At 33.6% G+C, this 57671-nt stretch carries 49 protein-coding genes (2 of these 49 cut by a window edge); 33 read left to right on the top strand and 16 right to left on the bottom strand.

The genetic code is table 11. From position 1 onward, the window contains the following. The 10 genes from C1S72_RS13500 to uvrB all read left to right on the top strand — a co-directional run. Positions 1-471, top strand: the 3' portion of a protein-coding gene (locus C1S72_RS13500) for an IS1096 element passenger TnpR family protein (RefSeq protein WP_104736260.1). It extends 45 nt beyond the left edge of the window; only the last 471 of its 516 coding nucleotides appear in the window; its start codon lies beyond the left edge, outside the window; the stop codon is at positions 469-471. Positions 472-603: 132 nt separating this feature from the next. Next, entirely contained in the window at positions 604-1500 is an 897-nt protein-coding gene (locus C1S72_RS13495; RefSeq protein WP_104736259.1) for an ABC transporter ATP-binding protein, read from the top strand. A 23-nt stretch (positions 1501-1523) separates the two neighbouring features. Further along, positions 1524-2348 carry an ABC transporter permease gene (locus C1S72_RS13490; RefSeq protein ID WP_104736258.1) on the top strand — a complete coding sequence of 275 codons (825 nt, stop codon included), beginning with the start codon at positions 1524-1526 and terminating at the stop codon, positions 2346-2348. 27 nt (positions 2349-2375) lie between these two features. Next, the gene (locus C1S72_RS13485; protein ID WP_104736257.1) at positions 2376-5675 is read left to right on the top strand and encodes a T9SS type B sorting domain-containing protein; all 3300 of its coding nucleotides are present in this window, start codon (positions 2376-2378) and stop codon (positions 5673-5675) included. A 4-nt stretch (positions 5676-5679) separates the two neighbouring features. Further along, positions 5680-8127 carry a T9SS type B sorting domain-containing protein gene (locus C1S72_RS13480; protein WP_230401663.1) on the top strand — a complete coding sequence of 816 codons (2448 nt, stop codon included), beginning with the start codon at positions 5680-5682 and terminating at the stop codon, positions 8125-8127. Between the two features lie 6 nt (positions 8128-8133). Next, positions 8134-10527, top strand: a complete 2394-nt coding sequence (locus C1S72_RS13475; protein ID WP_104736255.1) for a T9SS type B sorting domain-containing protein — start codon at positions 8134-8136, stop codon at positions 10525-10527. Positions 10528-10567: 40 nt separating this feature from the next. Next, positions 10568-12406, top strand: a complete 1839-nt coding sequence (locus C1S72_RS13470; RefSeq protein WP_104736254.1) for a gliding motility-associated C-terminal domain-containing protein — start codon at positions 10568-10570, stop codon at positions 12404-12406. 90 nt (positions 12407-12496) lie between these two features. Beyond that, complete coding sequence (locus C1S72_RS13465) at positions 12497-17362, top strand: T9SS type B sorting domain-containing protein (protein WP_230401662.1); 4866 nt, start codon at positions 12497-12499, stop codon at positions 17360-17362. A 37-nt stretch (positions 17363-17399) separates the two neighbouring features. Then, complete coding sequence (locus tag C1S72_RS13460) at positions 17400-19730, top strand: T9SS type B sorting domain-containing protein (RefSeq protein ID WP_104736253.1); 2331 nt, start codon at positions 17400-17402, stop codon at positions 19728-19730. A gap of 76 nt (positions 19731-19806) precedes the next feature. Next, positions 19807-21810, top strand: coding sequence for an excinuclease ABC subunit UvrB (gene uvrB, locus C1S72_RS13455; protein WP_104736252.1), 2004 nt, complete (start codon positions 19807-19809; stop codon positions 21808-21810). Here uvrB and C1S72_RS13450 read toward each other — a convergent pair. Further along, positions 21807-22208, bottom strand: a complete 402-nt coding sequence (locus tag C1S72_RS13450; protein WP_104736251.1) for a hypothetical protein — start codon at positions 22206-22208, stop codon at positions 21807-21809. The genes uvrB and C1S72_RS13450 overlap by 4 nt on opposite strands. A 246-nt stretch (positions 22209-22454) precedes the next feature. Here C1S72_RS13450 and C1S72_RS13445 point away from each other — a divergent pair, with 246 nt between their 5' ends. Together C1S72_RS13445 and C1S72_RS13440 are read left to right on the top strand one after the other, a co-directional pair. Next, a complete protein-coding gene (locus C1S72_RS13445) occupies positions 22455-22688 on the top strand; it encodes a DUF1456 family protein (RefSeq protein WP_104736250.1) in 234 nt (77 codons plus the stop codon). A gap of 122 nt (positions 22689-22810) precedes the next feature. Then, positions 22811-23500 (top strand): phosphoadenylyl-sulfate reductase, encoded by a 690-nt coding sequence (locus tag C1S72_RS13440; RefSeq protein ID WP_104736360.1) that lies wholly within the window; start codon positions 22811-22813, stop codon positions 23498-23500. A gap of 52 nt (positions 23501-23552) precedes the next feature. On the opposite strand, the gene sucC is transcribed toward C1S72_RS13440, so the two are convergent. Beyond that, positions 23553-24743 carry an ADP-forming succinate--CoA ligase subunit beta gene (sucC, locus tag C1S72_RS13435; protein ID WP_104736249.1) on the bottom strand — a complete coding sequence of 397 codons (1191 nt, stop codon included), beginning with the start codon at positions 24741-24743 and terminating at the stop codon, positions 23553-23555. 176 nt (positions 24744-24919) lie between these two features. Between sucC and lysA the strand changes: the two genes are divergently transcribed. The 13 genes from lysA (at position 24920) to C1S72_RS13370 (ending at position 37493) form a co-directional block, all read left to right on the top strand. Beyond that, on the top strand, positions 24920-26125 hold the full coding sequence (gene lysA, locus C1S72_RS13430) for a diaminopimelate decarboxylase (protein WP_104736248.1): 1206 nt from the start codon (positions 24920-24922) through the stop codon (positions 26123-26125). A gap of 90 nt (positions 26126-26215) precedes the next feature. Continuing rightward, positions 26216-27301: an aromatic ring-hydroxylating oxygenase subunit alpha gene (locus C1S72_RS13425; RefSeq protein ID WP_104736247.1), complete on the top strand. Its 1086-nt coding sequence runs from the start codon at positions 26216-26218 to the stop codon at positions 27299-27301. A gap of 1 nt (position 27302) precedes the next feature. Beyond that, the gene (locus tag C1S72_RS13420; protein ID WP_104736246.1) at positions 27303-27815 is read left to right on the top strand and encodes an SRPBCC family protein; all 513 of its coding nucleotides are present in this window, start codon (positions 27303-27305) and stop codon (positions 27813-27815) included. A 71-nt stretch (positions 27816-27886) separates the two neighbouring features. After that, entirely contained in the window at positions 27887-28111 is a 225-nt protein-coding gene (locus C1S72_RS13415) for a hypothetical protein (RefSeq protein WP_104736245.1), read from the top strand. After that, the gene (locus C1S72_RS14545) at positions 28098-28973 is read left to right on the top strand and encodes an ester cyclase (RefSeq protein ID WP_162919989.1); all 876 of its coding nucleotides are present in this window, start codon (positions 28098-28100) and stop codon (positions 28971-28973) included. Before C1S72_RS13415 ends, C1S72_RS14545 begins: the two co-directional genes overlap by 14 nt. Before the next feature lie 10 nt (positions 28974-28983). After that, on the top strand, positions 28984-30042 hold the full coding sequence (locus tag C1S72_RS13405) for a proline iminopeptidase-family hydrolase (protein ID WP_104736358.1): 1059 nt from the start codon (positions 28984-28986) through the stop codon (positions 30040-30042). 32 nt (positions 30043-30074) lie between these two features. Then, positions 30075-31118, top strand: coding sequence for a hypothetical protein (locus C1S72_RS13400; protein WP_104736244.1), 1044 nt, complete (start codon positions 30075-30077; stop codon positions 31116-31118). 2 nt (positions 31119-31120) lie between these two features. Then, complete coding sequence (locus tag C1S72_RS13395; RefSeq protein WP_104736243.1) at positions 31121-32536, top strand: MBOAT family O-acyltransferase; 1416 nt, start codon at positions 31121-31123, stop codon at positions 32534-32536. 15 nt (positions 32537-32551) lie between these two features. After that, entirely contained in the window at positions 32552-34288 is a 1737-nt protein-coding gene (locus C1S72_RS13390) for an amidohydrolase family protein (RefSeq protein WP_104736242.1), read from the top strand. A 7-nt stretch (positions 34289-34295) separates the two neighbouring features. Next, a complete protein-coding gene (locus tag C1S72_RS13385; protein ID WP_230401660.1) occupies positions 34296-35489 on the top strand; it encodes a DUF1624 domain-containing protein in 1194 nt (397 codons plus the stop codon). Between the two features lie 34 nt (positions 35490-35523). Then, on the top strand, positions 35524-35910 hold the full coding sequence (locus C1S72_RS13380) for a cupin domain-containing protein (RefSeq protein ID WP_104736240.1): 387 nt from the start codon (positions 35524-35526) through the stop codon (positions 35908-35910). A 34-nt stretch (positions 35911-35944) separates the two neighbouring features. Further along, positions 35945-36730, top strand: a complete 786-nt coding sequence (locus C1S72_RS13375; protein ID WP_104736239.1) for a DUF6090 family protein — start codon at positions 35945-35947, stop codon at positions 36728-36730. Continuing rightward, positions 36723-37493, top strand: coding sequence for a DUF6090 family protein (locus C1S72_RS13370; RefSeq protein WP_104736238.1), 771 nt, complete (start codon positions 36723-36725; stop codon positions 37491-37493). Before C1S72_RS13375 ends, C1S72_RS13370 begins: the two co-directional genes overlap by 8 nt. A gap of 210 nt (positions 37494-37703) precedes the next feature. On the opposite strand, the gene C1S72_RS13365 is transcribed toward C1S72_RS13370, so the two are convergent. From C1S72_RS13365 to C1S72_RS13315, 11 genes are all read right to left on the bottom strand, one after another. Next, the gene (locus C1S72_RS13365; RefSeq protein WP_104736237.1) at positions 37704-38084 is read right to left on the bottom strand and encodes a glyoxalase superfamily protein; all 381 of its coding nucleotides are present in this window, start codon (positions 38082-38084) and stop codon (positions 37704-37706) included. Beyond that, positions 38084-38662, bottom strand: coding sequence for a hypothetical protein (locus tag C1S72_RS13360; RefSeq protein ID WP_230401659.1), 579 nt, complete (start codon positions 38660-38662; stop codon positions 38084-38086). Before C1S72_RS13360 ends, C1S72_RS13365 begins: the two co-directional genes overlap by 1 nt. Then, on the bottom strand, positions 38659-39360 hold the full coding sequence (locus C1S72_RS13355; RefSeq protein WP_104736236.1) for a T9SS type A sorting domain-containing protein: 702 nt from the start codon (positions 39358-39360) through the stop codon (positions 38659-38661). Before C1S72_RS13355 ends, C1S72_RS13360 begins: the two co-directional genes overlap by 4 nt. A 4-nt stretch (positions 39361-39364) precedes the next feature. Then, positions 39365-40768, bottom strand: coding sequence for a M20/M25/M40 family metallo-hydrolase (locus C1S72_RS13350; RefSeq protein ID WP_104736356.1), 1404 nt, complete (start codon positions 40766-40768; stop codon positions 39365-39367). A 71-nt stretch (positions 40769-40839) separates the two neighbouring features. After that, positions 40840-41718 carry a polyphosphate kinase 2 family protein gene (locus C1S72_RS13345; protein ID WP_104736235.1) on the bottom strand — a complete coding sequence of 293 codons (879 nt, stop codon included), beginning with the start codon at positions 41716-41718 and terminating at the stop codon, positions 40840-40842. Between the two features lie 145 nt (positions 41719-41863). After that, a complete protein-coding gene (locus C1S72_RS13340) occupies positions 41864-43027 on the bottom strand; it encodes a sigma-54-dependent transcriptional regulator (protein ID WP_104736234.1) in 1164 nt (387 codons plus the stop codon). 6 nt (positions 43028-43033) lie between these two features. Then, the gene (locus C1S72_RS13335) at positions 43034-43921 is read right to left on the bottom strand and encodes a mechanosensitive ion channel family protein (RefSeq protein ID WP_104736233.1); all 888 of its coding nucleotides are present in this window, start codon (positions 43919-43921) and stop codon (positions 43034-43036) included. Between the two features lie 7 nt (positions 43922-43928). Continuing rightward, entirely contained in the window at positions 43929-45242 is a 1314-nt protein-coding gene (locus tag C1S72_RS13330) for an ABC transporter permease (RefSeq protein ID WP_104736232.1), read from the bottom strand. A 2-nt stretch (positions 45243-45244) separates the two neighbouring features. Continuing rightward, positions 45245-46171 carry an ABC transporter ATP-binding protein gene (locus tag C1S72_RS13325; protein WP_104736231.1) on the bottom strand — a complete coding sequence of 309 codons (927 nt, stop codon included), beginning with the start codon at positions 46169-46171 and terminating at the stop codon, positions 45245-45247. Between the two features lie 300 nt (positions 46172-46471). Beyond that, positions 46472-47602: a molecular chaperone DnaJ gene (gene dnaJ / locus C1S72_RS13320; RefSeq protein ID WP_104736230.1), complete on the bottom strand. Its 1131-nt coding sequence runs from the start codon at positions 47600-47602 to the stop codon at positions 46472-46474. 4 nt (positions 47603-47606) lie between these two features. Further along, positions 47607-48134, bottom strand: a complete 528-nt coding sequence (locus tag C1S72_RS13315) for a nucleotide exchange factor GrpE (protein WP_104736229.1) — start codon at positions 48132-48134, stop codon at positions 47607-47609. A 158-nt stretch (positions 48135-48292) separates the two neighbouring features. Here C1S72_RS13315 and C1S72_RS13310 point away from each other — a divergent pair, with 158 nt between their 5' ends. Next, positions 48293-48952, top strand: coding sequence for a YceI family protein (locus C1S72_RS13310; protein ID WP_104736228.1), 660 nt, complete (start codon positions 48293-48295; stop codon positions 48950-48952). A 117-nt stretch (positions 48953-49069) separates the two neighbouring features. Further along, positions 49070-50311, top strand: coding sequence for a DEAD/DEAH box helicase (locus tag C1S72_RS13305; protein WP_104736227.1), 1242 nt, complete (start codon positions 49070-49072; stop codon positions 50309-50311). 91 nt (positions 50312-50402) lie between these two features. On the opposite strand, the gene C1S72_RS13300 is transcribed toward C1S72_RS13305, so the two are convergent. From C1S72_RS13300 to C1S72_RS13290, 3 genes are all read right to left on the bottom strand, one after another. Beyond that, positions 50403-51410 (bottom strand): hypothetical protein, encoded by a 1008-nt coding sequence (locus C1S72_RS13300; RefSeq protein WP_104736226.1) that lies wholly within the window; start codon positions 51408-51410, stop codon positions 50403-50405. Between the two features lie 160 nt (positions 51411-51570). Continuing rightward, positions 51571-51984, bottom strand: coding sequence for a hypothetical protein (locus C1S72_RS13295; protein WP_104736225.1), 414 nt, complete (start codon positions 51982-51984; stop codon positions 51571-51573). Beyond that, positions 51965-52555: an RNA polymerase sigma factor gene (locus C1S72_RS13290; protein ID WP_104736355.1), complete on the bottom strand. Its 591-nt coding sequence runs from the start codon at positions 52553-52555 to the stop codon at positions 51965-51967. The genes C1S72_RS13295 and C1S72_RS13290 overlap by 20 nt, the downstream gene beginning before the upstream one ends. A 162-nt stretch (positions 52556-52717) precedes the next feature. On the opposite strand from C1S72_RS13290, the gene C1S72_RS13285 reads away from it, so the two are divergent. The 6 genes from C1S72_RS13285 to C1S72_RS13260 all read left to right on the top strand — a co-directional run. Next, positions 52718-53065, top strand: coding sequence for a DUF6249 domain-containing protein (locus tag C1S72_RS13285; protein ID WP_104736224.1), 348 nt, complete (start codon positions 52718-52720; stop codon positions 53063-53065). Between the two features lie 118 nt (positions 53066-53183). Beyond that, positions 53184-54977, top strand: coding sequence for a DUF885 domain-containing protein (locus C1S72_RS13280; RefSeq protein WP_104736223.1), 1794 nt, complete (start codon positions 53184-53186; stop codon positions 54975-54977). A 1-nt stretch (position 54978) separates the two neighbouring features. Beyond that, the gene (locus tag C1S72_RS13275) at positions 54979-55962 is read left to right on the top strand and encodes a hypothetical protein (protein WP_230401658.1); all 984 of its coding nucleotides are present in this window, start codon (positions 54979-54981) and stop codon (positions 55960-55962) included. Then, positions 55955-56308, top strand: a complete 354-nt coding sequence (locus tag C1S72_RS13270; protein ID WP_104736222.1) for a DoxX family protein — start codon at positions 55955-55957, stop codon at positions 56306-56308. The genes C1S72_RS13275 and C1S72_RS13270 overlap by 8 nt, the downstream gene beginning before the upstream one ends. Before the next feature lie 259 nt (positions 56309-56567). Continuing rightward, positions 56568-57215, top strand: a complete 648-nt coding sequence (locus tag C1S72_RS13265) for a hypothetical protein (protein WP_104736221.1) — start codon at positions 56568-56570, stop codon at positions 57213-57215. Positions 57216-57312: 97 nt separating this feature from the next. Further along, on the top strand, positions 57313-57671 hold the 5' portion of the coding sequence (locus C1S72_RS13260) for a hypothetical protein (protein WP_104736220.1). Its footprint extends 76 nt past the window's final position; only the first 359 of its 435 coding nucleotides appear in the window; its start codon is at positions 57313-57315; its stop codon lies beyond the right edge, outside the window.

The following is a 57671-nucleotide window of genomic DNA, read 5'->3' as shown; positions in this document are numbered from 1 at the left end:
GATGTTTTCCGTGATTTAGAAATTCGCGAAACAGACACTTTAGAGGATTTACACAACAGCATCACACAGTCATTTGGATTTGATGGCAATGAGATGGCATCGTTTTATGTTTCAGACGATGAATGGAACCAAGGCGAAGAAATTTCACTATTTGACATGAGCGACGGATTAACACCTGTAAAACTCATGAGTAAAACCATTTTAAAGGATACCGTTCATGAAGCCCAAACAAAGCTTATTTATGTATATGACTTTTTAAGCATGTGGACTTTTTATGTAGAACTGGCTGAAATTGTTGAAGAATCAGAAGGTACAGACTACCCAAATTTAATGTTTGTTCATGGACAAATACCTGACAAAGCTCCTGAAAAATCATTTGAAGCTGAAAGTTTTGATGATTATAATGAGTTTGAAGATGATTTGGATGTTGATGATTACGACAATTTAGATTTTGACGAAAACTGGAATTAATCCTTCAGTATTATAAAATAAAGCATTCCTAACCGAATGCTTTTTTATTTAAAACTTGTAACAATTTTATGAGTTACTCGTCATACTTACAATACCAACCAATACTGAACGTTCAGTTTATAAAAAAATATAATGGATACCATTCTAACTATCAACAATCTTACTAAAAAGTTTGGATACCTAACCGCAGTCAAAGACCTTACATTCACCATAAACAAGGGAAACGTGTATGGTATTTTAGGACCAAACGGAAGTGGGAAATCTACAACATTAGGAATCGTTTTAAATGTAGTGAACAAAACCAGTGGTGACTTTCATTGGTTTGATGGCAATACAACCACACACGATGCATTAAAAAAAGTAGGCGCCATTATTGAACGCCCTAATTTTTACCCATACATGTCTGCATATCAAAATCTTAAGTTAGTTTGTAAGATTAAAGGTGTTGATTATTCTAAAATTGATGAGAAATTAGAATTAGTTGGTCTTATTGAGAGAAAGGATAGTAAATTTCAAACCTATTCATTGGGTATGAAACAGCGACTAGCTATAGCTTCCGCCCTATTGAATGACCCTGAAATCTTGATTTTAGACGAACCAACTAACGGTTTAGACCCTCAAGGAATTCATCAAATACGGTCATTAATTAAACAAATTGCCAGTCAAGGAACCACTATTTTATTGGCTTCACACTTATTAGATGAAGTTGAAAAAGTATGTTCACATGTCGTGGTATTACGCAAAGGCGAAAAACTTTATTCAGGTCGCGTGGATGAAATGATTTCAAGTCATGGTTATTTAGAACTAAAAGCCGAAAATACAGATGAATTGGTTCAGTTTTTAGAAGCTAAAAAAATGTTTGGGAAAATTAAAATTGAAGATGATTTAATTACAGCATTTCTAGACGAACCTATGGATGCCAAATCTGTCAATAAACTGATGTTTGAAAATGGTATTACCTTAACACATCTCGTAAAACGAAAAGAAAGTTTAGAAGAGCAATTTCTACAATTAACAGACAACAACTAACCAATCAATCAAAAAATCATAACATGTTACGACTTCTAAATTTAGAATTACAAAAACTACTCTTAAATAGAACCAGTAAAGTATTAATATTTATATCATTTATTTTACCATTTACTGTTTTAATATTATCATCAATTAAGATTAATTTTTTTGGTTTCTTCACACTTGAATTAGGTGAACTTGGAATTTTCAACTTTCCAATTATCTGGCATATCACTACGTTTTTTGCATCCTATTTTAAATTTTTCTTTGCAATTGTAGTAGTTAGTATGATTGGCAATGAGTATAGCAACAAGACCATAAAACAAAACTTGATAGATGGTTTGAGCAAAAAAGAATTTATTTTGTCAAAATTTTACACGATTGTATTCTTTTCGTTGCTTGCAACTTTACTTATAGCTGTCGCATCATTTCTTATTGGTCTTTACTACTCGAGCTACACCGAAATGAGTATCATTTTTAGAGAAACCGATTTTCTGCTCGCTTATTTTGTCAAATTGGTTGGTTTTTTTAGTCTTTGTTTATTTTTTGGAATGTTATTAAGACGATCAGCTTTTGCTTTGGCATTTTTGTTCGTTCTGTATATTTTAGAATGGATAACATTTGGCGTGATTGCATGGCAAGTTAATGCTAATATGGCTGAAAAAATACAGAACTTTTTCCCACTCAAAGCCATGTATAAACTTATAGATCAGCCCTTTCAAAGAATCATGATAACAAAATTTCCTGACAAGTCTGATTTAATCTATGATTATGCCGTGCATTGGCATGAGATTGCAATCGTTTTGGGTTGGACAGCATTATTTATCTTTTTATCGTTTAGATTATTAAAAAAGCGAGATTTGTGATATATTTGATAGCTATTGCTATTAAATATGAAAAAATTACTTTTTTACATACTTTTTCTATGTTTTACGGTCACTTACAGTCAGCGACAAGCTTCTAACTGGTATTTTGGTGAAAACGCTGGCATTCAGTTTGATGCAAACAATAATGTTAGTGTCTTAAATGATGGTCAGCTAAATACAATTGAAGGGTGTTCTTCTATTTCTGACAATGATGGCAATCTACTTTTCTACACTGACGGTGGAACTGTGTTTACAAGTGAGCATAATGTAATGAGAAATGGCATGGGACTATTAGGTGACGAATCCAGTACACAGTCAGCAATAGTAATCCCCAAACCAAATGACAGTAATATATTCTATATTTTTACAGTTGGTTCCAATCAAACTTCAAATGGAATGAAATATTCTGTTGTTGATATGTCTCGTGAAATGGGACGAGGAGAAGTAATAATCAAAAATGAAAATTTATTATCTCAAAGTGCTGAAAAAATAGCAGCCGTTTTAAAAGATTGTGAAACAGGATCCATTTGGGTTGTGGGTTTATCAGACTTTAGTGGAAATACGAGTTTCTCTATAGATACTTTTCATGCTTTTTTAGTTTCAGAAACAGGTGTGAATACCACTGCCGTTAGATCAAATTTTGATAGGCTTGGTTTTTCTGACAAGCGAGGTTATTTAAAGCTATCTCCTGATGGTACTAAAATGGCTTGTGCCAATGTTGATGATGGACTTTATCTTTTTGACTTTGATGTTAGCACTGGACTTTTTAGCTATAATCAAAGACTAAACATTCCAAGTACTAGTAACCAACCTTATGGCGTTGAATTCTCTCCTAACAGTGAGGTGTTATATGCTACGGCTTCAAATGATAATTTTGGTAATAATTCTGGAAATCCAACTTCACATAGGTCAGTTTTAGTGCAATACGATTTAATGAGTGCTAATATTAACGCCTCTGTTTCTGTAATTGATGATAGAAATTTATTCAGAAGTGCTTTACAATTAGGTCCAGATGGTAAAATTTATAGAACCATGGCAGCAACTTACGATACTGGATTACCATTTTTGAGTACCATTGATAATCCAAATCAATTAGGGTTAGGCTGTAATTATCAACACCAAGCAATTTCTCTAGGCAGCAATAATTCTACACAAGGTTTACCGCCTTTTATAGCCTCCTTCTTTACTGAAAAAATTGATATTATCAATAATGGTCTTGAAACGACAGTTTTACCTCTTTGCATTGGAGACAGCTACACGTTAACATACCAAAATATTCCCGGAGCAACTTATTCGTGGTCTTTAGACGGCAACCCTCTTTCTGAAACTGATAACACTTTAGATATTACAGGTCCAGGAACATATGAATTGGTCATAGATTTAAACAATGGTGATTGCGAATTTTTAGAAGGAGAAGCTATCGTTGAATACTTTGATTATCCTGTTGCAAATCCAGTATCAGATTTATCTGTTTGTGACGATAATAATGATGGTACTTGGGCATTTGATTTATCAATAAAAAATGATGATATACTACTTAATCAAGATTCTACAGTGTACAGCGTTCATTATTTTGAATCCTTTTCTGATGCTCAAAATAATGAAAATGAGATTACCAGTTTATATACTAATACTACTAATCCCTCAACAATATTTGCTCGAATTCATAATAATGGAAATATAAACTGCTATCAAATAACCGATTTTGATGTTGAAGTCTTTAGTTCACCTACAGCAAATACAATTGACACTCAAGAATTATGCGATAATGACGATGATGGCGATGATGCAAACGGACAAATATTAATAGACTTGCAAAGTTTTAATCAGCATGTATTAGGTACGCAAAACCCAACAAATTATACAATCACTTACCACAATTCACAGTCATTTGCAGAAAATGGAGACAATAGTTTACCATTAAATTATTACAACAATATCGCGTTTCAAGAAGAAATATTTGTTAGGATTGAAAACAATTTTAATGAAGACTGTTTTGATGTTACTTCATTTAACATTTTAGTGAATCCAATCCCACAATCTTTTGATGCTGAATTAATTCAGTGTGATGAAGACGGTAACGTTGATGGGTTTACAACATTTAATCTTAATGAAGCTTTTGATGATTTAACAGGAAGTTCTTCAGCTGTTTATGTTGAGTTCTATAATTCCATAAATGATGCAGAAAACAATAACGGCATATTAAACGCTTCAGGTTATAACAATGGATCAAACCCAGAAGTCATTTATGCCAAAGTCATAGATAATGATTCAGATTGTTACAGCATTTCAGAATTAAGGCTAGAAGTCAGTACAACTCAAATCAGTGATTATATAGCGCCTGAAGTTTGTGATGAATTAGACTCTGAAGACGGTATTAATACCTTTGATCTCGATGCAATTACCGCTGCAATTCAAGCTGATAACAGCTTGGTGTTTCCGGTTACCTATTATGAAACCTATAACGATGCGTTATTAGAGCAAAATGAATTATTGTCTCCTTACAATAATACCATACCTTATAATCAAACCATTTTCTCAAGAGTTGAAAATGATAATGCTTGTTATGGTATTGGCGAGGTTATACTTACAGTCAATCCACTTCCAGAAATGGAAGAAGACGAAACACTTTTATATTGTTTGAATGAGTTTCCTACTCCAATAATGATTGATGCTGGTATTTTAAATGATAATCCTTCAAACTATAGCTATAGCTGGTCTTCTGGACAAGACACTTATGAAATTGCAGTCAATCAAACAGGTGTATATACTGTAACATCAACGAATGTTTTTGGATGTTCAAAATCAAGAAATATCACCATTGAACCTTCAAATGTAGCAACCATTGAATCTTTTGAGGTTGTTGATGGCTCAAGCAATAATTCAATAACCGTAATTGTTTCAGGTGAAGGTGAGTATGATTATGCTTTATTTGATGAAAATGGCTTATTCCTTTATTGGCAACCTGAAAATGTATTTACAAATATTCCTCCAGGAATTTATACTGTAAAAGTTAGGGATTTAAAAAACGATTGTGGAATAGTTGAGGAATTAGTTTCAGTCATTGGATTCCCAAAATTCTTTACACCCAATGGTGATGGCAGTAACGATACATGGAATGTAAAAGGTGTTTCTGGCCAATTCCAGCCTGGAACTAAAATTCTGATTTTTGACCGTTATGGCAAATTACTGAAGGAATTGAGCCCTTCCGGACAAGGTTGGGATGGTACTTTTAATGGTACACGACTCCCAGTAAGTGATTATTGGTTTTCTGTCAAACTTCAAGATGGCCGAGTATTTAAAAGTCATTTTACTCTAAAACGATAATCTTTTGAGTTATTTGAAGCCAAAACAACATATGCTATTACTGGCATTTTTAATTGCGGTAACTCACTTACATGCTCAACAACCAACAGATTGTATTAATGCTATAACTGTTTGTGGTGATTCAGAAATAAATCTAGATGTAAACGGTATTGGAACTCAAGAATTATTTGGGTTAAATAATTGTAGTAGTCAAGAAAATAATAGTCTTTGGCTAAAGGTAACATTAGTTACGGATGGAACATTGGGTTTTATATTGACCCCAGAAAGCACCAATATAGTCGAAGATTATGATTTTTTTGTTTTTGGCCCTAATCAAGATTGTAATAATCTTGGACAAGCAATCCGCTGCTCAACAACAAATCCACAAGCAGCTAATCAAGGAAACAACCTTACAGGAATGAATGCGAGTCAAACAGATACTTCAGAAGGTCCAGGAGCTAATGGTAATAGCTTTGTACGGTGGCTTGATGTATTAGCAGGAGAAACTTATTATATCGTAATTGATAGACCAATTGGTAATAGCGCTTTTAATTTAGAATGGATTGGAAGTGCTGAATTTGCAAGTCCACCAATCAATGAATCTGGTTCATCAACAGCATTGAATTTAGAAAAATGTGATACCGACATTCCTTTTGATGATGGTTCTTCTTTATTTGATTTATCTATGAATACAGCAACAATTATTGGCTCACAATCTAATGTTACTATTTCATATTTTGAAAGTGAAAGTGATGCTAATATTAACACAAACGAAATAATTGGATTGTACAGTAATACCACAAATCCACAAGAAGTATATGCTAGACTCACTGATGATACAACAGGTTGTTTTGAAATTATTCCTTTTCTATTAACCGTCAATTCAGGACCAAATTTCACGCAACCAAATGATTATAGGGTTTGTGATAATTTTGAAGATGGAGATGCTACCAATGGTCAAGTAACTTTTGATCTGTCCACAGTTACTTCTGAAATTCTAATGGGTCAAGACGCTTCGCAACTTTATATTTCTTACCACACATCATTAGCCAATGCAAATTCTGGCTCTAATGATTTACCAACCTTTTTTTATAACACCGAAGACAATCAACAAACTATTTTTGTTAGAATTGAGAGTAATTCAAACACAGAATGTTTCAGTACAACTTCTTTTGACCTCATTGTTTTATCTGTCCCTGAAGCATTTAATGCTCAACAAATTCAGTGTAGTGATTCTAATATATCCCAATTCAATCTAAACAATTCGAATAATGAGTTAACTGGAGGTCAAACGCAGTTAGAGACTAAATTTTTCACTAGTCTTTCAGATGCTCTCAATGGAACAAATGAAATAAGTAATCATACAAATTTCACAAATTCATCAGACCCTCAAACTTTATACGTACAAGTAATTGATAATATTACACAATGTTTTAATATTTCAGAACTTACCTTAAGCATAAGTAATACTTCAGTTAATGATTTTCAAATAAGTACTTGTGATGATGATGGCACCGAAGATGGTATTCATATTTTTGATTTAACTGAAGCTGAATCTGGTATATTAGTTGGAGCTCCATCAACCACTACTATTACATATTACGAAACCCTTAATAATGCTACTTTAGAAATAGATCCTTTAAATACTAATTACACTAATACAAATCCTTTTACGCAAGTAGTTTATGCGCGCGTCGAAAACAATGACAACTGTTATGGTATTGCCGAAATTGAATTGATTGTACATGAATTACCTGATATTGAATTGGAAGATTTCAAATATTACTGTCTAAACACCTTTCCTGACACCATCACTATAGATGCTTACATTTTAGACATGACTAATTATAGTTTTTTATGGTCTTCAGGTGAAAACACAGCTACTATTCAAGTAAATGAGCCGGGTTTATACACGGTTGAGGTTATAAATAATCAAACAGGCTGTAGCCAAGTGAGAACTGTAACCGTTGAAGCATCCAATATAGCAACTATAAACACTATTAATGTTGAAGATGCATCTAATAATAATACAGTAACGGTAGTTACAAGCGGAGAAGGAGATTATGAATATGCGCTTTTTAATGAGTATGGTAGTTATACACCTTTTCAGTCAAGTAACGTATTTAATAATGTTTTAGGGGGAATATATACCGTACACGTTCGTGATATTAAAAATGGTTGTGGTATAACTGTTGCTGATGTTTATGTTATTGGATTCCCTAAATTTTTTACACCAAATGGAGATGGCAACAATGATACTTGGAACATAAAAGGCATCTCAAACATACTTCAAGAAAATACCAAAATATTAATATTTGACCGTCATGGTAAATTACTAAAAGAATTATCACCATATAGTTCTGGTTGGGATGGCAACTTTAATGGTCAAAAATTACCCGTAAATGATTATTGGTTTAAAATAACATTAAAAGATGGGCGTTCTTTTAAAAACCATTTCTCTTTAAAAAGATAATAAATAGTGGAAACAATTTTTAAATATATAAATTTTTCAGTTTTTCTATTCATCACTTCTTTTGGCCTCTCCCAAAATCAAGCTTCAAATTGGTATTTTGGTCAAAATGCTGGATTAAGTTTTGGACTTGGTTATCCTGCGCCGCTTGAAAACGGACAACTTGTTACCGAAGAAGGTTGTTCAACAATTTCTGATGGTCAAGGAAATTTACTATTCTACTCTGATGGTATTACTGTTTGGAATAAAAATCATCAGGTTATGCAAAATGGAACAGATTTGCTTGGTGACGAATCCAGTACTCAATCCGCTTTAATTGTGCCAAAACCAGGAAGCGATAATATTTATTACATTTTTACAGTTGATGATAGAGCTGGTAATGGTGGCTTACGTTTCTCCGAAGTCAATATGCTTTTAAATAATGGTCTTGGTGGTGTTACTTCTAATAAAAACATAGAGCTTGAAAATCCCTCAACTGAAAAAATTACGGCCGTTGAAAGCTCCAATGGTACTGATATCTGGGTTATTGGGCATAAATGGGAAAGCAATGAATTTGTTGCTTTTTTAGTCACAGACACAGGCATAAACACAAGTCCTATTATTAGTTCCATTGGGTCTTTTCATGGTGGTGATGGAAACAATACAATAGGTTATTTAAAAGCATCCCCAGACCGCTCTAAAATTGTCTCTGTAAAATCATATGATAACAGTGAAACTCAAATTTTTGATTTTAATGCTACTACAGGAATTTTGTCAAACCCCATTACAATCTCAAATTATACTTCAGATAATATCGGTGCCTATGGGTGTGAGTTTTCCCCTGATAGCAAATTATTATACATTTCAGAAATAGATTTAGACAATGATGTTTCAAAAATTCATCAATATGATTTAACACAAACTAGTGAAAATGCTATAATTAATTCTGACATAATTATAGCAGAGGAACAAAATACTAACCTTGGAGCTTTACAACAAGCAGTAGATGGTAAAATTTATATTGCAATTCAAAATGCAAACTATTTAGGAGTAATTTCAAATCCAAATGAAATTGGCCTTAACTGTAACTATCAGTTTTTTGGTGTAAATTTAGGAACAAGAACTAGTCGCCTTGGGCTCCCTCCTTTTATACAATCATACTTTTTTGCAACTAACATATTTAATAACACCTGTTTTGGTGATTCCACAGAGTTCTCTATTAATACCCAAACTACAATTGATAATATTTTATGGGATTTTGGGGATCCTGCTTCTGGATCAAACAATACTGCAACAGAATTAAACCCTACTCATGTTTATACAAGCCCGGGTGAGTTTCTCATAACTATAACTCTTGAAAGTGAAGGACAAACACAACTTATATATAGAAATATTACTATTTCTGAACAACCCGAACCATTAGATTTAGACCCCTTACTTGGCTGTGAAGACAGCAATGGTTTTGCAACTTTCAATTTAATTTCAGCTATTCCAGATGATATTAATTCCAATCCAAATATTGGTGTAACATTTTATGAATCACTTCAAGATGCTGAAGATAGACAAAATACTATAGTAAGCGTTAATAATTTTGAAAATACAAGTGGATTGCAAACTCTGTATGTAAGATTACAAAATATATTAAGTGTTGATTGTTACAGCATTAGTGAATTAGAACTAATTACTGCTTTAAGACCAATAGTTGAAGAATTTGACACCGCTTTTTTCTGTGAAAATAATCCTGGGGATTCTGTTACTATTGATGTAGGTCCATTAGAAGATAATTTAACCGATTATAATTTTTTATGGTTAGAATCTCAAGAGACAACTCCAGAAATTATGGTTCAAAGCCAAGGTAACTATACGGTTAGAATTACACCTATTTCTACTATATCTGCTCAAAACCCAGATGGTTGTTATGCCGAACGTGTAGTAACCGTCAGTTCTTCGAGTATTGCAACAATAAATAATGTGGTTGTTAACTTTGGAAATACTATTACTGTTTTTGTTAGTGGTATTGGCGATTATGAATTCGCTGTTGATGATATTAACGGTCCTTATCAAGATAGCTCACAATTCACCAATTTAGAACCAGGAGTTCACACAGTTTACGTAAGAGATAAAAATGATTGTGGTATTGCCGAAAACCAATTCTCAATTATTGGTTTCCCAAAAGTGTTTACACCAAATGGCGATGGCACCAATGATGTATGGCAAGTAAAAGGATTAATAGCACAGTTTCAACCCAATGCCAAAATTTATATTTTCAACCGCTATGGCAAATTGATGAAGGAACTATTACCAACTAGTGTGGGATGGGATGGCACTTTCAATGGTAACCCATTGCCAACAGGAGGATATTGGTTTTCTGTTCAGCTTCAAGATGGAAGTATCTATAAAGATCACTTTACTTTAAAGCGATAATTACTTAAATATCGTAAATTTAAACTGTAACAAAATCTGTATGTCACGGTTTAATATCTTACTACTATTAATCAGTCTTTTTACTGGACATTTATACTGTCAAGAAATTTCATTATTTCAACAATTTAATGGTCGGTATGATTATACTGCCATTGGTAATACATTAAATGAATCTGAAAACAATATTGAGCGCGATTTTTGTGAATTACTACCTCAATCGGAAGCCGAACTAACTCTGGATTCTAACACCAATGTAATAGCTGCTTTTTTATACTGGGCTGGATCAGGCAGTGGTGACGAACAAGTTACACTAAATGAAGAATACATTGAAGCTGATGGCATTTATACGGTTGACTATAACGATCCAAATTATGGGCTACTCACCTACTTTGCTTGCTATACAGACATAACCCACTACATTCAGTCAACAGGAAATGGCACATATACCTTTTCAGATTTAGATATCTCTGTACCGCTTTCCAGTAATCCTGGATATTGCGGCAACCGAACCAATTTTGGTGGCTGGAGCATTTATGTGATATATGAAGATGACAACCTGCCTTTAAATCAAATTAATCTGTTTCAAGGATTAGACATTATAAACAGAAATGTACAAGAAAAGATTATTACATTGGAAAACATCAATGTATTGGATAATAATGGAGCCAAAATCGGATTTTTAGCTTGGGAAGGTGACTCTGCTCTTAATTTTGGTGAATCCCTTTCCATAAACAATAATATAATCTCCAATCCACCGCTAAATCTTGCTGACAATGCTTTTAATGGCACCAATACATTCACGAATAGTGATGAATTTTATAATTGTGATCTTGATGTTTACGAAATAGAAAATAATATTAATATTGGTGATACTTCAGTTGAAATAAGATTAACAACTGGTGAAGAAATTGGAGGTATCATCTTTGCAGATCTTATCATTCTAAATAATGTCATAACGGTTTTAAATAGTCAACTTCCAGATGCCACGATACAAATTGACAATATTGAAACGGTTTGCGCTTCAAGAGAAGTAACAGTTGATTTTACAGTTTACAATGTTAATTCAACTGAAATACTACCAGCCAATACACCAATTGCCTTTTACGCAGATACACAATTGATTGCTTCAAGCCAAACCATTAACGATATTCCCATAGGAGGAAATGAAAGCAATAGCATAATAGTTGTCATTCCTGACGGAATTCCTGAAAACTTTATTTTAAATATTATGGTAGATGACGATGGCTCTGGAAATGGTATTGTAATAGAACTGAACGAATTAAACAACACCACCAACACACCTATTGAACTCATACCATTACCTGAAATTCAACCTTTAGAACCTCTTTTAGGTTGTGATGTCGGTTTCAATACCGCTGTTTTTGATTTAACAACCAAAGAAAATGATATAACTTTTAACTCACCTGATGATGTTAGTTATTACAACACTTTAGAAGATCTTCAAAACAGTACAAGTGCAATACTGATTCCAGATAACTATCAGAATACAACACTACCAGAATTTATTTACATACGAGTAGAAACTGAAATTTGTTTTGAAATTTACCGGTTTGAATTGCTTGTTGAAAATTGTCCGCCATATGTACCTGAAGTCTTCACACCCAATAATGATGGTTATAACGACTGGTTTAACATACAAGGGTTGTATGATATTTTTGAGAGACATCAATTACTTATTTACAACCGTTGGGGATCACTCATATTTGAGGGAAACAACGATTTACGATGGGATGGTAGAGCCAACAGAGGACTGACAAATCAAGGTGATTTATTACCAGTAGGTACTTATTATTATGTACTACATTTAAACGATACTAATTACAAACCATTAACTGGATTTGTGTATATGACGTATTAGCGCAATTAAAATTACGCATTTCATCGATATTTTTTGCGTTTTGTCGTTTTTTTGATTAGGTTTACATCCGAAAACCCAACAAATCGAAACGTGAAAAATTACATTAATCCCTACTCCCTCAACAAACTAACGTTTTGTTCTCTTTTATTAAGTCTATTTCTCGGGTTTAATCAGGACGCTTTAGGGCAACAAATAGCTATTGATAATAGCGTTTCAGTACAAGAACTTATCCAAAATAGATTGATTCAAGGTTGTGTGGAGGTTTCAAATATCACATCAAATAGTAATGGTTCTATAAATGGATTAGGAAGCTTCGGGTATTTTGAACGTGCCAATTCTAACTTTCCTTTTGAAAATGGCATACTACTATCAACGGGTAATGCTAATTCAGCTGGTAATACAACTAATGCTAACACGTTAAACGATGGCGAAACTAATTGGGGCACTGATGCCGATTTAGAAAATGCGTTGGGTATTTCAAACACCTTAAATGCTACGTCCATTGAATTCGATTTTGTATCTGTTACCAATCAGGTACAATTCAATTATATTTTAGCTTCAGAAGAATATTTTGCCAATTATCCATGTGAGTATTCAGATGGTTTCGCATTTCTAATTAAAGAAGCAGGAACTGCAAATCCCTATGAAAATGTAGCTTTAATCCCAGGCACTTCTACGCCGGTTAATACTAATACCATTCATGAGGAAATTGTAGGTTTTTGTGAGGCCTCAAATGAAACTTACTTCGAAGGTTATAATTTAGGAGACACCAATTTTAACGGAAGAACAACCGTACTTACTGCCTCAGCTAGTATTCAACCCAATGTACAATATCATATTAAATTAGTCATTGCAGATCAAACCGATGAAAATTTTGATTCTGCCGTTTTTATTCAAGGCAATAGTTTTAATGCTACTGTAGATCTTGGGCCAGACATTACAACATGTGCCGAAGACATTGAATTATCAGCAGATACACAAAACAACCTGGCAACTTACGCTTGGTTTCATAATGGTAATCTTATTACAAGTGAAACGAATCCTAACTTAGTTGTAACCAGTAGTGGTTCTTATACTGTTCAAATTTCAATTCCAATTAATAATACAACTTGCGAAATTGAAGATACCGTTGAAATTACTTTAAACTCTGAACAATCTGCCGAAAATATTAGTGATTATGAAGTTTGTGACGACCCAAGTAATGATAGCATCGAAACCTTTGATCTAAGCTTAAAGGACAATGAAGTCCTGAATGCTGTACCGAGCTCCAATTACAATATTAGCTATCATTACTCGCAAAATGAAGCCGAGAGTAACACCAATACGATTACGTCTAGTATTCAGAATTCCAGTAATCCGCAAACTATTTTTGTAAGAATTGAAGATATTGATAACGGCTGTTTGGCTTATGCATCATTTAATCTTATTGTTAATCCATTACCAACGATTACCGAACCTACACAATTGGATGTTTGTGACGATGCTACTTCAGATGGTTTCACCTCAATAGATTTAACTATCAAAAATGACGAAATCACTAATGGAAATACGAACCTTTTGGTTTCATACCATTACTCACAGGAAGATGCGGATGCAGGAATTAATGCCGTACCTACTCCTTATGTCAATACCAATCAAACAGAGCAACTATTTATTAGAATTATTGATGCCAATACGGGATGCACGACAACAACATCACTAGTGGTTAATGTGCTTGACAATCCATTCATTAATAATGAGACACAAGTAATTGATGCTTGTGAACAAGATGGTGATGGTTTTGAAACATTTGATTTAACATCGGTTATAGACGATGTGCTTCAAGGTACAACAGGTGTCTCAACGTCATTTCACACAAGTTATGAAGATGCACAGTCTGGCGACAATCCGATAAGTGATATTGAAAATTACGAAAACACCGTACCCAATGTTCAAACAATCTTTATTAGAGTTGTTGATGACAATACAGGTTGCATCTCGATATCTAATATAGAATTACACGCCAATATATTAGAGTCTGGAACCAATATCAGAAATTTTTATCGTTGCGATGATGCTTCAAACGATGGTGTTGAAACATTTAATCTTGAAAATATTGCTGATAATATTACCAATAATTTAGAAAATGTAAACATTATTTTTTTTGAAACCGAGACAGATAGAGGCAACAATGTAAATCCCATTGACCAATCCGTTCCTTATGAGGTCACAAACAGTCCTCATCAACTCTTTGTAACGGTCTTTAGTGATGATTGTACGTATTTTTCGGATATCAGTTTAATTATCCACCCAGCTGTTATCATCCCAACTTTAGACCCAGTTGCTTACTGTGACAATGATGACGATGGTTTGACTTCAATAGAATTAGCAACCTTTGATGCTTATGTAAGTTCTAGTATTAATAACCCTAATGTTTCTTACTTCTTAACACAGGAAGATGCTGAAAACAACGAAAATCAATTATCGCCTTTCTATAACAATATCAGTAATCCACAAACAATCTACGTACGCGTGGTAAGTAATGATACCAATTGTAGTGATGTGGCACCATTAGAAATTGAAGTATTATTGGCTCCAACTATTTCAGATGCTTCAAACATTGTCATTTGTGATAATGACCAAGATGGCTTTTCAATAGTTAATTTAGATACTAAAATTTCAGAAATAGTTACTGACACCAATGGTTTAAACATCAGTTTCCATACGTCCCAAACGGATGCAGAAAGCGATAGTAATGCAATAACAAATACAAGCACATACAATACTAATTCACAAACCATCTATACGCGAATAGAAAACCAAAATACGGGTTGCTATGCATTAGAAACATTTGAAATATACGTCAACACCATTCCTGTTTTTCCTGAAATCTCCAATTTTAGAAATTGTGAAAGTGATGGTAATCAAATTGCTGATTTTTATTTTATCGAAAAAGATGCAGAAATATTGAACGGACAAACGGGTAAACAAGTCCTATATTTTGAAACGGAAACCGATGCTATAAATCGAACGAATGAAATAGATAAAAATAACGCTTATCAAAACAACTCAAATCCACAAACTATATTTGCACGTGTTGAAAATCTAACAGACGAAACATGTTTTGGCGTAGACAGTTTTACTATTGAAGTTGGTTCATTACCAGTTTATAATCCACCGTTGGATGTCTATTTATGTGATAATATATCGAATGATGGCCAGGAAGAATTTGATCTTCATCAAGTGGTTTTAGATATGTCTCAAGGCAGTACAGATAGTTTGAGCATTACTTTCTATAATAGCTTTGAAAATGCTGAAAATCAACAAAATGAATTACCTTTAAACTACACCAATCAAACGAATCCGCAACAAATTTATGCACGTATTGAGAACGGCACCTATTGTCATGGTATAGCCGAATTTGGTCTAAATGTTATTCAAGTGCCACTAGTTAATATGGCTTCAGCTATGGAGCAATGCGACACAGATTATGATGGTTCTGTAACCTTCGATTTAACGGTTTCTGAAATTGAAGTTTTAGATATCAGACAGGATGATATTGTAGTTACCTATCACGAATCTATTGAAGATTTAGAATCAGGTAGCAACTCAATTTCGAATCCAAGTAATTACAATAATATTACTAATCCGCAAACCGTTTATATCAAAATAACCAATACGGTTTCCAATTGTTATGTGACCATTCCATTGGATTTGATAGTTAATCTACCACCTACAATCAACGATATTGGTAACTACCCTATTTGTGAAAACGATACCAACAGTTTTGATTTAAACGAAACATTGGATGCTCTTATTGGAAATCAAGAACATATAGCTGTTTCATTTTACAGTAACCAAACTGATGCCAATAATACTCAAAATGCATTATCTGAAAATTACACCTACACCAGTAGTATTGACACCATTTTTATTAGAGCTGTCAACACGCAAACGGGTTGTATTGCCATAGACAGTTTCAATTTAAGAGTCAATCCAACACCAAATGCGGTTAGACCTCCAAATTTAGAAGCTTGCGATGATGATTACGATAGCATGCTGGTTTTTGATTTATCAGTTCAAACCTCATTAGTTTTGGGCAGTCAAAATCCAAGTTTATTCACCGTTTCCTATTTTGAATTGGAAGAAGAAGCCGTTGACAATTTGAATGCCATTGCAGATTTAATTTATTTCGCTTTTAACGAGCAAACTATATATGTTCGTGTAGAAAATAATCAAACAGGTTGTTTTAATATTACCAACTTTGAAACCATTATTTTTAGAAAACCAGATGTCAACATTCCAGATCAAACAGTTTGTTTGGATAATCTTCCGTTAGTGGTTTCAGCGGATACCGGTTTTGATACGGACACATATCAATGGTCAACAAATGCAACGGCATCAGAAATTGAAATAACTGAAATAGGCACCTACTCGGTAACCACAACCTCTATTAATGGCTGTACAACCACAAGTACATTCAACGTCATTGAATCAGAACAAGCTACCATTGAGTTTACCGAAACAGTTGATTTTGCTGACCCCAACAATATTACCGTTACCATAAGTGGCATCGGAAACTATATGTATATATTGGATAATGGTGTCCCACAGGAATCTAATGTGTTTTATAATGTATCATTAGGTCCGCACACTATTGAAGTTTACGATTTAAATGGCTGTGCATCGGCCATAAAGGAAATTGTGATTATCGATACACCTTTATTCTTCACACCAAACCAAGACGGTCAAAATGACTATTGGCATATTACTGGTGTGAATCAGTTAGCAGGAACCATCGTGCATATTTATGATAGATATGGTAAACTTCTCAAGACCTTACCTCACACTTCCATTGGTTGGGATGGGACTTATAATGGTAACCCAATGCCATCAAACGATTACTGGTTTTTAGCTAAAGTTGTTAAAGATGATATTAAATTTGAAGTTAAAGGGCATTTTGCTTTAAAAAGATAGTTAGTTAATCCCTATCTTTGCATTCCAATTGCATGGAATGAAGAACTACTGGTTTTTATTGGCTTTAATCACGTCTTTAGTATCGTGGTCCCAAAATGTACTGGTAGACGCACAAACCTATTCGCCACAACAACTTATCGAAGATATTTTGGTAGATAGCAATTGTATTACAAACGTGAATGTTACCAACGTTGTAGGCGGTGATTTCGGTGGTTCCGATTTAAGTTATGGTTATTTTGACGCTTCAGGCAGCAGTTTTCCGTTTCAAAGTGGAGTGGTACTGTCAACTGGGAGATTAAATAATGTCCAAGGCCCAAATACCTCCTTAAGTGATGATGACGCACCTAATTGGGTTGGAGACAATGATTTGGAAAGCGTGCTTCAAGACAGTAATACTTTAAACGCTACAATAATAGAATTCGATTTTGAAGCCGTTGCCAATCAAATTAGTTTTAGATATATATTTGCTTCCGAAGAATATCAGGAAGGCAACAACAATACCTGTCAATATTCTGACCTCTTTGGTTTTTTAATTCGTCCATCAGGTACAACCCAATACGAAAATATTGCGATAGTTCCAGGAACAGACACACCTATTAAAGTCACCACAGTCCACTCTGGAATTCCAGGAAGTGGTGGTTGCGACCCTATTAACGAAGCTTATTTTGGCAGCTGGAATGATAGCAGTGCTCCTATTAATTTTAATGGACAAACAACCGTTTTAACTGCAGTAGCTGATGTAATTCCAGACGCAACGTATCATGTAAAATTAGTTATTGCAGATCATGTAAATTATCGCTATGATTCTGCTGTGTTTTTAGAGGCTGGTAGTTTTCAATTAACATCTGATTTAGGTCCAGACCGGCTCATTGCCAATTATAACGCCTTATGCCCTGACGAAACTTTAGAACTTGATGCGACACAAGCCAATGCTGATAACTATACGTGGTTCCAAAATGGTGTAGAGTTAGCGGCTGAAACCAATGCCACCTTTGAAGTTGACCAACCTGGCAGTTATGAGGTAGAAGTGACAATAAATGGCACCTGCATTGCTTATGGTGCTATTGAAATTGAATATGCGTCAGACCCTATAGTTTTCGACACAACATTAGTAGCTTGTGATATAGATTTTGATGGTTTTACAACTTATAATTTGTGGAATACAGTTGCTGACATTACTGATAATGATCCTAATTTATCAATTGTCGATTTTTTTGAAACGCAAGCAGGTGCGGAAGGTTCGGATGCTGGGCTTATTGCAAATCCATCCAGTTACGACAACACCAGTATTGGCCAAACTGTTTATGCCAGAGTCGTTAATCGTAATGGTTGTATTTCTGTTGCTGAAGTCATACTCGATATTGCCAATAATCCTGTTTCATTAGATACATTTCCTGCATGTGATGACAACAATGATGGCATTACTGTATTTAGTATTGTGGATTTGGAAAACCATATTTTAAGCAATCCTGATGTGCCCAATACGGCTAACATCACATTTTATGCTTCGGAAGCCGATTTAATCAATCAAAGCAATCCCATAATCAATGGTTATGAGAATCTTAATAATCCGTATTCCGATGAGTTATTTGTTCAAATAAGTAATAACAATAATTGTTTTGCATATACCACATTACAAGTAGTGGTTTTTGATAGTCCTGAAATAGCACTAGATGAGTCCGCTATCTATTGCCTAAATGAATATCCACAAACAATCACTTTAGAGGCAGGCACATCTAATCAAAACAACCTGACCTACCAGTGGTTTTTAAACGGAACTGACTTACAAATAACTTCTGAAAACATTCAAATTAATGAAGTAGGAACTTATACGGTTGTTGCAACCAATCCAAACAATTGTTCAATAAGTAGGGACATTCTAGTCAACCCTTCTAATATTGCCACAATCGAGAATATTGAAGTAAATGATGGTGTTGAAAACAATACCATTACTGTTTCAGTTTCAGGCGAGGGTGATTATGAATATGCTTTAGACAATGGTGTTTATCAAGATGAGCCATTTTTTGATAATGTTTTGGCTGATACGCATGTACTGTTAATTCGTGACAAAAATGGTTGCGGTGTAATCACAGAAGAAGTTGCTGTTTTTGGTTTCCCAAAATTCTTTACACCAAATGGCGATGGAATTAATGACACCTGGAATCCAAAAGGCATCAGTGCCAAAACCATAGCGGTAAGGATCAAAATATTTGACCGATATGGTAAGTTGCTTAAAGAAATTAATGCATCTGATAGTAGTTGGGATGGTACCTTTAATGGCAAACCTCAAATTACAGATGATTATTGGTATCAAGCGGTTTTACCAAACGGTAAAACTTTCAATGGTCACTTTACACTGAAAAGATAAATAATCAATTGCACGGGTTTTTATACTCATAAAGAATAAGTAAATTAGTCCTTCAGAATAACCTGAAAACCTTGCTATGAAATTCAAAATAGAATCGGAATTTAAACCTACTGGCGATCAACCTCAAGCCATTTCTCAATTGGTAGATGGTATATCTGAAAACGAAAAGTATCAAACCTTGCTTGGTGTTACAGGTTCTGGTAAAACCTTTACGGTTGCCAATGTGATTCAGGAAGTTCAAAAACCAACATTGGTCTTGGCTCACAACAAAACGTTGGCAGCACAATTATATTCAGAGTTTAAACAGTTCTTTCCAAACAATGCGGTTGAATATTTTGTTTCCTATTATGATTATTACCAACCCGAAGCTTATATTCCAGTTTCTGGTGTTTACATAGAAAAAGATCTTTCCATCAACGAGGAAATAGAAAAAATGCGTTTAAGTACGACTTCTTCACTCCTATCTGGTCGGCGAGATGTTTTGGTTGTAGCATCCGTTTCTTGTTTATATGGTATTGGTAATCCTGTGGAATTTCAGAAAAATGTGATTACCCTAAAACGGGACCAAGTTATTTCAAGAACGAAACTCTTGCATCAATTGGTGCAAAGTTTATACTCGCGAACTGAAGCCGAATTTAATCATGGTAACTTCAGAATAAAAGGTGATACGGTTGATATTTTCCCTAGTTATGATGATCACGCCTTTCGCATTCATTTTTTTGGTGATGAAATTGAAGATATTGAAGCCTTTAATATTCAAACCAATGAGGTCATTGAAAAGTATGACCGACTCAATATCTATCCAGCCAATATGTTTGTGACCTCACCTGAAGTCTTACAAAATGCTATAAAAGACATTCAAGATGATTTGGTTAAGCAATATGATTATTTTAAAGACATTGGCAAGCATCTTGAAGCCAAACGATTGAAAGAACGTACGGAGTTCGATTTGGAGATGATTCGTGAACTAGGTTATTGCTCTGGCATTGAAAATTACTCGCGTTATTTGGATGGTAGGCAACCAGGTACCAGACCGTTCTGTTTATTGGATTATTTCCCAGATGATTATTTAATGGTGGTTGATGAAAGTCATGTAACCATTTCACAAGTACATGCTATGTATGGAGGCGACAGAAGTCGAAAAGAAAATTTAGTAGAATACGGGTTTAGGCTTCCTGCCGCTATGGATAACAGACCACTTAAGTTTGAAGAGTTTGAAGCGCTTCAAAATCAAGTGATTTATGTCAGCGCAACACCAGCTGATTACGAACTTCAAAAAACGGATGGTGTTTATGTGGAACAAGTTATTCGCCCAACCGGATTGTTAGATCCGATAATTGAAGTGAGACCTAGTCTAAATCAGATAGACGATTTAATTGAAGAAATTCAACAACGCGTGGAAAAAGACGAGCGTACCTTGGTAACCACATTAACCAAACGCATGGCGGAAGAATTAACCAAATATTTAGCACGTATTCAAATTCGTGTGAGATATATTCACAGTGATGTAGATACGTTAGAACGCGTAGAAATTATGCAGGATTTACGTAAAGGTTTATTTGATGTGTTGGTCGGTGTTAATTTATTGCGTGAAGGATTAGATTTGCCAGAAGTATCATTGGTTGCCATTCTAGATGCTGACAAAGAAGGATTTTTACGTTCCACCAGATCATTGACACAAACGGTTGGAAGAGCAGCTAGAAACTTAAACGGTAAAGCTATTATGTATGCGGATAAAATAACTAAAAGCATGCAAAAAACCATTGACGAAACCAACTATAGAAGAGAAAAGCAAATACAATACAACACAGATAACAATATAAAGCCGAAAGCCCTAAATAAAAGTTTAGATAATGCCCTATCAAAAAATTCGGTTAGTACGTATAGTTATGAATTGGAAGCCGCCAAAGCTGCAGAACCAGAAAGTGACTATTTAACCAAAAGTCAATTGGAAAAGAAAATTCGTGAAAAACGTAAAATGATGGAAACAGCAGCAAAAGCACTAGACTTTTTAGAAGCCGCTAAATTTAGAGACCAAATAAAAGCCTATCAAACAAAATTAGAAAAGTTAAAAATCTAATTGTATTGAACCCTAAAAATATCTATTAATACGTCTGGTGGCACTATTTTGTTTGGAAAACTCTCCATTAAATAGAGTACCTTATTAATAGACTCATGACTTAATCCCATACGCAAACCGAAATTATGCAGTTTGGTTTTATTTTTCGGGCTATTTTCATCATCAATGTTCATTAATAAAACTAATCTATGAAACTGAACAATACGTTCGCTATGCGATTCTAAATGAATATAATTTATAGGATGTTCAATCAAATAATCAAAATCCTCTCTAGAGATGTCCAATTGCTTCGCTATCGCCAAAAGAAAATTATACTCAATAGGTTTTAGGTGACTTTCATTCTTTGCAAATGAAATCATTTCAGATAGGAGGCTCAATTTTTCAACCCTGTTTATCATTAGAGGAATGGATTATTAATTAGTGATATAAAGATACGTAGATAGATGATTTAATAATCCGTTATAAATTGTAACTTGTCGAAAAATCACGTGCTTTTAATCGATATTTTCCTACATTTACTCAAAACAAAGTATTTAACTTGCTGAAATTAAGCACTTTAATTTATTTTGGCGTTTCGTCGATGAATTCCGTTTTGTAGATTTTAGTAGGTGTTTTATTATAATTAAAGTAACAAGAAAAATTAAATGACTAATAACGATATTTTTAAAAAACTTCGAGTGGCTTTACAATTGCGTGATGATGAAATTGTAAAGATTTTAGAATTGGTAGATTTTAGAATTTCAAAAAGCGAGTTAGGTGCTTTCTTTAGAAAAGAAGATCATCCAAAGTATGTAGAATGTGGTGATCAGATTTTGCGTAATTTCTTGAATGGATTAGTGATTCATTTAAGAGGGCCTAAACCTAAAAAGAAACCATAAATTGAGTCTTCAACCAAAACGCACTAAAAAACGCCAAAAAATTAGTTTCTTTCTTTTATATCTTATCATAACCTAGTATTTTTGCGTAAAACAGACAAATTTGTCCTAAATTAATATTTGTGATATCTACACCTCATTCAAAAACCCTATTCACAGAACAAGACATTCAAAAACTCAATAAAAAATACAAGCCATTATCAGCTTGTCAACGTATTGAAACCTTATATCAAGATTTTGATTTGGATGAAATCATGCTCACGAGTTCCTTCGCTGCAACTTCTGCATTTTTGTTAAAACTGGTTTCTGATGTCAATAAAAACCAAGAAGTATTTTTTATTGATACAGGTTATCATTTTGATGAAACTTTAGATTATAAAGAAAAGCTAAAAGCAGTATATGGTCTTAATGTAAAATCAATTGGAGCCCTAAAAGAAGAACATTTATTTACATTGAAAGATGAGACATGGAAAAAGAATCCAGACTTTTGTTGCTCAATAAATAAGGTAAGACCTTTAGACATTTTAAAGAAACAATATAATATTTGGGTTTCTGGTTTAATGAAATGGCAAAGCGACCATAGATCTACTTTAGATATTTTTGAACTTCGTGGTGACATTTTGAAGTTCTATCCTTTATTGGATATCACAAAAGAGAGTCGTGACGCATATATAAAAAAACACAACTTACCATTTCATCCATTAGTAGCCAAAGGCTATCATTCTATAGGTTGTAAACATTGTACAGTTCCTGGTGAAGATCGCAGTGGTAGATGGAACAACAATCCAAAAACCGAATGCGGATTACATCTTTAAATAAAAAAGCTCTCAAAAATGAGAGCTTTTTTATTTATTATGGTTTCAAATTTTAAGATAAAACCTGTTGTACTTTATCAGCTGCTTCTTGAAATTCAGTAGCGCTCATCACATCCAATCCAGAATTATCAATTAATTCCTTTGCAATGTCTGCATTCGTACCTTGTAAACGTACTATGATAGGCACATTTATGGTTCCCATGTTTTTATAAGCATCAATAACACCTTGAGCCACACGGTCACAACGAACAATACCACCAAATATATTAATTAGAATAGCCTTAACTGCTGGATCTTTTAAAATGATTTTAAATGCAGCCTCTACTCTAGCCGCATCAGCAGTACCTCCAACATCTAAAAAGTTAGCTGGCTCACCACCTGCTTGCTTAATTAAATCCATGGTAGCCATTGCAAGTCCAGCACCATTAACCATACAGCCAACGTTTCCATCTAAATCTACATAGTTCAATCCAAGCTCTCCAGCTTCAACTTCAATAGCACTTTCCTCTCTTATATCACGTAAATCAAGATAATTTTTGTGTCTGTAAAGCGCATTATCATCGATCGTTACTTTAGCATCAACAGCCATTATTTTGTTATCACTCGTCTTTAAAACCGGATTGATTTCAAATAAAGATGAATCAGATTCTACATAAGCCGTATATAAAGCAGTAACAAATTTTGTCATCTCCTTAAATGCCATTCCTGACAAACCTAAATTAAAAGCAACACGTCTAGCTTGAAAAGGCATTATTCCAACTGATGGATCAATTTCTTCAGTAAATATTAAATGTGGTGTTTCTTCTGCAACTGTTTCAATATCCATACCACCTTCAGTAGAATACATAATCATATTACGACCTGTACCACGATTTAATAAAACGGACATGTAAAATTCACTTGTTTCACTTTCTCCTGGATAGTAAACATCTTCGGCTATTAACACCTGATGCACACGCTTACCTTCGGCTGAAGTTTGTGGTGTCACCAAATTCATTCCAATAATTTGACCAGCAATTTCTTCAACTTCCTTAAGGTTTTTGGCTAATTTAACACCGCCACCTTTTCCACGACCACCTGCGTGCACTTGAGCCTTTATAACATGCCAACTAGTACCTGTTTCATCAGTCAATTGTTTAGCAGCAGCAACTGCTTCTTGAGGGTTTTGTGCAACAATACCTCTTTGAATGCGCACGCCAAAACTATTTAATATTTCTTTTCCTTGATATTCGTGTAAGTTCATCTTTTAATCCATATTTAAAGTGCCACAAAAGTAATCATCCTATTACTTTTTACCAATAAATTTTAAAGGAAGTATTAACGCTCTTTTTAATTGACTGAATTTTGATATAAATCCCTAGAGATTCTAGCTACAATCCAAAAATACTTTTTAGTTTTGCGAATCTTAAATTAAAAAAAATGAATTCAAAAACCTTATTACAAATTGCAGCGGACTATGGAAGTCCCGTTTATGTGTATAACTCTGAAAAAATTGTTTCACAGTACAAACGCTTAACCAATGCTTTTAATAAGGTTAAAAAGGTAAAAATAAATTATGCTGTAAAAGCGTTATCAAACATTTCAGTATTGAAACTTATGAATTCATTAGGTTCAGGTTTGGATACGGTATCTATTCAGGAAGTAAAACTGGGATTAGAAGCTGGCTTTTCACCTGAAAACATAATTTATACGCCTAATGGTGTGTCCTTGGAAGAAATTGAACTTGCTGCCAGTTTAGGTGTACAGATTAATATTGACAATCTCTCTATTTTGGAGCAATTTGGAACCAAATTTCCAAAAACACCAGTTTGCATTCGTATTAACCCTCATGTTATGGCTGGCGGAAACACAAATATTTCAGTTGGTCATATTGATAGTAAGTTTGGTATTTCCATCCATCAAATACCGCATATTTTACGTATTGTAGAAAACACCAATATGAACATTAACGGCATTCACATGCATACAGGTAGTGATATTCTAGATATCGATGTGTTTTTGTACGCCAGTGAAATTTTATTTGAAACCGCCAAAAACTTTTCAGATTTAGAGTTTATAGATTTTGGTTCAGGTTTTAAAGTGCCTTATAAAGATGGCGATATTGAAACCAATATTGAAGAACTTGGAAACAAGTTAAGTAAACGTTTCAACGCATTTTGCAAAGAATATGGTAAAGAATTGACCTTGGCTTTTGAACCAGGAAAATTTCTTGTAAGTGAAGCAGGTTATTTCTTAACTAAAGTTAATGTAGTTAAGCAAACCACCTCAACTGTATTTGCACAAATTGATTCAGGATTTAATCACTTAATTCGTCCTATGCTCTATGGCTCCCAACATGAAATCATTAACATATCCAATCCAAATGGTCGTGAACGCTTTTATTCAGTTGTAGGCTATATTTGTGAAACAGATACGTTTGCCAATAACCGACGTATTAATGAAATTACAGAAGGTGATATTTTAGCATTTAAAAATGCTGGCGCGTATTGCTACTCTATGGCTTCAAATTACAACTCACGCTATAGACCTGCAGAAGTTTTATGGCATAACGGAAAAGCGAATTTAATCAGAAAACGCGAAACCTTTGATGATATCATTAAAAATCAAATAGAAATAGCTCTATAAATCATTTTTTTCGTTTATCGAATTCTACAAAGTAGATTTGCTCATGTTATGAAATTACTGTAATTTTTGAGTCTAGAAATTTCGGTATTTATGAGCAAAAAATTCTATGTCGATCCAGATATAAAAGTTGCAGAGACTTTGCCTGCCGATTTTTATAGAAGTCAAATTGTATTTGAAGATATTAAAGAGAAGGTTTTTGTAAAAACCTGGCAATTCATAGGTGATGATAATTTAGTGCCATTTGCACAAACCGTTCATCCGTTTATTCTTTTGGACAACTATATTACAGAGCCATTGGTACTATCTAGAGATGCAGAGGATAGTATCAAATGTTTCAGTAACGTATGTACGCATCGCGGGAATATTGTAGTCAATAATCCTGGTAAATTGAAACAATTACGCTGTATGTATCATGGACGACGATTTGGCTTGGACGGAACATTTAAATCCATGCCTGAATTCGAAGAAGCTGAAAATTTCCCAAGACCTTGTGATAGTTTGAGAGAATTTTTGGTGCGTACACTAGGCCCATTTGTTTTTGTTGGCTTAAACCCATCTTTCGATTTAGATGATGTATTAAGTGTGATGATAGAGCGCATTGGCTTTTTACCGTTGCATCAGTTTAAATTAGACACTGGTTCTAGTAAAGATTATTTAGTTAATTGCCATTGGGCGCTGTACTGTGATAACTATTTAGAAGGATTCCATATCCCTTTTGTTCACGATGATCTCAATGAAGTTTTAGATTATGGTAATTACACAACTGAAATTTATAAGCATTGTAATCTACAAATTGGTTATGCTAATGAAGGTGAGGAAGTCTTTGATTTGCCTCAATATCATAAAGATTACGGTAAAAACATTGCAGCCTACTATTATTGGATTTTCCCGAATATGATGTTTAATTTTTATCCTTGGGGTTTATCTATTAATGTGGTGAAACCTATGAGTTTAAACAAAACTAAAGTTTCCTTTATAACATATGTCCATGATGAAACCAAACTTAATAAAGGTGCTGGGGCTCTTTTAGACAAGGTTGAACGCGAGGATGAATTTGTGGTTGAAGGTGTTCATAAAGGTGTACAATCTCGTTATTACAACACGGGTCGGTTTTCACCAACACGAGAAAAAGGTGTACACCATTTTCATGGCCTACTTGCTAAATACCTGAAATAATATGGAAAAACTACAATGGCATTCATTTGAAAAAAAGATTTACATCAAATCAACAGCTAAAGAACTTTACCAATTATGGGCTACAGAAAAAGGCATCACATCTTGGTTTTTGAGTCAAGCAAAATTCAAAGATAAGTCAGATGCCTTAAGAAATAAACAAGATTTTGTTCAAATTGGTGACACTTATACATGGCATTGGCATAATTGGGATGGTAAAGCCGAAGGAACTATTACTCAAGCAAATGGTAAAGACTTTCTGGAATTTACATTTGAAGGCTCAAAAGTATCCGTAACACTTGAAGAAAAAAATAATGTTGTCATTGTCTCATTAAAACAATTTGAAATCCCCGAAGATGATGAAAGTAAACTACGCATTCATTTTGGTTGTAGTAACGGATGGACTTTTTGGCTTACTAATTTAAAAGCTTTTGTAGAATATGGCATTTTACTCAATGAAACCGAGATTAATTTAAAAGAAAACGAACTTTCTGGTTATGTATTTGTAAACATGTAACTTATTCTTTTTTTTAATATCTTTAGAATCTCCCTCAAGTCTTTTTAATAGCATTAAAAAAGACATTATAAATGAAACCAACCAAAATTGTTGCTCCTAGCGTTGCAATAAATTTTACTCCAAATCAATATTTTAATCCTACCTATTCTTTTCTACCCTTTTTCTTCTGGGTAACAACTGCTATACATATTTACCATTATATCTTTATTTCACTTAATGAAATAAAAAAAATAGAAATTCAAAAATTATATCATTTAATCAACCCGTTAAAAAACACTAATCATGAAAACAATTAAACTTTTAGCAATAGTATTGACTTTGTCATTATTATCTTGTAGTAATCCCAATCAACAAATAGAAAAAGACATGGAAATGTACACCACTGTTTGGGATGACATTATTAACAAAGGTGAACTTGACAAAATAAACAACACTTATTTTGATGAAAACATAACACTTATCAGTAGTCCTGAAAATGTAGTTGGCATAGCTAATTTTAAAGATTATTATTCCAATTTCGTTACTGGTTTTTCTGAACCAAATTTTACCATAAAAGATATTTTTGGTCAAGGAGACAAGCTGGTAAAACACTGGCACTTCACTGGTAAGCATACTGGTGATTTTTTTGGCATTCCACCTACAGGAAAAGCAGTCGATGTTGAGGGTACCACTCTCGTAAAAATGAAAGATGGAAAGATTGCTCAAGAACAAGACTTTATGGATAACATGATTTTTATGCAACAATTAGGTTTTGTTTCTGACCCAAATAATTTAGCCGTTGTAAATGCTGCCTATGAGGCATTTGGAAAAGGCGATATTGAAGGTGTAGTAGCTACATTTAGTCCAGATATTGTTTGGAATGAAGCTGAAGGTAATGCATATGCCGACGGCAACCCATACAAAGGAGCAGATGCTATTGTTGAAGGTGTTTTTGGTCGTGTAGTTAATGAATGGGATGGATTTACACTTAAAAACATTGAGTTACATGAAATGTCCGAAAATCAAGTTTTGGCCACATTACGCTATAACGCCAAACATAAAAAGACCGGTAAAAGTATAGATGCTCAAGTAGCGCATCATTGGACTTTAGAAAATGGTAAGATTATAGGTTTTCAGCAATATGTTGATACGAAACAATTAGCTGAAGCTTCAAAATAAAATGGATATAATGAAATTAAACATTTATATAGTTCTGCTATTTTCAATTTTGGCTTTTAATTGTCAAGAAAAAATAGAAAAAGAGGTTGTTGCACCCGAAGAAAAAATTAATAGTGGTTATCTTGACTATTCAGGAAATGAAGACCAATTTACAGGTGGCATAAATATGATTCCTATTAAAACCGAAGTTGGAACCTTCAATGTCTACACAAAACGCGTGGGAAACAATCCGAAAATGCGCGTTTTACTTTTACATGGTGGACCAGGTGGTACTCATGAAGAATTTGACTGTTTTGACAGTTATCTTCCTAACGAAGGCATCGAATATATTTATTATGATCAGTTAGATTCTTATTATAGTGATAAGCCTAATGATTCAACACTTTGGACTACAGAACATTATGTAGAAGAAGTTGAGCAAGTTAGAAAAGCTCTAAATTTAGATAAGGATAACTTTTATTTATTAGGGCAATCTTGGGGAGGAATTCTAGCAATGGAATATGCACTAAAATATCAAGATAATTTAAAAGGTTTAATAATTTCAAACATGATGTCTAGTGCTCCAGCATATAGTAAATATGCTCAAGAAGTTCTAGGTCCACAAATGCCTACTGAAGTTTTAAATGAAATTTTAGAATTTGAAGCCAACAAGGACTATTCTAATCCTAGATATGGCGAACTTTTAATGAATCACTATTATACCGAACATACATTACGAATGCCTATAGAAGAATGGCCAAAATCAGTAAATTTATTATTCCAACATTTAAATCATGATATATACTTATATATGCAAGGACCAAGTGAATTTGGGATGGCAGGAAATGCCACACTTAAGAATTGGGATGTTTCAAACCGATTAAAAACGGTCAATACTCCAACACTTGTTATAGGTGCGACGTATGACACCATGGATCCAAAACACATGGAATGGATGGCAAATGAGTTTCCTAACGGGCGATTTTTGTTATGCCCGAATGGTAGCCATTTCGCACAATACGATGACCAAAAAACTTATTTTAAAGGACTTATTAATTTTATTAAGGATGTGAATAATGGTTCATTTTAATCATGACTTTTACTAACTAAACCAACCAAAATATGAATCTTAAACAATCATTAATCTGCGCGATAGCATTGTGTGTTTTAGGCACAGTTGCTTGGGAACTATATTGGCGCTCGCAAGGCTATTATCCGGATTTAGATAACGATGAGGCTTTATTTGCGGCACAACGCAAACGTGCAGACAAAGCGTCAAACTCTGATGTCATTCTAATTGGTTCATCACGAATTCATTTCGATATTCAACTAGATGTTTGGAAAAAAGAAACCGGAATAAAACCAATTCAATTAGCTTATCCTGGCGCAACACCGCTTCCAGTTTTTCACGATTTGGTTCATAAGACCGATTTTTCAGGAACAATTGTAGTTGGTGTGACACCAGGTTTATTCTTTTCTTCGACCACCACTGAAAAGCGAGCCTATAGAAGTGCTAACGACAAAGTTGAATATTTTCATGATCAAACTTATGCACAACAATTAAATCATATCTTATCAATCCCATTACAGCAAAACCTCGCGTTTATGAGCGATGCAGATGGTATAGATGCTATGAAATTGCAATTCTTATTAGAAGGTATCCAATTTGGAAACCGAATTGAAGGAAGTGACTTCCCTCCTTTTCCAAACTTCGCCGATATCTCATTAGACAGAAACTTACGCATGACTGAAAAAACAGTCACGGACACCGCTTTTGCTAGACTGATAAAAAATGTCTGGAGTTTTAAAAGTACGCCTGAAACACCTCCAAGAGAATTGGATAAAGAAGGTGTTATGAAAATCTTTGTAGCTGATGCAAAAGCATTTCAAGACCGCGGTGGAAATCTGGTTCTTTTAAGATGTCCTTCAACTGAATATTATCGTAAAAAAGAAGAAAACTTTTATTGTCGTGATGAATTTTGGGATGAACTCGTTAAACAATCTGGTGCGAAAGGTTATCATTTTGAAGATTATGCACAATTAAAAGATTTAGATTGTCCAGAATGGTCACACCTTTCTGGTGAAGACGCTGATTTTTTTACAGCCGAAGTCGCTAAAATTATGATGAACGATAATAGTATTCCATTTAACCTTAAAACTAACTAGACATGTTATTTAACTCATTAAGTTTTGTAGTTTTTCTAGTTATAGTTTTACTACTCTATTATTCTAAATTTTTGAATTGGACCAACAAAAAACGCATGCTATTGTTAGCCAGTTATGTGTTTTATGGTTTATGGAATCCACCTTTAGTTATTCTATTATGGATATCAACAATGGTGGACTGGACTGCAGGGAAACGCTTAGCTGTAGAAGAGAATCAAAGAAAACGAAAAATGTGGCTTCTAACAAGTATGTTTGTCAACCTGGGTTTTCTGGGATTTTTCAAATACGGAAACTTTTTATTGGAGAATTTCACGGCCGTTATAAACGCCATGGGATTTGAATATGAAGCTTTACCAATGGACATTATTCTACCTATGGGTATTTCGTTTTACACGTTTCAAACCATGTCGTACACCATTGATATGTATAAACGTAAAATTGAACCAGCCAGAACATTTTTGGATTTTGCATTATATGTTACGTTCTTCCCGCAATTAGTTGCTGGTCCAATTGTTAGAGCAAAAGATTTAATCACACAATTTTACGAAGAGAAACGAGCAACAGCCAATCAATTTTTTTGGGGTATTTTTTTGCTAACCATCGGATTGTTTCAAAAAGTAGTAATGGCAGACGCCTTGTTATCCAGCACATCTGATAATGTATTTGGTTCAGACAAGTTATTACACGGTGTTGATGCGTGGATTGGAACCCTTGCCTTTTCAGGACAAATTTTCTTTGATTTTGCAGGATATTCAACATGTGCCATAGGTATAGCATTAATGCTTGGTATTATTCTACCAGACAACTTTAGATATCCTTATGCCTCACTTGGTTTTTCTGACTTATGGAGTCGCTGGCACATTTCATTATCAAGCTGGTTAAAAGACTATTTATATATTCCTTTAGGTGGTAATCGTCATGGTATAACACGAATGTATGTAGCCCTAATGCTTACCATGCTTCTTGGTGGGCTTTGGCATGGTGCCGCTTGGACCTTTATGGTTTGGGGTGGACTACATGGTACTTATTTGATATTAGAAAAGCTGCAAAAACAATACCTACCATTTAAAATCACTAAATGGAATGGCATATTCTTGGCATTTATCACCTTTTCGTGTGTAAATATTACCTGGGTGTTTTTTAGAGCAAGAGAATTTGATACGGCTTGGAACATGATAAAATCCATGTTCTATATGCAAACCGAAGGTGAAAAGATATTGGGTTCTTTTGAAGTTTTAAAAGTTTCTGTAGTAGTTGGAATACTTTTTATCTGTCACTGGTTGATGCGAAATACAAGCATGAAAGCTGTATCCTTAAAAACAAATCCGTTAGTATTGGGAATATTCTGGGCAATTATGCTATTTCTCATAATCATATCACAAGGTAGCGGTGAACAATTTATTTATTTCCAATTTTAAACTATTAATAGACCTATGAAAGCACATGTTATGCTCTTTATCTTTTACCTATTAAGCATGTATGGTTTTTCACAAACCTATATTACTAATGCAACTATTGTTGATGTTGAAAAGAAAAAGCTAATCGAAAATCAAACCGTTGTAATTACAGACGATGAAATTTCAAATATTCAATCTAATAAAAAAGTAAAAATTCCTGAAAACGCTACTGTTATTGACGCTACTGGGAAGTTTATAGTACCAGGTCTCGTTGATGCTCATGTTCACTTTTTTCAGAATGGTGGATTGTATGCACGACCTGATGTTATTGATTTAAGAGGAGATCAACCTCATAAGGATGAAATAGAACTTTCGAAAAACAATATGGATATCCATTCAAAATTATATGTCCGTAATGGCATAACAACCGTTATTGACGTTGGAGCGACTTACAATTTATTAAACAAAAGACGTGATTATAAGAACAATCCATTAGCTCCTAATATTTACATGACTGGTCCTTTATTAACCACATATGAACCAGCAGTATATAATAATCTCGATAAAGACGAACCGTTTAGTTTGGTAAAAACAGTAGAAGATGGTATAAAAATGGTGCAAAATCAATTACAATACAAACCAGACTTTATTAAAATCTGGTATATCGTGGGAGCCGATGGTTTAGATACCGAAACCAGCGCACGTAAAAACCTACCAATAATAAAAGCAATAATTGAAGAATCGCACAAAAACAATTTAAAAGTTGCTGTTCATGCTACTCAAAGAATCACTGCTCAATTAGCGGTGGAAAATGGCGCTGATTTTTTGGTTCATAGTGTTGATGATGAATTAATAACAACTGATTTCGCTAACCTTCTTAAAAAGAACAACACAATTTTATGTCCAACACTTATTGTGCATGACAGATATAACAAAACATTTGCACAAGATTTTGATTATAACAATCATGAATTAACCACATCCAACCCCTACCAACTAGGTACTTTGATGGATTTGGCACATCTGGAAAACAAACAACTTACAGATGGTTATAAAAATGCGATGAAATCGCAGCAGAATATATCACGAGCAGAGCAATTGAACGCTACAATGATGACCAATTTAAAAACATTAGTTGACGCAGGTGTTACCATTGCTACAGGAACCGATGCTGGAAATATTGGAACATTGCATGCCTCATCATATCTAGCCGAATTACAAGCTATGCAAACCAGTGGCATGACTAATTGGCAAATATTAGAAGCATCAACAATTAATGGTGCAAAAATTTTAGGTAAAGAATCCGAATATGGAACTGTAAGTATTGGTAAAAAGGCAAATCTTATTATACTTGATTCTAATCCAATAACAGATATTAATAATCTAACCACAATACATCAAGTAATCAATAAAGGAAAAGTATTAGAACTAAATGACATCATAAAAGATACACCTGAAGCTTTGGCGCAAAGACAATTAAACGCTTACAACGCCAGAAACATTGAAGCCTTTTTAGAACCTTATGCAGATGATGTTGAAGTGTATACATTTCCTAATCAATTAATGTTTAAAGGTAAAGATCTCATGCGTGTGAGTTACGCACAGATGTTTAAAAACACTCCCAATTTACATTGCGAGTTAGAAAACAGAATTATTCAAGGTAATGTAGTTATAGATGAAGAGCGCGTTCAATTTGGAGAAAGGATAATTGAAGCCACAGCTATATATCATATTGAAAAGGGCAAAATACAGAAAGTTTATTTTATAAATTAAACTGAATATGATGAACAAAATAAAATCAACTAGAATAGAATCCATAGACATCTTAAGAGGTCTTGTTATGATTATTATGGCGTTGGATCATGTAAGAGATTACACAAATGTGGGTTATGTTTTTGGAGATCCAACCAATATGGATACTACAACACCTTCTCTATTTTTTACAAGATGGATTACGCATTTTTGCGCACCTGTTTTTGTGTTTCTAGCTGGAACATCAGCTTTTCTATACGGATCAAAAAAATCCTCTAAAAGCACATTATCAAAGTTCTTATTCACTCGAGGCCTGTGGCTCATTTTTATCGAATTAACAATAGTAAACTTTGCTTGGACATTTGATTTTAATTTAGATCTCCATATTTTTCAAGTTATCTGGGCTATTGGCATTTGTATGGTGCTACTAGCCGTATTAATTTATTTACCTAAAAAAGTACTTTTAGTACTCGGTCTAATAATAGTATTTGGGCATAATGCGCTTGATGGAATAACCATGCAAGGCAACGACCCTTTAGCTATTTTATGGTACTTAATACATCAACAAAATTTCGTTATACTTGACGGTGGTGAAAGTGTGTTATTTATTGCCTACCCTATTCTACCATGGTTAGGAATCATGATTCTAGGATATTGCTTTGGACATTTTTACACTCGTGATTTTAATGTCCAGTTAAGAAAAAAATGGTTGCTTATTTTAGGTTTTGCGTCTATAGCTCTTTTTGTGGTATTACGATATATTAATGTTTATGGTGATTTAGTGCCATGGAGTGTTCAAAAGGATTCTACTTTTACCTTTTTATCATTTATTAATACTGCAAAGTATCCACCTTCATTGCTTTACACATTAATGACTTTGGGCCCAGCCATGTTATTTTTATATAGTATTGAATCTGTAAAAAATGCTATTACTAATGTATTAATTGTCATTGGTCGCGTGCCTTTCTTCTATTATATTTTACACTTATATCTTATTCATCTAATTGGCTTAATTGGGCTGAATATTTTAGGTGAAAATTGGAGAGAATTAATTTTAACCCCAACACGCTTCACCAGTGGCTATTTAGCTGATAAAGGTTTTGACCTTTGGGTAACTTATGCGGTTTGGCTTATAGTAGTAATTGTTCTATATCCATTCTGTAAAATGTTTATGAGATATAAAGCCAATAATCGTGATAAATGGTGGTTGAGTTATTTGTGATAAAATAACTTAATGATTATTAAACTTTTACTAAATGACATATTTTTCAAAAAATCTATTTTTCAGTTTCATAACAGTGATGATGATCACTTCTAGTAGTTGTAAAAAAACTCAAGACTTGCCAGATCCTCTGGAGGCTGGATGGAACAACAAATCTGTTTGCGAAGTTATTGAAGACAGCCCGAAATTACGTGTATTAAAATGTACCTTTCCGCCAGGTGTTGGCCACGAAAGACATTATCATGATGCTCATTTTGGCTACACTGTTTCAGGAAGCACCTTTAGAATTAAAGACACTACAGGTGTTAGAGAAGTATATGTGCCATCAGGCAGCAGTTTTTCAAACGACAGAATAGATTGGCATGAAGTTTTAAATATAGGAGATAGCACAGCTGTTTTTTTAATAATTGAACCTAAATAGGATGATCAAATTCTTTCGAAAAATCCGCCAAAATATGATAAAAGAAAATCGAGCTAGTAAATATATACTTTACGCCATAGGTGAAATTATTCTCGTGGTTATAGGAATTTTAATTGCTCTTCAAATTAATACTTGGAATCAAAAACGACTGGAAAGAGAACAAGAAGTTAAAATACTGAGCTCATTAAAAAAAGAATATATTGATAACTTGAATCAATTAAATGACAAAGTTTTCATTAGAAAAAAAATTATCTATTCAGCCAATCAATTAATAGAAATAATGGATAATCAAAATCTTGAAAGCCAATCTATTGATAGTATTGAAACTTACATTGGCACAACAACAGTCTTTCCTACCTTTAATGCTATAAGTGGCGTTACTAATGATATACTGAATTCTGGTAAACTTCATCTTATTGAAGATAATGAATTGCGAATTTCACTATCTAATTGGTCTGGTGATGTTGATCAGGTTACTGAAATGGAGACCGCACTGTTAAATTATTATTTTAATTCTTATCAGCCCTTTTTAGTTGAAAATATTCAATTAAGAAATAGTTTTAATGCCATGCTATCGCTTGCAAACTTGACAGAAAAATTCAACTTAAATAAATCTGTAGAAAATGTAAAAAGTATAGACGGTTCAAAAAAGATTTTTGAATATGAATCTATTTTTAATAACGAGAATTTTGAGGATTACCTTGTTACTATTTTGACATATTCTCGAGTGGCAAACATTCAATGTGAAGGCTTAAAACTTAAAATCACTAATAATTTAAAACGCATCGACAATGCCTTATTAAATAATAATAATGATTAAATTCTTTCGAAAAATCCGTCAAAATATGATACATGAAAATCGGGCAAGTAAATACATGCTATATGCTGTAGGTGAAATAATTCTGGTTGTAATTGGAATTTTAATTGCATTACAGATAAACAATACAAACGAAGCTAAAAAAGAACGAGCAAAAGAACTCAATTATTTAAAAAACATTAAAACCGATTTAAATCTTACTATTGCAGAATTAGATTTATTTATTTCTACACGTAATTCACAAATTGAAGCTGCAAAAAGAATAATAGAACATTTTGATGGTAAACCAATTGAAGATTATAATGCCTTTAATAAAGACATAGTTGACATTTATACTTGGCAACGTTTTTTCCTAATTGATAATACGTTTCAAGAGTTAACTAATTCAGGAAATCTTGCAATAATTTCTAATGATTCCATTAAGAATGCTCTACTTACTATGCAAACTATATATAAAAAAATAAAATATAATGAGGACCACTTTAGGTATGATGCAGAAGTAACGTTGTATGAACCTTCTTATGACATGCTGGATATATACCCCATATCTAAAAACTACTTTCACCAAGTTACCAATGGCAACATGGGTGAACTTGTAGAATTAAAAAAAGAAGATTTCGCTTTGATGCTTACTGATTTAAAACAGAAAAATGGTTTTGCATTTGCTATTCTTGAGTTTACAACCATGAATATGGGATTTAATGACATGAAAGTCAAATCACAAGAATTAATCCGTCAAATTGATGCCGAAATCAAGAAAGATTAATGCAATCATGATGTCATAATTATTAGTTAAACCGACTGAAATATTCTTTAAAATAGAGCAAAGAAAGTACCTTTGTAGCAAATAATTGTTATGGACGGTTTTAGTATAGTTATGGTTTTTGCCATTATCCTTTTCGCTAGATTAGGGGTGAGACTAGTGACTAAATATCTGCAAATGAAACGTGAAGAGCAAGAAGAAAATCAATCGTAGTTATTGTAATTCCTGATAAAAAGTTAGTCCGTTTTTATATAAATCATAAAATGCAAACTCTTTTGTTTGCCACGATGTTTCGCGTATAGCTGTATTTTCGTGAAAAACATCTTTTGATGTGTATTCTTCAAACAATAATTCAATATTTTGAGTAACTATTCTTAACATGGGTCTATCAATAGTATTTTCCCATTCTTTTGCATCATGCCATTGTAGGTGAATCTCAATATCGTCCCGACGCACACCAGCATATGTGGGATTTTTAGAATCATTTGCAAATGCAATCTTAAAATCTAATTTGTTAACATAAAACGATAAGGCTTCTACTACATTTTGCACTGGCAAAACAGGATGTATTTGGTGTAAATGTGCTTTTCCCATTACTCTCTTAATTTACCGCTAAAAACACTCACTTTCGAATTAAACGGGTTCCCAGATGAACGCCTTAATAAAACCAGTTGACCACAATGCCAAACAGCATCCTCAATTGGACCATTTATTTGATTCCAAAATGGTATTTCACGATCTCCAAATACTATTTTAAACTGGCTAATATCATCACTGGTTCTTAAAATATCCGCAGCTGTTTTAAAGTTGAATAAAGTTGCTTTTCGCATAGCCTCAAAACTCAATTCTTCCTCATCCTCTTTTTTATTGTTATCCTTTTTTAAGGTTGAATTAACTATCATTTTTGAAAGTCCGTAAATGTGCTCAATAGTTTCCATAGAAGAGCGCGCATCATCATTAGGCTTAAAATCTAAATCCTCTTGACGCAAACCTTCAGTTGCCCAATAATAACGAAAACCCAATCCATCTATTGCTCGTGCTGCTACGGTTCCAGCAGTAAAAGTTTCTGGGTATTCAGGGATTTCGTAATAAGGCAGTTTATCTTCATCTGATTGTGAATAACCAGAAGTAAAAGCTAAAACTAAAATAGTAGTAAAAACAGTCTTCATCATTGTTTTATTATTTTTTTTATTTCTTTCCTATAATTATTTCCATCAAAAACAAAGAAGTAAACACCTGGTTTTAATTCTGATACACTAATTACCGATTCATTTTGATCTACAGTTTCCGAAAACATGAGCTGACCTTTAATATTGTAAACATTAACATTCAAGCTTTGACTATTATGTTTTTCTATAACTAGTTCATTAACTACTGGATTAGGGTAGGTTTTAATTTCAGATAGCTTAAACTCATTAACATGAAGTCTCGCACTACCGTAAATAGCTTGATCACCATTAGCACTAGTGACAACTAATGTATTGGTATCAGATTCCATTGTAATCTCATAAGAAAACAGATTTTCTTGATTACTAAAATAAAAATTGAAATACATAGATTCATAGACACTATTTTCAGTCAATCCACAAGTACTTAAAGTTTGATATAACTCTGTAAAGGTGAAACTACTTGATGAATCATCAAAACTCAAATTACCAGTTAAACTATTACACATTTCAGAGTTAAAGTCATAAGGTTCAATTAAAAAATCTAATGTAATATCTGTAATTTCTGCATTCACTGGAGGAATGTTGTCTTCGCCATTAATAATGACATTTTGCAAATACCATGTGTTATCATCAAGTTCTGGTGCCTGGGTAAAGCCTTTAAATGAAATCAGGAATAATAATGCGAGTAGAAATTTATTCATAATATCAATCTTTTAACTCTTCATTATTTGAAATTGGTGAAATGCCATACTTATCAATTAAATACACCAAACTGGTCATGGTTGCTGCTCCTAATTCTAACTCCCTTTTATTTACATGCTCAAACGTATCATTGGCTGCATGATGGTGATCAAAATAGCGTTGTGAATCTGGACGTAAACCTGCACAAACATTAGTATCGGTTTTTAATGGTCCAACATCGGCACCACTTCCTCCTTTTTCAAAATAGTGAATCAAATACGGTTTGAATAAGCTTCTCCAACTTTCAATTTTATTAAAAACCGCATCGCTACAATCAAAACTAAAGCCACGAGGTGTAAAACCACCAGCATCACTCTCTAAAGAAAAGATATGATTTTCACCCTTTTGTTTAGCAACTTCGGCATATTTGGTGGCACCACGCAAACCATTTTCTTCATTCATAAATAACACCACACGAATACTGCGCTTTGGCTTGATACCGCTTTCCGTCAGCAAGCGTAATACATCCATAGATTGCACACAGCCAGCACCATCATCATGTGAACCATCACCCAAATCCCATGAGTCTAAATGGCCACCAACAATAATATATTCATTAGGAAATTCACTGCCAGTAATTTCACCAATAACGTTGTATGACTGGACTTCTTTCATTTGCTGACAAGTTTGATTGAAAAAGAATTTCAAATTTTTATCCAATGCCAACATGCCACTTAACTTTTCTGCATCATTGGTACTTATTGCTGCTGAAGGAATACGTTGAGAGTTTGGTAAATCGCCATAACTCATACTACCAGTGTGTGGCAAATCATCTAAACGTAAATTCATTGAGCGCACAATAACACCAACTGCTCCAAGTTTACCTGCTTCCATTGCACCTGCATAACGTTGATTTACACAACCACCATAGGCTTCAAACGTTTGTATTAAGTCTGGTTGCATGGGTCTATTAAAAAACACAATTTTACCAGCTACTTTTTCTTTACCCAAAGCTTTAAGTTCATCAAAATCATTCACTTCAACAACTGGAGCTTTGACACCACCATAAGGCGTAGCAATAGAACCTCCTAACGCACAAATATTAACGGTAGATGTGGTTCCAGAACTGGCTTCAATAAAGGCATATTCTTTTGTGCCACGAACCCATTTTGGCACCATTACGGGTTGCAACCAAACTTTATCTAAACCTAATTTTTTGAGTTCCTCTTTGGTATATTGAACCGCTTTTTCGGCGTTTAGTGAACCGGATAATCTTCCCCCAATTTGATTTGACAAGTGATCTAACCACTCATAGCTTTTACCATTAGTCAATGAAGTTGTATAAATTGTTCGTAAGGTTTCGGCGTCTGTTTGGGCTTGAATGTTAAGTGCAAACAATAAAAGTAGGAGCCAAATAGGTTGTTTCATGTTGTTCATTTTTAATTTAAAAATTAAAGATAGGTTTTATAATAGATTGCAGTTCTAAAAGAAACCTTAATTTATTCATTTTTTAGTTGGTTTCTATAGGATTCCAAATTGGCTTTTATCTCATCATCTAATTCAGGTTCTTTAATATCTTTATAAGTCTTTAATGTGTCTAACAGAATTCTTGCTACTATATAGCGCGCTGTAGGTTTATCATCGGCAGGAATAGCATACCATGGCGCATGAGGTTTTGATGTTCTATTTAAAGCATCTTGATAACAGAATTGGTAATCATCCCAACGTTTACGTTCTTTTAAATCACCTGGTGAGAATTTCCAGTTTTTTTCAGGTTTGTCCAAACGTCTTAATAGCCTGTGTTTTTGTTCTTCTTTAGATAAATGTAGAAAGAACTTAAAAATTATGGTACCGTTTTCGGCTATGTGTTTTTCGAAATCATTGATTTGTTGAAAACGCTTATTCCAAAAATCATCATTCACATCACTAAGGTCTTTGACATCAGGTAAATTTTCCCCAAGAATATATTCAGGATGAACACGTGTGACCAATACATTTTCATAATGGGTTCTATTAAAAACACCAAACTTACCTCGTGCTGGTAAGGCTATATAATGTCGCCATAAATAATCATGTTTTAATTCAAGTTCTGTTGGAACCTTAAAACTATGAACCACAATTCCTCTAGCATTGAGCTCTTTAAAAACTTCACGTATCAAACTGTCTTTCCCTGCGGTATCCATACCTTGAATGCAAATTAGCACAGCATATTTTCCGTGAGCATACATGGCATTTTGGATTTTTGCCAAATCTTCACATACATCTTCTAATTCATTTTCAATTTTCTTTTTAGACGCCTCCAAATCTAAAGTTGTTGCTATATTTTGAAGTTGAATAGGTTGTTTGACTTTGAATTGGTTACTATTAATATCTTTCATGTGAGATTGTATGTTATTTTATGAGATTGTTAAATATACAAATTCTAATTTTTTGATAGTCGTTGCTCGTTATTCATCATTTCAATCACTATTCGATATAAAAAAAAGCACCTTTTCAGGTGCTTTTTTTATATTATTTCGTAATCTATTTTGAAGCAAACATCTTAACATCGCTTTCACTGACTTCTTTCTCTCCCAAAATGATTAAGCGCTCAACAACATTTCGCAATTCTCGAATATTTCCTGTCCAATCATACTCTTGTAACAACTTTATTGCTTTGTTTGAGAATGATTTTTTAACTGTTCCTTGCTCTTGTGCAATTTTATTTGAGAAGTATTCAACTAATAACGGTATATCCTCTCGTCTATCATTTAAAGCAGGAACTTTTATTAAAATAACCGCTAATCTATGGTATAAATCTTCCCGGAAATTCCCTTCTTCAATCTCCTTTTTCAAATTTTTATTAGTAGCTGCTATAACGCGAACATCAACTTTAATATCCTTATCATTTCCAACTCGCTGTATTTTATTCTCTTGTAGTGCTCTTAATACTTTGGCTTGAGCAGAAAGACTCATGTCTCCAATTTCATCTAAAAAAATGGTTCCGCTATTAGCAGCCTCAAATTTTCCAGCACGATCTTTAACAGCACTAGTGAAGGCACCTTTAACATGGCCAAACAATTCACTTTCAATTAATTCAGCTGGAATGGCAGCACAATTTACTTCAATTAAAGGGCCTTTTGAACGCTCACTTTTTTGGTGTAACCAATGAGCTACCAATTCCTTTCCAGTACCATTGGGACCAGTGATAAGCACGCGAGCATCGGTTTGTGCAACCTTATCAATCATGCTTTTTATTTGCTCAATGGCATCACTCTTACCAATCATTTCATAGTTTTTGCTTACTTTTTTCTTAAGCATTTTGTTTTCAACTACCAACTCTTTTCTGTCGAGTGCAATGCGAACTGTATTGAGCAAACGGTTTAAATCTGGCGGTTTTGAAATGTAATCAAAAGCTCCCAATCGCATTGTATTGACAGCCGTATCTAAATCTCCATGACCAGAAATCATGACTATTGGAATTTCAGGCTTAATTTTTTTTACAGCTTCAAGCACTTCAACGCCATCCATTTTTGGCATTTTTATGTCGCATAGTATCAAATCATAATCTTCTTTTTTAATAGCTTCAATGCCCAAAAGACCATCTTCAGCCTCTTCAACTTGATAACTATCACTTTCTTCAGATAGAATTTTCACCAATACGCGACGGATAGCCGCCTCATCTTCAATCACTAAAATTTTAGACATAACTTTCTATTTCTTATTTTCAATAATGTGAATATCTCTTTGTGGGAACGGGATGGTAACTTTGTGCTCTCTAAACAAGCGATCAATTTCAAAACGTATATCACTTCTTGGAAATTGTGCTTTAAAACTATCGTTAATAGTAAAAATCACTTTAAAATTTAATGAGCTATCACCAAAATCTGTAAATAAAACCGTTGGTTCTGGATAATCTATAACATCTTTATGACTATTTGCAGCTTGCAATAATAGTTTTTTTACCAATTGAACATCACTTCCATAAGCAACGCCAACAGAAACGCTTTCTCTTGTTGAAACACCATTTTGAGTCCAGTTGTATAAACTATTTGTCAAATACAGATGATTAGGTATCACAAGAACTTTATTATCTATAGTTACAGCTCTGGTTGTACGTAATTTTATTTCTTCAACACGACCCACTTTATCTTCAATTTCGATTATATCACCTACATGAACAGATTGGTCAATTAAAATGAAAACTCCAGAAATAATATCCTGGAAAAGCGTTTGAAGCGCAAGACCAATACCAATTAATAAAGCTGCAGAAGCTGCAAAAACAGCCGTAACATTTACACCTACAGAGTGAAATACAATAAGCATTACAATTAAGTAAACAACCCATCTGGCAAATGAAAATACTGTATTGAATTTAGCTTTATCATCTTTTGGTAAGCTCCTAGTAAATAGTCGTTTGACTACATTTAGGATGATAGATGTTACTATATAAATTAAAACTACTAGGAAGATTAAACCAATGGTAATCTTTATAGTTTTATCTTCATTTACGTACAAAACAGTCCCAAGAAAATCAACAAAAGTCTCCCAGGCACTACTTTCCTTAACTATTTCCCCTATTTCATTCAATTGGCTTTGCATGATAAGCTTAATATTTAATCCATTTCAAAATTTCTTTATAACTAGGTTTTTTGCCATACATTAAAATACCAACGCGGTAAATTTTAGCAGCAAACCATACTGTAAACATAAAAGTTCCAATCAACAATACCAAGGATAATAGCTGCTGCCAAATGGGTACGCCAAACGGTATTCGCATGAGCATAACTACTGGTGAGGTAAATGGTATGAAAGAAAAAACAGTTGAGACTGTACCGTGTGGGTCTTCAATAACCGTAAAAATACCAATGTAAACAGCTAATATAAGAGGCATTAGAATTGGCAGTAAAAACTGCTGGGTATCCGTTTCATTATCAACGGCAGCTCCGATAGCTGCATACAATGAACTGTACAACAAATAACCACCTATAAAAAATAAAATAAACGCAAAAATTAGGTTGGTAATTGGTAAATTATAAAAAGCAACCATAACGTTCTGCATTTCTAAAGCAACCTCATTATTATTCATTGCCTGATTCATAATTTCCTCTTGAGGCATTTGCGATTGCATAAGATCTATTCCAAATATTGCCGATACAACCGTTAGTAACAAGCCTCCCAAAATAATCCAAATAACAAATTGTGTAATCCCAGCTAGAGACGTTCCAATAATTTTACCAAGCATCAATTGAACAGGTTTTACCGAAGAAATAATGACTTCTATAATACGACTGGTCTTCTCTTCAATTACACTGCGCATAATCATATTGCCATAAATAATGATAAACATAAAGAGCAAATATCCTGCCGCACCTCCAAAGGCCAATTTAATGATACTATCAATTTTCGATGTTTTTTCACCAGCAAAACTCTCTTGGGCAATATCTACCTTAACATCAGCAGCCTTTATTTTTTCAATATTAACACCTACACTTTCTAACTTTAAGTCGGTTAAGTGTCTTTCCAAAACACTTTCTAAATCAGACATCAAGCCTATGGATGGTGATTCTTCGGAATAAAATTTTATAGAATTAGCTACGTCATCAATCTTGTTATGATTTTCAATATGCAGAAGACCGTAACTTTGCTGCTCTTTTACAATTTCCTTGGCATCATTAAGTGAGAGACCATTAAGAACTGTATATTTAATATTATCTGAATCTTTAAAAACAGCGCTTAACAAACCTGATTCATCTAAAATTGAAATATTTCGTTCGGAGTTATTATTCAGTTGAGACAAATAAGCAACAACAGCTATAAGCGCTATCATGATGACTGGACTCAAGATAGTCATAACCAAAAATGATTTGTTTTTAACCTTAGTTAAATACTCGCGCTTAATTATCAGTGGTAAGTGGTTCATATTTAATTATTCTTTACTGCTTGAATAAAAATATCATTTGCCGAAGGCACCAATTCTACAAAATGAGATACTTCGCCTTTGGAGGTTAAATAACTCAACAAATCATTTGCTGTATGCGTTTCTTGCAGCTTAACATTGAGTTTGAGTTCATCACCAATTGTTTTAAAATTTGCTGGAGACACGGTGAATTTTTCAGCCATTTCTCTTTGTATTTGTCTATCATCAAGCGTACGAATACCAATCTCGTAAGTATTTGTTTTGTAAGCCCTTTTTATATCAATTAGTTTCCCATCTAATATCTTGTTAGATTGATGTATGAGAGCAATATGGTCGCATAACTCTTCAACAGATTCCATACGATGAGTTGAAAAAATAACCGTAGCACCTTCTTCTTTTAATCTTAAAATTTCATCTTTTATTAAATTGGCATTAATAGGATCAAAACCTGAAAAAGGTTCATCAAAAATCAATAGTTTTGGTTGGTGCAATACAGTTACCACAAATTGAATTTTTTGAGCCATCCCTTTTGATAACTCTTGGATTTTTTTATTCCACCAATCGCCAATTTCCAACCTTTCAAACCAATACTTTAAACGTGTTTTGGCCTCACTCTTGCTTAAGCCTTTCAATTGTGCCAAATACAAAGCTTGCTCACCCACTTTCATGGATTTATACAAACCACGCTCTTCAGGCAAATAACCAATATCCCTAACATGATGGGGTTGCAACGCCTCATTATCCAAAATAACATGACCAGTATCTGGCATGGTGATTTGATTAATAACTCGAATAAGTGTTGTTTTCCCTGCTCCGTTTGGTCCTAAAAGTCCAAAAATACTGCCTTTAGGAACAGCAATGGAAACATTATTTAAAGCAGTGAAATTTCCAAATTTTTTTGAAATATGGTGCGCTTCCAATAAGTTATTCATACTTATTTTAGTATTGAAATTTGTTTGATGTAAATATATTAAATGAAAGCTGTAAACCGAACTTATTTATGCTTTAATTGGGTAGCTTTAAAAAACAAAACCCATCCTAAAAAATTAATTTAAGGATGGGAAAAAATTGCTATGAAAAAGAAAAATTACCACTATTATAGAATAGTGATAATCAAATATAGTATTATTTTCTTAAATACCTCTAAAAAGTAAGGAAATATATTTGGATTTAATTTTAAAAATCCTTTCAAAACCTAGTCTATCAAAGAGTTGCAGGATTTTTTATTTATTTTATGAAAACATATCTTTTACTTTCTCAAAAAAAGATTTGTCAGAACTTTCTGGTTTAGGTGCAAAATGCTCATCCTCCTTATTAGATTCAAAAAAGTCTTTTTGTTGCTTATTTAAAGTTTTTGGTGTCCATACATTTACGTGTACTAATAAATCCCCTTTTCCATAACCATTTATTGAAGGAATTCCTTTTCCACGTAATCTTAATATTTTACCAGATTGTACTCCCGCTTCAATTTTAATACGAACTTTTCCAGTTACCGTATCAATCTCTTTTGAAGTTCCCAATACAGCATCAGGTAAACTTATGTATAGATCATAATGCAAATTATCACCTTCACGCTGCAAGGTTGCGTGGTTTTCTTCTTCAATGGCCACTAGCAAATCCCCTGAAATGCCATTTCCTGGCGCATCATTACCTTTACCTGTGACTTTTAACTGCATACCATCAACAACACCGGCTGGAATTTTAATTGAAACGGTCTCCTCTTTTACAATCAAACCTTGAGCATCTGCATCATTTGGTTTTTTATCAATAGTCTGACCTGCTCCGCCACATGTGTTACAGGTAGTTGCCGTTTGCATACGCCCTAAAATAGTATTGGTCACTCGTGTTACTTGACCAGAGCCATTACAAGTAGGACACGTTTTATACGTAGTACCAGATGCCTGAACTTTACGTCTGACCTTTACTTTTTTCTCAACACCATTAGCAATTTCTTCTAATGATAATTTGACTCGAATACGCAGATTACTTCCTTTCATACGACGTTGACCACCACCGCCAAATCCACCGCCAAAACCAGAGAATCCACCGCCTCCGCCAAATGCTCCTCCAAAAATATCACCAAACTGACTGAAAATATCATCCATGTTCATACTTCCACCACCAAAACCACCTGCACCATCAAAAGCCTGATGTCCAAATTGGTCATAACGTGATTTTTTGTCAGCATTACTTAAAACTTCGTAAGCTTCGGCAGCTTCTTTAAACTTAGTTTCAGCTTCTTTATCATCTGGATTTTTATCAGGATGATATTTCAATGCCATCTTCCGGTAGGCCTTTTTTATTTCTGCTGCACTTGCATTTTTATCAATACCTAATATGTCGTAATAATCTCTCTTTGCCATACTTTTATTGTCCTATAACTACTTTTGGAAATCTTATTATTTTTTCTCCTAATTGATATCCTTTTTCTACCACATCAATTATTTTGCCTTTTAAATCATCACTTGGAGCTGGTATTTGAGTAATGGCTTCATGTGCATCAGCATTAAAGTCATCTCCTTTTGAAATTTTAATAGCCTTTAATCCTTTTTGTTCAAGCGTTGTCATGAGTTTTTGATATATCAACAACACACCTTTGCGCAATTCTTCGGCTTCTTTATCTTCTTCAATATGATTTAAGGCACGTTCAAAATCATCTAAAACAGGTAACATAGCCAACATGACCTCCTCGTTTGCCGTTTTAAACAAATCTATACGTTCTTTGGCAGTACGTCTCTTATAATTTTCGAATTCAGCAAACAATCGTAAAAACTTATCTTTTTCTTGTTGTAACGATTCTGACAACTGTTCTTCAGCTGTCAATTCATCTTTTTCCATGACTTGCTCATCAATCTGCTCTGATGTTGCTGTTTCTTTTTTATCTTTTTTACTCATTGCGGTACTTCAATTATTTTAACTCTAAAAATGATGGCAAAAGTACTGCCATTATTATTAAAATGTCAAAATGTCATCAATTATTTTTTAAGTTTTTTTTATATAAATGTCATCAACAATTGTTTATTTTTGTTGCTTAACACTAAAAGAAAATTATTATGACTAAAAGTTTTTTAAAATTTGCTGGAATAGCATTATTTGCTCTAGCATTGACAAATTGTAAAGACAAAGCTAAAGAAGCTGAAACAACGGCTGCTGAAGAAACTGCCGAAACAACGGCTGTTTCTACAAAATATATTGCAGAAGCTGATAATTCAACTATTATGTGGAAAGGTTTTAAACCAACCGGAACACATACAGGAACAATTGCTATTGAAAGTGGTGTTTTAACTATGAATGGTGACGCTGTTGAAAGCGGTACTTTTTTAATTGATATGAGTTCTATTACTGTAACGGATATTCCTGTTGAAGAAGAAAGCCATGCCAAATTAACTGGTCATTTAAAAAGTGATGACTTTTTTGATGTTGAAAAATACCCAACGTCAGCATTTAATGTAACTGCTTTTGAAATGAAGGATGGTAAAGGTATGTTATCTGGAAACTTAAAAATGAAAGATGCTGAAAACAATATCACAATCCCAGTAAACATAACTGAAAATGGTGATACCTTAACTTTAACAAGCGAAACGTTTACAATTGACCGTTCAAAATGGAATGTAAAATATGGTTCAAAGTCATTCTTTGATGATTTAGGTGATAAATTTATTAATGATGAATTTGAATTACAAATTACATTAGTTGCCAATAAGCAATCTTAAGTAATTTTTAATTATTGATATTAAGCCGTTTCTGTTGAAGCGGCTTTTTTTGTTTCAATTTATATTTTATCATTTAAAACCATTCAGGTTAATTACCTTTGTTATAAATAACAGCCTATGTCTTTTAGCAATTTACAACTTATTGACCCACTTTTAAAAGCTATAGAAGAGCAACAATACCATGTTCCAACTGAAGTTCAAAAGCAAACCATTCCTGCAATTTTAGAGCAGCGAGATGTTATTGTTTCGGCACAAACAGGCACAGGTAAAACAGCGGCATTTGCGTTGCCATTATTGCAACTATTATTTAAAAAGCAAGACGCTCCAAAAGGTGCGAAAACTATAAAAGCACTAGTTGTTAGTCCAACACGTGAACTAGCCTTACAAATAGGCAACAATTTTAAGGCCTATGCCAGACATACCAATTTAAGAACAACTGTAATTTTTGGTGGTATTTCAGATAAACCACAAATTGATGTGCTAACAAAAGGGGTTGATATATTGGTTGCAACACCAGGCAGGTTAATTGATTTACAAAAACAGGATATTGTTAATTTAGAAAATGTTGAAATACTAGTTATAGATGAAGCTGATTTGATGCTTGATATGGGTTTTATTGATGATGTAAAAACCATTGAACAATCATGTCCAAATAACAAACAAACCCTTTTATTCTCGGCTACAATACCGTTTAAGGTTGAACAATTAGCCAATACTATTTTAAAAAACCCTAAACGTATAGAAGTTGCTAATACATCTTTAGCTGCAAAAACTATCAATCAGGTTTTATATTATGTTCCGAAACGCAATAAAATGGAATTGTGTTTGCACTTATTTCGCAATGAGATTAAAGGCAGCATATTAATTTTTAGACGTACAAAATTTGGGGTTGACAAACTAGAAAAAACCTTAACTAAAAACGGTTATAATGTAGAAACGTTGCATGGTGATAAATCGCAAACTGATAGACAAACTGCTTTAAAAAAGTTCAAAAACAATATGGTCAATATTCTCATTGCCACTGATGTTGCAGCAAGAGGTATTGATATTGACGATTTGGATGCCGTGATTAACTTTGATTTACCTAACATTCCAGAAACCTATGTACACAGAATTGGCAGAACTGGTCGAGCTGGTAATAGTGGTATGGCCTACTCAATGTGCTCTGCAGATGAAAAAGCATATGTAAAAACAATACAGCAACTCATTCAAAAAGAAATTCCTGTTGAAGAAAACCACCCGTATCCATTAGATCCTCAAGCTAAAGCTATTGTTCACAAGTCCAAACAAACTGGTAGTAAACACAAAAAGGGTAGAAAAAGTAAAGCCTCAAAAAAGAAAAAAAGACGCTGGTATTAAAAAAGAAAACCTTTTGGCTTTTTAAATACCAAAAGGTTCTCACGTTTAGTGTTGTTACGCCCTAACGTAACGGTTTTTGATTAATAGCTCACTAAAAATCTGTTGTTATAGCACTTGCACCAGGAAAATCATGACTATGAGTTGGCTCACAGTTACAATTATCTGATGGTATATCAAATACCAAGAATTTTTGTTGTGCGCGTTCTGCTACGTAAATAGCTCCCTCTTGAGCACGAACAACAACATCAACAGGATTACCTAATTGCGTTAAATCGCCTTCTATTCTTATCTGGTCTGATAAACTTATAGTTCCACCATCACCAGCTTGCATAAACTTGTTTTTAAAATCGGTAATAACTACTAGCGCACCATCATCTGGAGAACCAGCTGAACCGATATCAGTCAAAACCATAATATCTGAAGCTTCATCATAATTTAAACCATGTGTACGAACCAAACCTTCAATGGCTACTTCACTTGTAGCAGGTAGATCTCCACTAGGCGCATTATGGAAGTTTTCAAAGTATGCCAAAATATTGCTTACATCTTCAATTGCCCAAAGATCTTTACCTGTAGCTTGAATTCCCCAAACTTCAAATCCAACATTGTACTGTCTAAAATCATTTATCTGTCTCGTATTTACATGATAGCTTATTAACTTACCAGGTGTTACATCATCAACCACTACCACTTTATTATTGTAAAATGTAGCCTCACGACCATTGGTAAATGTAGAGGGTCCCATAGCAGTTGGCATAGCCATATCACCACCCATGGTATTACTAATATTTGATAAAGCAACCAATTTAGAATCGCTTCTGTTTACATGATAAATAGCATCACGGCTTCCATCATATACAACACCATCAGCATCTGCATATGGGAGACCAATCATTCTTGATGATCCATTTTCAATATTATAAATACCTAATATTCCTGATGTATTTGAAGAAACATAAACTGAATTTCCTGTTTTTACACCTTTTCTTAAGTTTGAAGCATTAGTAGGTTCTTGGTTTACTGAATCTATTGATTCTTTTTCGCAACTAGTTACAAAACATAGCGTAAGGGCACACGTGAATAAAATTAATTTTTTCATAATGTTTGGTTTTTAGGATTAATAATTAATCTGGTAATAAATACCATTGCAAACACTTACGAAGAAAATGGCTTGAGGGTTTTAAAAAAGTGTGATTATTTTTTTAGATAACGTGAAAACACCCGTAAACAAAGAAGAAAATAATTAAAAATAATTTTTATTATACCTCAAATCGCTTATCAAAATAGTTCTTTAATATTGGGATTTGTACACAAAGCATCAATCCAAAAAGCACAATAGTGTACAGTACCGTTTTAGAAATAGTTACTGAAAACATATTATCTATAAATTGATAATTAAATAAGCTATTGAAGTCAATTACATCAAACCAATTGCTGTTAGAAGAACTGGAATTATTGACAATAATGTAAGCAATTGGTAAAAGAGCAACAGCAATTACAAACCAAGCTTGTTTTGAAATCAATGGTTTATATTCTGTAATTTGATTTGCAGAAACTTTTTCAACACGTTCCATTACAGCATTAGTAAAATTGAAAGATGGTTTTTCTAAACCACTTTCTTTCATCATCTTATCTGATAATTTCTCTAGCTTTTTATCTAAATGCTTTTCCATACGATTCAATAATTTCTGGTTCCAACTGCTGACTGAAAATGGCAGCCAACTTTTTTCGACTTCTAAATAATTTCACTTTAACATTATTGGCTGTAAGACCTGTTACTTTTGAAATTTCATCCAAAGATTGTTCTTCAAAATAATATAATGTCATTAAAAAACTATCTTCACTTGGCAATAATTGTAAACATTTTTGGATAGCCAGCTTCTTCTCTTCTTGTTCCATTATATCCAATGCATTGTCTAAAGTTTTTATGTGATGTTCTGTAAATTCATCAATAGGAACGTGTGCTTGGCTTCGCTTATTCTTCTTTATGCTATCTAAACAAGTATTATATGTCACCCGATATACCCATGTTGAAAATTTTGAGTCACCTTTAAACTTATTTAAGGACTTAAAAATTTTTATAAAAGCGTCTTGAGAAACCTCTTCAGCCTCTTCTCTATTCTTTAACATGCGCAATGCCAATGTAAACACCAAGTCCTTATAATTATCAACCAAACTAGCAAAGGCATTGGTATTACCTGCTATAACTTCATTGATTATAGTTTGTTCGTTGTTGGTGGTCATTTGAGTTTTAGACGACGCAATACTTTCTGTGGTTACAGATAAAATTGAAAAAAAGTTTGAAAAAGTTGTAACCATAATTAATAAGCTGTCGTCATAAGCTATGAAACAAATATAATCATTTATCAATCTGCCTGTGAGCAAACAGGTTAAAAACAAACACTTATGGGATCAGAATTAGTTATCATACCAGTTATTTTCGGAGCTGTATTCGGCGTATTTTACTTGTATTTTTCAACTAGAAACAAAGAACGTTTAGCCTTAATAGAAAAAGGAGCCGATGCGAGTATCTTTATGAAGGGCAAGCAACAAACCGCACCAATTTGGAAAGTTTTAATTCTAAATCTTGCCTTGCTATTAATGGGTATAGGTTTAGGGACTTTTATAGCATCATTACTAGACAATTACACAACGCTTGATAATGAGGCTATTTACCCTGCAACTATTTTCTTTACAGCTGGTGCTGGCCTGTTTTTAGGTTTTAACATGACCAAAAATTTAGATAAAGAATAACCAATTACAATTAAACACTTGATTAAAGCTACAATCTGAAGGATTGTGGCTTTTTTTATTTACAAATTCAATTTAAGAATATGTATCTTTAGCTTTCAAATTTTGATTTTTAAATTCTATGAGAACCTTTTTATCCATTTTTTGCCTTGTTATTGTTTTAGCATCCTGTAAGGACGAAAAAACTGAAGAAAATACCGAAACCGCTATGACTATGCCTAATGAAGATTTTGACAAACTATTAGATAGTTATTATGAAGAAGGACTGCAACTTAACCCATTGAATGCAACTTATGCTGGTGATAATCGCTACAATGACCAATTCCCTAATATGTTATCAAAATCGCATATTGATAAAACTAAAAGTTATTACACCAAATATCTAAATGAATTAAACAATATAGCTGATAGCACCTTAACTGATAGTCAGAAAATGTCTAAAGCCATTTTAAAATGGGAAGTAGATATGGCTCTGGAAGATTTTAAATTCAAGCAACGCGAATTGGTGCCTATAGATCAAATGTGGTCACCACATCTTTCTGTGGGTCAATTAGCTAGCGGTGCAGGCGCGCAACCTTTTGAAACGGTTGAAGATTACAACAATTGGCTAAAACGCCTGGATGGTTATACCGAGTGGCTGCAATCGGTAAAAAACAACATGGAAAAAGGGATAAGCGAAGGTTATGTATTGCCAAAATCATTAATTGTTAAAGTATTGCCACAAATAGAATCTGGCGCTTCCAATGATATAGAAAACCACCTATTCTACTCGCCTATCAAAAATATGCCAGATAGCTTCAGTGAAGAAGATAAAGCGACTTTAAAAGATGCTTACACAGCCAAACTGAATGAAAAAATTATTCCTGCATACAAAAGTCTCTATGAATTCTTAAAAACTGATTATGTGGCTGCAGGAAGGGAATCTTCTGGAATTAATGACACACCAAATGGTGCTGCCTATTACAATTACATGATAAAGCTATTCACTACAACAAATATGACTGCTGATGAAATTCATAATCTTGGCTTAAAAGAAGTTGAAAGAATTTCAGCTGAAATGGAAAAAGTAAAAGAGCAAGTAGGTTTTGAAGGTGATTTAAAATCATTCTTTAATCATGTTAGAACCAATAAAGAACTCATGCCATTTGATGATCCACAGGAAGTCATTGATAATTTCAATGCCATTCATGAGACCATGAAACCGCAAATCAATAAATTATTTGATGTAAAACCAAAAACAGCATTTGAAGTTAGAAGAACAGAAGCCTTCCGTGAAGCTTCGGCCAGTGCCGAATACAATCAAGGGTCTTTGGATGGCACCAGACCAGGTATTTTTTATGTGCCTATTCCAGATGTAACTGCTTACAATATATTTAGTGATGAAGCTTTATTTTTACATGAAGCCATTCCGGGACATCATTATCAAATTTCATTACAACAAGAAGACACCAATTTGCCTCAATTCAGAAAAACCTTATGGTACAGTGCCTATGGTGAAGGCTGGGCCTTATATTCAGAATCTTTGGGTAAAGAATTAGGTTTATACACAGACCCATACCAGTATTTTGGTATGCTAGGCATGGAAATGCATAGAGCCATAAGATTAGTGGTTGACACTGGTTTACATTCTAAAGGCTGGACGCGTGAGCAGGCTATTCAATATTCTTTAGATCATGAAGCTGAAAGCGAAGCCAGCATCACTTCAGAAATTGAACGTTACATGGCTATGCCAGGACAAGCATTATCCTATAAAATTGGTCAGTTAAAAATTAAAGAACTTCGCGCAAAGGCTGAAAAGGAATTAGGCACAAACTTTGATATTAGTGAGTTCCATAATGAAGTTTTGGAGCCTGGTTGTGTGCCTTTAGCTTTATTAGAAGATAAAATAAACGCTTGGATTTCAGCAAATAAATAATATGAATTTAAAAAAAAGTTGCTTATTTACTTTTTTGATTGCATCGTGGTTTGGGTTTTCGCAAAAAACAACCATTCAAGATAGTCAGTCAAAAACACCTATCTCCTATGCCACTATTTCATTTGGTGATGGCCAAGGTATTTTCGCCGATGATGAAGGCGCCTTTATTTTTACCAAGAAACTATATCCAGATGTTGATACCTTATATATTTCTGCATTGAGTTATAAAAGTGCAACAATACCAACTTCAGAACTTCAAAAAACTATTTTACTAGAAGAAGAAGTCAGTCAATTGGATGAGATTGTGTTAATAGCCAATAACCGGAAGTTTAAGGAAGAAACTATGGAACCTTATCTGGATGATGATTATTACCATTGCTGGCTACCAACCATTGAATCAGAAATAGCGGTGTATTTTTCAAATCCAGACGACAAACTTAAACAGTTGAGCACAATTCATTTTCCTATTACATTAGAATCACGAGATTGGAATCAACGCAAACGAAAGAACGCTGATAAAAAACCATTTTCTACATTATTTAAAGTCAAGTTTTACAAAAATGACAACGGTAAACCTGGTGACGTATTGGTGTATGAGAATATCGTATTTAGAGCCACCGAAAAAAATGGCGACGCTTATAATTTGGATGTATCAGATTATAACATCACTTACCCAGAATCTGGTTTTTTTGTATCCATGCAAGTCTTGGGTTATACGGATAAAGCAGGCAAATTATTGCCTAATAAAAAATACAAAGAAATCAAAGACAGAGATGGTAGCATAGTCAAAATACCAACTAATTTTAGACCACTACTACCATTTACCAATGAAATAGAAGCACATAACACCTTTATAAAACGGGTATTTATTAATGGTAATAACTGGGTACAGTTTAAACCGGGTAATATGGACTCCAGTCTTCTAAAAGCCGGACTAAATAATTATGGTGTAGGCATAACTTATAAGGTTTATAAAGATGAGTAACCCCTGGCATCTATATGCCATGGCAGCACTGTATATAGTGGCAGGCATCATGCATTTTGTCAAACCCAAAATGTACATGCGCATTATGCCACGGTATTTACCAAATCACAAAACCTTGGTACTTGTAAGCGGTTTGGCCGAAATCATGCTGGGTGCCGCACTGCTATTTAAAGAAACAAGGGCTTGGGCTATTTACGGCATTATGTTGATGCTCACCGTATTCTTGTTAGTTCACTTCTATATGCTATCAGGTAAAAAAGCCAGTGCAGGTATTCCCAAATGGCTTTTAATACTCCGCATACCATTACAATTTGTTTTGATGTATTGGGCTTATGGGTATTTATGATTTGACTTTATTAAAAACATATAATAAACTTGTATCGAGTTTGTCATTACGCACTGCCCCATAGAATTTGTCATGCTGAACTTGATTCAGCATCTAAAATCACTTATACAAACTTACAAACCCACTCCCAATTAATCATAAAACCGGCTCGGCTTGTAAGATTTTTTAGCTATTTTTAGGGGAATAAATAAAATGAGAATAAACACAATTGTGTTTATCCAATTGTTGCCATTAATTTTGAAAAAACACAGAACTTACATTGTATAACAGCGAAGACATACTTTTTCACATCAAACATTATGAAAAAGAACTGAACGAATCTTATCAACTACTTGGAGTTTTAGAAAGTGGAATAATAAAAGGAAATACTCTAGTTGCTGAATCGAGTATTGAACAAATAATAAAACATATAAAATTCATTTGTTTTTTCACTTCCTGTTTTCTTGATATTGCCTCTTCATTAAGAGGGCTTGTTGACTGCGAAACTAATTGGGAAAGAAAATTCTATTTGAAGAACGGATTTGTAGTTATATACGAATCTGTTAAAACGTTTGGAAAACATCAAAGAGAAATACGGAATTTAATAATGTCTGATTTTCCAGAATTGGAAGAAAAATACAAAGTAATCACACAGAATTTAAAGAGTTTAAAAAAAGAGCATAAGTACAACAAGCTAATAGCTACATTTAGAAACAAAGCTGGAGCTCATTATGACGAGAACTTTGAAATATATTTTGAGAATTTGAATCTAATAGACAAACCGATTAGCGTAAAAACTCTATCTGATTTTTCAAACTTCCTTATGTCTGTGATTGTTTTTTGGAGCGATTTTATAGACGTTTTCAAAGTAAAAATTGAGAAGGATATGAAAAATACTAAAGAAAAAACTAATGGCAACAATGTATAACCGAAAATTAGTAACTTTAATCCCGTAACTGACGGTTATACGAGAGCGTTAGGTAACATTTGACCAGAAACTGAAAAATTAAAGTAAAAACATATAGATGGCAATATTTGGAGCTGGTTCTAATTGGGACGGAAATGAAATAAAAGAAGATTTCTTCAAAAACGAAAATTTCGTGATTGGATGGGATATAAATGATGCTGAAGATTTATATAGCCAAATATCAAGTATTAAAGTCGGAGACATTATATATCTAAAAGCTAATAGACCGGGTTCGCTAGAAATAAGAATAAAAGGAATTGGAATTGTAAAGAATTCTCTTGTCAATCAACTTTTTTACAAAAAAGAGAATTTATTAAAAAATAGGAGAAATTTCGAACTTCCAGTAAAATGGATAGTAAAAAAGGAATTTCACATTAGCATTCCACTAAACACGGGAAAATTGACAAATGTAAGAGC

The sequence above is a fragment of the Hanstruepera ponticola genome, from assembly GCF_002940745.1.
Lineage (GTDB): Bacteria > Bacteroidota > Bacteroidia > Flavobacteriales > Flavobacteriaceae > Hanstruepera > Hanstruepera ponticola.
This window is presented reverse-complemented; position numbering and strand designations above follow the sequence as displayed.

Coding starts and splice junctions, on each gene's coding strand:
- C1S72_RS13495 (WP_104736259.1), top strand. CDS start 604: ATGGATACCATTCTAACTATCAACAATCTTACTAAAAAGTTTGGATAC.
- C1S72_RS13490 (WP_104736258.1), top strand. CDS start 1,524: ATGTTACGACTTCTAAATTTAGAATTACAAAAACTACTCTTAAATAGA.
- C1S72_RS13485 (WP_104736257.1), top strand. CDS start 2,376: ATGAAAAAATTACTTTTTTACATACTTTTTCTATGTTTTACGGTCACT.
- C1S72_RS13470 (WP_104736254.1), top strand. CDS start 10,568: ATGTCACGGTTTAATATCTTACTACTATTAATCAGTCTTTTTACTGGA.
- C1S72_RS13460 (WP_104736253.1), top strand. CDS start 17,400: ATGAAGAACTACTGGTTTTTATTGGCTTTAATCACGTCTTTAGTATCG.
- uvrB (WP_104736252.1), top strand. CDS start 19,807: ATGAAATTCAAAATAGAATCGGAATTTAAACCTACTGGCGATCAACCT.
- C1S72_RS13450 (WP_104736251.1), bottom strand. CDS start 22,208: ATGATAAACAGGGTTGAAAAATTGAGCCTCCTATCTGAAATGATTTCA.
- C1S72_RS13445 (WP_104736250.1), top strand. CDS start 22,455: ATGACTAATAACGATATTTTTAAAAAACTTCGAGTGGCTTTACAATTG.
- sucC (WP_104736249.1), bottom strand. CDS start 24,743: ATGAACTTACACGAATATCAAGGAAAAGAAATATTAAATAGTTTTGGC.
- lysA (WP_104736248.1), top strand. CDS start 24,920: ATGAATTCAAAAACCTTATTACAAATTGCAGCGGACTATGGAAGTCCC.
- C1S72_RS13425 (WP_104736247.1), top strand. CDS start 26,216: ATGAGCAAAAAATTCTATGTCGATCCAGATATAAAAGTTGCAGAGACT.
- C1S72_RS13420 (WP_104736246.1), top strand. CDS start 27,303: ATGGAAAAACTACAATGGCATTCATTTGAAAAAAAGATTTACATCAAA.
- C1S72_RS13415 (WP_104736245.1), top strand. CDS start 27,887: ATGAAACCAACCAAAATTGTTGCTCCTAGCGTTGCAATAAATTTTACT.
- C1S72_RS14545 (WP_162919989.1), top strand. CDS start 28,098: ATGAAAACAATTAAACTTTTAGCAATAGTATTGACTTTGTCATTATTA.
- C1S72_RS13405 (WP_104736358.1), top strand. CDS start 28,984: ATGAAATTAAACATTTATATAGTTCTGCTATTTTCAATTTTGGCTTTT.
- C1S72_RS13400 (WP_104736244.1), top strand. CDS start 30,075: ATGAATCTTAAACAATCATTAATCTGCGCGATAGCATTGTGTGTTTTA.
- C1S72_RS13395 (WP_104736243.1), top strand. CDS start 31,121: ATGTTATTTAACTCATTAAGTTTTGTAGTTTTTCTAGTTATAGTTTTA.
- C1S72_RS13390 (WP_104736242.1), top strand. CDS start 32,552: ATGAAAGCACATGTTATGCTCTTTATCTTTTACCTATTAAGCATGTAT.
- C1S72_RS13385 (WP_230401660.1), top strand. CDS start 34,296: ATGATGAACAAAATAAAATCAACTAGAATAGAATCCATAGACATCTTA.
- C1S72_RS13380 (WP_104736240.1), top strand. CDS start 35,524: ATGACATATTTTTCAAAAAATCTATTTTTCAGTTTCATAACAGTGATG.
- C1S72_RS13375 (WP_104736239.1), top strand. CDS start 35,945: ATGATAAAAGAAAATCGAGCTAGTAAATATATACTTTACGCCATAGGT.
- C1S72_RS13370 (WP_104736238.1), top strand. CDS start 36,723: ATGATTAAATTCTTTCGAAAAATCCGTCAAAATATGATACATGAAAAT.
- C1S72_RS13365 (WP_104736237.1), bottom strand. CDS start 38,084: ATGGGAAAAGCACATTTACACCAAATACATCCTGTTTTGCCAGTGCAA.
- C1S72_RS13360 (WP_230401659.1), bottom strand. CDS start 38,662: ATGATGAAGACTGTTTTTACTACTATTTTAGTTTTAGCTTTTACTTCT.
- C1S72_RS13355 (WP_104736236.1), bottom strand. CDS start 39,360: ATGAATAAATTTCTACTCGCATTATTATTCCTGATTTCATTTAAAGGC.
- C1S72_RS13350 (WP_104736356.1), bottom strand. CDS start 40,768: ATGAAACAACCTATTTGGCTCCTACTTTTATTGTTTGCACTTAACATT.
- C1S72_RS13345 (WP_104736235.1), bottom strand. CDS start 41,718: ATGAAAGATATTAATAGTAACCAATTCAAAGTCAAACAACCTATTCAA.
- C1S72_RS13340 (WP_104736234.1), bottom strand. CDS start 43,027: ATGTCTAAAATTTTAGTGATTGAAGATGAGGCGGCTATCCGTCGCGTA.
- C1S72_RS13335 (WP_104736233.1), bottom strand. CDS start 43,921: ATGCAAAGCCAATTGAATGAAATAGGGGAAATAGTTAAGGAAAGTAGT.
- C1S72_RS13330 (WP_104736232.1), bottom strand. CDS start 45,242: ATGAACCACTTACCACTGATAATTAAGCGCGAGTATTTAACTAAGGTT.
- C1S72_RS13325 (WP_104736231.1), bottom strand. CDS start 46,171: ATGAATAACTTATTGGAAGCGCACCATATTTCAAAAAAATTTGGAAAT.
- dnaJ (WP_104736230.1), bottom strand. CDS start 47,602: ATGGCAAAGAGAGATTATTACGACATATTAGGTATTGATAAAAATGCA.
- C1S72_RS13315 (WP_104736229.1), bottom strand. CDS start 48,134: ATGAGTAAAAAAGATAAAAAAGAAACAGCAACATCAGAGCAGATTGAT.
- C1S72_RS13310 (WP_104736228.1), top strand. CDS start 48,293: ATGACTAAAAGTTTTTTAAAATTTGCTGGAATAGCATTATTTGCTCTA.
- C1S72_RS13305 (WP_104736227.1), top strand. CDS start 49,070: ATGTCTTTTAGCAATTTACAACTTATTGACCCACTTTTAAAAGCTATA.
- C1S72_RS13300 (WP_104736226.1), bottom strand. CDS start 51,410: ATGAAAAAATTAATTTTATTCACGTGTGCCCTTACGCTATGTTTTGTA.
- C1S72_RS13295 (WP_104736225.1), bottom strand. CDS start 51,984: ATGGAAAAGCATTTAGATAAAAAGCTAGAGAAATTATCAGATAAGATG.
- C1S72_RS13290 (WP_104736355.1), bottom strand. CDS start 52,555: ATGACCACCAACAACGAACAAACTATAATCAATGAAGTTATAGCAGGT.
- C1S72_RS13285 (WP_104736224.1), top strand. CDS start 52,718: ATGGGATCAGAATTAGTTATCATACCAGTTATTTTCGGAGCTGTATTC.
- C1S72_RS13280 (WP_104736223.1), top strand. CDS start 53,184: ATGAGAACCTTTTTATCCATTTTTTGCCTTGTTATTGTTTTAGCATCC.
- C1S72_RS13275 (WP_230401658.1), top strand. CDS start 54,979: ATGAATTTAAAAAAAAGTTGCTTATTTACTTTTTTGATTGCATCGTGG.
- C1S72_RS13270 (WP_104736222.1), top strand. CDS start 55,955: ATGAGTAACCCCTGGCATCTATATGCCATGGCAGCACTGTATATAGTG.